At 56.1% G+C, this 57,671-nt stretch carries 52 protein-coding genes (1 of these 52 cut by a window edge); 26 read left to right on the top strand and 26 right to left on the bottom strand.

Annotated elements, in window-relative coordinates; all coding sequences use genetic code 11:
• The 3 genes from AC2LB6_RS06035 to aroK all read right to left on the bottom strand — a co-directional run.
• Positions 1 to 424, bottom strand: partial view of an SPOR domain-containing protein gene (locus tag AC2LB6_RS06035; RefSeq protein WP_490092833.1) — the start only. Its footprint begins 623 nt before the window's first position; the window shows 424 of its 1,047 coding nt (coding positions 1-424); its start codon is at positions 422 to 424; the stop codon falls past the left edge of the window.
• A gap of 72 nt (positions 425 to 496) precedes the next feature.
• Positions 497 to 1,585, bottom strand: a complete 1,089-nt coding sequence (gene aroB / locus AC2LB6_RS06030) for a 3-dehydroquinate synthase (RefSeq protein WP_010253124.1) — start codon at positions 1,583 to 1,585, stop codon at positions 497 to 499.
• 38 nt (positions 1,586 to 1,623) lie between these two features.
• Complete coding sequence (gene aroK, locus AC2LB6_RS06025; RefSeq protein WP_003852989.1) at positions 1,624 to 2,145, bottom strand: shikimate kinase AroK; 522 nt, start codon at positions 2,143 to 2,145, stop codon at positions 1,624 to 1,626.
• Between the two features lie 97 nt (positions 2,146 to 2,242).
• Between aroK and AC2LB6_RS06020 the strand changes: the two genes are divergently transcribed.
• Positions 2,243 to 2,416 carry a hypothetical protein gene (locus AC2LB6_RS06020; RefSeq protein WP_223265993.1) on the top strand — a complete coding sequence of 58 codons (174 nt, stop codon included), beginning with the start codon at positions 2,243 to 2,245 and terminating at the stop codon, positions 2,414 to 2,416.
• A gap of 91 nt (positions 2,417 to 2,507) precedes the next feature.
• On the opposite strand, the gene hofQ is transcribed toward AC2LB6_RS06020, so the two are convergent.
• Genes hofQ through pilM form a run of 5 tightly spaced genes read right to left on the bottom strand, consistent with a single transcriptional unit; the run spans position 2,508 to position 5,923 of the window.
• On the bottom strand, positions 2,508 to 3,776 hold the full coding sequence (hofQ, locus tag AC2LB6_RS06015; protein ID WP_490092832.1) for a DNA uptake porin HofQ: 1,269 nt from the start codon (positions 3,774 to 3,776) through the stop codon (positions 2,508 to 2,510).
• The gene (locus AC2LB6_RS06010) at positions 3,718 to 4,098 is read right to left on the bottom strand and encodes a HofP DNA utilization family protein (protein WP_490092831.1); all 381 of its coding nucleotides are present in this window, start codon (positions 4,096 to 4,098) and stop codon (positions 3,718 to 3,720) included. Before AC2LB6_RS06010 ends, hofQ begins: the two co-directional genes overlap by 59 nt.
• The gene (locus tag AC2LB6_RS06005; protein ID WP_490092830.1) at positions 4,088 to 4,582 is read right to left on the bottom strand and encodes a HofO family protein; all 495 of its coding nucleotides are present in this window, start codon (positions 4,580 to 4,582) and stop codon (positions 4,088 to 4,090) included. Before AC2LB6_RS06005 ends, AC2LB6_RS06010 begins: the two co-directional genes overlap by 11 nt.
• On the bottom strand, positions 4,575 to 5,117 hold the full coding sequence (locus AC2LB6_RS06000; RefSeq protein WP_069025452.1) for a PilN domain-containing protein: 543 nt from the start codon (positions 5,115 to 5,117) through the stop codon (positions 4,575 to 4,577). Before AC2LB6_RS06000 ends, AC2LB6_RS06005 begins: the two co-directional genes overlap by 8 nt.
• Positions 5,117 to 5,923: a type IV pilus biogenesis protein PilM gene (gene pilM / locus AC2LB6_RS05995; RefSeq protein WP_069026553.1), complete on the bottom strand. Its 807-nt coding sequence runs from the start codon at positions 5,921 to 5,923 to the stop codon at positions 5,117 to 5,119. The genes AC2LB6_RS06000 and pilM overlap by 1 nt, the downstream gene beginning before the upstream one ends.
• A gap of 116 nt (positions 5,924 to 6,039) precedes the next feature.
• Between pilM and mrcA the strand changes: the two genes are divergently transcribed.
• The 4 genes from mrcA to AC2LB6_RS05975 all read left to right on the top strand — a co-directional run bounded on the left by mrcA (position 6,040) and on the right by AC2LB6_RS05975 (position 11,515).
• Complete coding sequence (gene mrcA, locus AC2LB6_RS05990; protein WP_490092829.1) at positions 6,040 to 8,589, top strand: peptidoglycan glycosyltransferase/peptidoglycan DD-transpeptidase MrcA; 2,550 nt, start codon at positions 6,040 to 6,042, stop codon at positions 8,587 to 8,589.
• A gap of 482 nt (positions 8,590 to 9,071) precedes the next feature.
• Positions 9,072 to 9,482 carry a GNAT family N-acetyltransferase gene (locus AC2LB6_RS05985; protein WP_490092862.1) on the top strand — a complete coding sequence of 137 codons (411 nt, stop codon included), beginning with the start codon at positions 9,072 to 9,074 and terminating at the stop codon, positions 9,480 to 9,482.
• A gap of 24 nt (positions 9,483 to 9,506) precedes the next feature.
• Positions 9,507 to 10,196 carry a helix-turn-helix transcriptional regulator gene (locus AC2LB6_RS05980; RefSeq protein WP_490092828.1) on the top strand — a complete coding sequence of 230 codons (690 nt, stop codon included), beginning with the start codon at positions 9,507 to 9,509 and terminating at the stop codon, positions 10,194 to 10,196.
• Between the two features lie 20 nt (positions 10,197 to 10,216).
• Positions 10,217 to 11,515, top strand: coding sequence for a cytosine permease (locus AC2LB6_RS05975; protein ID WP_490092827.1), 1,299 nt, complete (start codon positions 10,217 to 10,219; stop codon positions 11,513 to 11,515).
• 51 nt (positions 11,516 to 11,566) lie between these two features.
• Here the strand turns inward: AC2LB6_RS05975 and nudE are convergent, their stop codons facing one another.
• Complete coding sequence (gene nudE / locus AC2LB6_RS05970; protein ID WP_490092826.1) at positions 11,567 to 12,130, bottom strand: ADP compounds hydrolase NudE; 564 nt, start codon at positions 12,128 to 12,130, stop codon at positions 11,567 to 11,569.
• A 391-nt stretch (positions 12,131 to 12,521) separates the two neighbouring features.
• Here nudE and AC2LB6_RS05965 point away from each other — a divergent pair, with 391 nt between their 5' ends.
• The 5 genes from AC2LB6_RS05965 to pckA all read left to right on the top strand — a co-directional run bounded on the left by AC2LB6_RS05965 (position 12,522) and on the right by pckA (position 18,680).
• A complete protein-coding gene (locus AC2LB6_RS05965) occupies positions 12,522 to 14,657 on the top strand; it encodes an intracellular growth attenuator family protein (protein WP_490092825.1) in 2,136 nt (711 codons plus the stop codon).
• A 54-nt stretch (positions 14,658 to 14,711) separates the two neighbouring features.
• Positions 14,712 to 15,359, top strand: a complete 648-nt coding sequence (gene yrfG, locus AC2LB6_RS05960; protein WP_490092824.1) for a GMP/IMP nucleotidase — start codon at positions 14,712 to 14,714, stop codon at positions 15,357 to 15,359.
• A 13-nt stretch (positions 15,360 to 15,372) separates the two neighbouring features.
• Entirely contained in the window at positions 15,373 to 15,774 is a 402-nt protein-coding gene (gene hslR, locus AC2LB6_RS05955) for a ribosome-associated heat shock protein Hsp15 (RefSeq protein ID WP_490092823.1), read from the top strand.
• A 50-nt stretch (positions 15,775 to 15,824) separates the two neighbouring features.
• The gene (gene hslO / locus AC2LB6_RS05950; protein WP_490092822.1) at positions 15,825 to 16,691 is read left to right on the top strand and encodes an Hsp33 family molecular chaperone HslO; all 867 of its coding nucleotides are present in this window, start codon (positions 15,825 to 15,827) and stop codon (positions 16,689 to 16,691) included.
• A gap of 369 nt (positions 16,692 to 17,060) precedes the next feature.
• Positions 17,061 to 18,680, top strand: coding sequence for a phosphoenolpyruvate carboxykinase (ATP) (pckA, locus tag AC2LB6_RS05945; protein ID WP_490092821.1), 1,620 nt, complete (start codon positions 17,061 to 17,063; stop codon positions 18,678 to 18,680).
• 39 nt (positions 18,681 to 18,719) lie between these two features.
• On the opposite strand, the gene envZ is transcribed toward pckA, so the two are convergent.
• Both envZ and ompR read right to left on the bottom strand, forming a co-directional pair.
• Positions 18,720 to 20,087: a two-component system sensor histidine kinase EnvZ gene (envZ, locus tag AC2LB6_RS05940; protein ID WP_090966784.1), complete on the bottom strand. Its 1,368-nt coding sequence runs from the start codon at positions 20,085 to 20,087 to the stop codon at positions 18,720 to 18,722.
• Entirely contained in the window at positions 20,084 to 20,803 is a 720-nt protein-coding gene (ompR, locus tag AC2LB6_RS05935; RefSeq protein WP_003853014.1) for an osmolarity response regulator transcription factor OmpR, read from the bottom strand. Before ompR ends, envZ begins: the two co-directional genes overlap by 4 nt.
• Before the next feature lie 537 nt (positions 20,804 to 21,340).
• Between ompR and yjbE the strand changes: the two genes are divergently transcribed.
• The 4 genes from yjbE (at position 21,341) to AC2LB6_RS05915 (ending at position 26,491) form a co-directional block, all read left to right on the top strand.
• Positions 21,341 to 21,589, top strand: a complete 249-nt coding sequence (gene yjbE, locus AC2LB6_RS05930; protein WP_136198563.1) for an exopolysaccharide production protein YjbE — start codon at positions 21,341 to 21,343, stop codon at positions 21,587 to 21,589.
• 184 nt (positions 21,590 to 21,773) lie between these two features.
• Positions 21,774 to 22,247, top strand: a complete 474-nt coding sequence (gene greB, locus AC2LB6_RS05925) for a transcription elongation factor GreB (protein ID WP_090966786.1) — start codon at positions 21,774 to 21,776, stop codon at positions 22,245 to 22,247.
• Between the two features lie 103 nt (positions 22,248 to 22,350).
• Entirely contained in the window at positions 22,351 to 24,678 is a 2,328-nt protein-coding gene (locus AC2LB6_RS05920; protein ID WP_490092820.1) for a Tex family protein, read from the top strand.
• 127 nt (positions 24,679 to 24,805) lie between these two features.
• Positions 24,806 to 26,491, top strand: a complete 1,686-nt coding sequence (locus AC2LB6_RS05915; RefSeq protein WP_490092819.1) for an alpha-amylase family glycosyl hydrolase — start codon at positions 24,806 to 24,808, stop codon at positions 26,489 to 26,491.
• On the opposite strand, the gene AC2LB6_RS05910 is transcribed toward AC2LB6_RS05915, so the two are convergent.
• Together AC2LB6_RS05910 and bioH are read right to left on the bottom strand one after the other, a co-directional pair.
• Positions 26,492 to 26,761 carry a YdgH/BhsA/McbA-like domain containing protein gene (locus AC2LB6_RS05910; protein WP_010253187.1) on the bottom strand — a complete coding sequence of 90 codons (270 nt, stop codon included), beginning with the start codon at positions 26,759 to 26,761 and terminating at the stop codon, positions 26,492 to 26,494. It abuts the gene before it with no gap.
• A 170-nt stretch (positions 26,762 to 26,931) separates the two neighbouring features.
• Entirely contained in the window at positions 26,932 to 27,708 is a 777-nt protein-coding gene (gene bioH, locus AC2LB6_RS05905) for a pimeloyl-ACP methyl ester esterase BioH (RefSeq protein ID WP_490092818.1), read from the bottom strand.
• A gap of 35 nt (positions 27,709 to 27,743) precedes the next feature.
• Between bioH and gntX the strand changes: the two genes are divergently transcribed.
• Positions 27,744 to 28,424, top strand: coding sequence for a DNA utilization protein GntX (gene gntX, locus AC2LB6_RS05900; RefSeq protein WP_490092817.1), 681 nt, complete (start codon positions 27,744 to 27,746; stop codon positions 28,422 to 28,424).
• A gap of 58 nt (positions 28,425 to 28,482) precedes the next feature.
• On the top strand, positions 28,483 to 29,058 hold the full coding sequence (gene nfuA / locus AC2LB6_RS05895; RefSeq protein ID WP_003853024.1) for a Fe-S biogenesis protein NfuA: 576 nt from the start codon (positions 28,483 to 28,485) through the stop codon (positions 29,056 to 29,058).
• A gap of 35 nt (positions 29,059 to 29,093) precedes the next feature.
• On the opposite strand, the gene malQ is transcribed toward nfuA, so the two are convergent.
• From malQ to glpE, 5 genes are all read right to left on the bottom strand, one after another.
• Positions 29,094 to 31,175, bottom strand: coding sequence for a 4-alpha-glucanotransferase (gene malQ, locus AC2LB6_RS05890; protein WP_490092816.1), 2,082 nt, complete (start codon positions 31,173 to 31,175; stop codon positions 29,094 to 29,096).
• Between the two features lie 9 nt (positions 31,176 to 31,184).
• Positions 31,185 to 33,590 carry a maltodextrin phosphorylase gene (gene malP, locus AC2LB6_RS05885; RefSeq protein ID WP_490092815.1) on the bottom strand — a complete coding sequence of 802 codons (2,406 nt, stop codon included), beginning with the start codon at positions 33,588 to 33,590 and terminating at the stop codon, positions 31,185 to 31,187.
• A gap of 155 nt (positions 33,591 to 33,745) precedes the next feature.
• Positions 33,746 to 34,504 carry a DeoR/GlpR family transcriptional regulator gene (locus tag AC2LB6_RS05880; protein WP_490092814.1) on the bottom strand — a complete coding sequence of 253 codons (759 nt, stop codon included), beginning with the start codon at positions 34,502 to 34,504 and terminating at the stop codon, positions 33,746 to 33,748.
• Positions 34,505 to 34,534: 30 nt separating this feature from the next.
• Complete coding sequence (gene glpG, locus AC2LB6_RS05875; RefSeq protein WP_490092813.1) at positions 34,535 to 35,356, bottom strand: rhomboid family intramembrane serine protease GlpG; 822 nt, start codon at positions 35,354 to 35,356, stop codon at positions 34,535 to 34,537.
• Positions 35,357 to 35,385: 29 nt separating this feature from the next.
• The gene (glpE, locus tag AC2LB6_RS05870) at positions 35,386 to 35,712 is read right to left on the bottom strand and encodes a thiosulfate sulfurtransferase GlpE (RefSeq protein ID WP_490092812.1); all 327 of its coding nucleotides are present in this window, start codon (positions 35,710 to 35,712) and stop codon (positions 35,386 to 35,388) included.
• Between the two features lie 227 nt (positions 35,713 to 35,939).
• Between glpE and glpD the strand changes: the two genes are divergently transcribed.
• The 9 genes from glpD to mdcH all read left to right on the top strand — a co-directional run bounded on the left by glpD (position 35,940) and on the right by mdcH (position 44,884).
• Positions 35,940 to 37,445, top strand: a complete 1,506-nt coding sequence (gene glpD / locus AC2LB6_RS05865; protein ID WP_490092811.1) for a glycerol-3-phosphate dehydrogenase — start codon at positions 35,940 to 35,942, stop codon at positions 37,443 to 37,445.
• A gap of 377 nt (positions 37,446 to 37,822) precedes the next feature.
• A complete protein-coding gene (gene mdcA, locus AC2LB6_RS05860) occupies positions 37,823 to 39,478 on the top strand; it encodes a malonate decarboxylase subunit alpha (protein WP_090966805.1) in 1,656 nt (551 codons plus the stop codon).
• Positions 39,479 to 40,339, top strand: coding sequence for a triphosphoribosyl-dephospho-CoA synthase (locus tag AC2LB6_RS05855; RefSeq protein WP_490092810.1), 861 nt, complete (start codon positions 39,479 to 39,481; stop codon positions 40,337 to 40,339).
• An 8-nt stretch (positions 40,340 to 40,347) separates the two neighbouring features.
• Positions 40,348 to 40,647: a malonate decarboxylase acyl carrier protein gene (gene mdcC / locus AC2LB6_RS05850; RefSeq protein ID WP_136198038.1), complete on the top strand. Its 300-nt coding sequence runs from the start codon at positions 40,348 to 40,350 to the stop codon at positions 40,645 to 40,647.
• Complete coding sequence (locus AC2LB6_RS05845; protein WP_490092809.1) at positions 40,640 to 41,473, top strand: biotin-independent malonate decarboxylase subunit beta; 834 nt, start codon at positions 40,640 to 40,642, stop codon at positions 41,471 to 41,473. The genes mdcC and AC2LB6_RS05845 overlap by 8 nt, the downstream gene beginning before the upstream one ends.
• On the top strand, positions 41,473 to 42,273 hold the full coding sequence (mdcE, locus tag AC2LB6_RS05840; protein WP_490092808.1) for a biotin-independent malonate decarboxylase subunit gamma: 801 nt from the start codon (positions 41,473 to 41,475) through the stop codon (positions 42,271 to 42,273). The genes AC2LB6_RS05845 and mdcE overlap by 1 nt, the downstream gene beginning before the upstream one ends.
• Positions 42,274 to 42,406: 133 nt before the next feature.
• Positions 42,407 to 43,366, top strand: coding sequence for an AEC family transporter (locus tag AC2LB6_RS05835; protein ID WP_490092807.1), 960 nt, complete (start codon positions 42,407 to 42,409; stop codon positions 43,364 to 43,366).
• A 1-nt stretch (position 43,367) separates the two neighbouring features.
• Entirely contained in the window at positions 43,368 to 43,985 is a 618-nt protein-coding gene (locus AC2LB6_RS05830; RefSeq protein ID WP_490092806.1) for a malonate decarboxylase holo-ACP synthase, read from the top strand.
• Positions 43,982 to 44,884 carry a malonate decarboxylase subunit epsilon gene (gene mdcH, locus AC2LB6_RS05825; RefSeq protein ID WP_490092805.1) on the top strand — a complete coding sequence of 301 codons (903 nt, stop codon included), beginning with the start codon at positions 43,982 to 43,984 and terminating at the stop codon, positions 44,882 to 44,884. The genes AC2LB6_RS05830 and mdcH overlap by 4 nt, the downstream gene beginning before the upstream one ends.
• On the opposite strand, the gene AC2LB6_RS05820 is transcribed toward mdcH, so the two are convergent.
• The 6 genes from AC2LB6_RS05820 to glgB all read right to left on the bottom strand — a co-directional run bounded on the left by AC2LB6_RS05820 (position 44,865) and on the right by glgB (position 55,450).
• On the bottom strand, positions 44,865 to 45,800 hold the full coding sequence (locus tag AC2LB6_RS05820; protein ID WP_490092804.1) for a LysR family transcriptional regulator: 936 nt from the start codon (positions 45,798 to 45,800) through the stop codon (positions 44,865 to 44,867). The two genes, mdcH and AC2LB6_RS05820, sit on opposite strands and share 20 nt — an antisense overlap.
• Positions 45,801 to 46,020: 220 nt before the next feature.
• Positions 46,021 to 48,468, bottom strand: a complete 2,448-nt coding sequence (gene glgP, locus AC2LB6_RS05815) for a glycogen phosphorylase (RefSeq protein ID WP_490092803.1) — start codon at positions 48,466 to 48,468, stop codon at positions 46,021 to 46,023.
• Between the two features lie 19 nt (positions 48,469 to 48,487).
• On the bottom strand, positions 48,488 to 49,921 hold the full coding sequence (gene glgA, locus AC2LB6_RS05810; protein WP_490092802.1) for a glycogen synthase GlgA: 1,434 nt from the start codon (positions 49,919 to 49,921) through the stop codon (positions 48,488 to 48,490).
• 63 nt (positions 49,922 to 49,984) lie between these two features.
• Complete coding sequence (gene glgC, locus AC2LB6_RS05805; RefSeq protein WP_490092801.1) at positions 49,985 to 51,277, bottom strand: glucose-1-phosphate adenylyltransferase; 1,293 nt, start codon at positions 51,275 to 51,277, stop codon at positions 49,985 to 49,987.
• A gap of 10 nt (positions 51,278 to 51,287) precedes the next feature.
• Positions 51,288 to 53,270, bottom strand: coding sequence for a glycogen debranching protein GlgX (gene glgX, locus AC2LB6_RS05800; RefSeq protein ID WP_490092800.1), 1,983 nt, complete (start codon positions 53,268 to 53,270; stop codon positions 51,288 to 51,290).
• On the bottom strand, positions 53,267 to 55,450 hold the full coding sequence (glgB, locus tag AC2LB6_RS05795; protein ID WP_490092799.1) for a 1,4-alpha-glucan branching enzyme: 2,184 nt from the start codon (positions 55,448 to 55,450) through the stop codon (positions 53,267 to 53,269). Before glgB ends, glgX begins: the two co-directional genes overlap by 4 nt.
• Before the next feature lie 617 nt (positions 55,451 to 56,067).
• On the opposite strand from glgB, the gene AC2LB6_RS05790 reads away from it, so the two are divergent.
• Entirely contained in the window at positions 56,068 to 56,220 is a 153-nt protein-coding gene (locus tag AC2LB6_RS05790) for a DUF3289 family protein (protein ID WP_490092861.1), read from the top strand.
• Between the two features lie 80 nt (positions 56,221 to 56,300).
• On the opposite strand, the gene AC2LB6_RS05785 is transcribed toward AC2LB6_RS05790, so the two are convergent.
• Together AC2LB6_RS05785 and AC2LB6_RS05780 are read right to left on the bottom strand one after the other, a co-directional pair.
• On the bottom strand, positions 56,301 to 56,678 hold the full coding sequence (locus AC2LB6_RS05785) for a hypothetical protein (RefSeq protein ID WP_490092798.1): 378 nt from the start codon (positions 56,676 to 56,678) through the stop codon (positions 56,301 to 56,303).
• 38 nt (positions 56,679 to 56,716) lie between these two features.
• The gene (locus AC2LB6_RS05780; RefSeq protein WP_490092797.1) at positions 56,717 to 57,409 is read right to left on the bottom strand and encodes a hypothetical protein; all 693 of its coding nucleotides are present in this window, start codon (positions 57,407 to 57,409) and stop codon (positions 56,717 to 56,719) included.
• Positions 57,410 to 57,671 lie beyond the last annotated feature (262 nt).

Here is a 57,671-nt window from a genome sequence, read left to right as displayed (position 1 = left end):
GGGCTGCCTGCGTAGGTGTTGAAGCCACAGGCGGCATTGAGACGTCGCGCTGCGGGTCAGATGCAGCATTACCGCTGGTCGCCGCGTTATTTTCGCTGGTAGCTGGCGTGGTCTGCCCGCCTGTCGGCGTCGTCTGTCCACCTGACATGGAAGAGGAGCCGGCCAGGTCGATGTTCTTCTCGCTGCCGGAACCACCGCCAGCGGCAGGCGTATTGCCCGCAGTAGCTGGTTTTTTCTCATCCGGGCCATTCAGCGCTGAACCAATACCCAGTACCAGTAACAGCAGAACCAGGATCCCGACACCCATCATGATGCGCTGGCGCGAAACCGGTATTTTGGCTGCGGGAGACGACTTACGAGGGCGCGAGGGACGGCGATCGCTGGCGTCAGGTTTTAACTCATCTTCCGGTTTAAACTCATCCATTTTGCCTCCTCCGTAAAGCGGCATTCCGCACTGCGCACCCTGCGCGCCGCGTCACCACTCAACTGCTTAATCTCAGGATTGCTGACAATCATTAATTGCAGCCAGCACCATATCATGTGCCACGCCACCACGCACTTCAGAGCGGCCAATCGACAGCGGGAGTACCAGCCGCAATTCGCCCGCCAGAACTTTCTTATCGCGCATCATGTGCGGCAGATACATCTCCGCACTCATCGCCTCCGGCCCATGCACCGGCAAACCGGCACGCAGGAACAGGGCAATAATGCGGTCCGTCTCCTGCGCCTGGAACTGCCCCAGGCGTTCAGCCGTGCGTGCCGCCATCACCATGCCCGCTGCAATCGCTTCACCGTGCAGCCAGTTGCCATAGCCCATATGTGCTTCAATCGCATGACCAAAAGTATGGCCCAGATTCAGCAACGCCCGCTGACCGTTTTCACGCTCATCGGCGGCCACGACTTCGGCTTTCAGTTCACAGCAGCGACGAATGCAGTACGCCAGCGCCTGTTCATCCAGCGCCAGCAGGGCATCAAGATTCTGCTCCAGCCACTGGAAAAACGCACCGTCGAGGATGATGCCGTACTTAATCACTTCCGCCAGACCCGACGCCAGTTCGCGCGCGGGCAGCGTCTGCAGACAGGCAGTATCAATCACCACCGACGCGGGTTGATAAAACGCGCCGATCATGTTTTTGCCCAGCGGATGGTTAACGGCCGTTTTGCCGCCAACCGAAGAGTCGACCTGCGACAGTAAGGTGGTTGGTACCTGAATAAAGCGTACGCCACGCTGATAACTGGCCGCAGCAAAACCGGTAAGATCGCCAATAACGCCGCCGCCTAAGGCGATAAGCGTCGTATCACGACCGTGCGGCTTTTGCAGGAGCGCGGTAAAAACCTGATCCATCACGGCCAGCGTCTTATATTGCTCGCCGTCGGGTAAGATCACCTGATCCACTTTTACACCTGCCGCCGTCAGCAGCGCCGTCAGCTGGTCAAGATAAAGCGGAGCCAGCGTCTGGTTTGTCACCACCATGGCGTTTTCGCCCGCGGTTAGCGGCCAAAAAGAAGCCGGATCGTTAAACAGTCCGGCAGCGATAGTGATGGGGTAACTGCGTTCCCCCAGTGAGACGGTGATCTTCTCCATGATGCCCGATACCTGTTAAGGAGCCTTCGAACGTTGGATCAACTTTTTTCCAACATGTGGATAATCTGATTCGCCACCACTTTCGCACTCTGATCATCTGTGCGAATGGTTACATCGGCGATCTCTTCGTAGAGCGGGTTACGTTCGCCAGCCAGCGCTTCGAGCACTTCACGCGGCGGTGAATCCACCTGCAGCAACGGACGTTTTTTGTCACGTTGGGTGCGCGCCAGTTGCTTCTCGATGGTGGTTTCAAGATAAACCACAACACCGCGGGCGGAGAGACGATTACGCGTTTCCCGGGATTTGACGGAACCACCGCCTGTCGCCAGGACGATGCCTTGCTTCTCGGTCAGTTCGTTAATGATTTTTTCTTCGCGATCGCGAAAGCCAGCTTCGCCTTCGACATCAAAAACCCAGCCCACATCCGCTCCGGTGCGTCGCTCAATTTCCTGATCGGAATCGAAGAACTCCATGTTGAGTTGCTGAGCCAACTGACGGCCAATAGTGCTTTTGCCGGCACCCATCGGCCCAACCAGAAAGATATTGCGTTTCTCTGCCATTTTGTCGGTATTACTAAGAATTCGTTAATGATACCCCGCGTTCAGCATTTGCTGGCGGGACAGGAACTGAGACCTCATGAGCGTTAGCAAGAGTCAGATGAAAAATTATCTCAACACTCAAGGCTGTTTGGCAACCGATTATATTGCCTTCAGCACATCCATTTCTGAATTGGCCTGTGTTCGCGAAACTGTAACGCGCCAGCGCTGCGTCTTTACAACGCTGCGTACAGAGGAGTTTTCTGATCTGTTTGCCGGGATTTACCCAGCATAGACGGTTACACCGTATTGAAAATCGCTAAACCTTGTAAGCTAATTCCTCTCCTGCGTCAACGCAGATGGCCTTAAGGGACGCATTTTCCGTTTTATCCAGCCGTAAGCGCTGCTTCCCTGACCAATCGCGGCGTAATGAAGATCACCAGCTCTCTTTTTTTGCGCTGATCAGATTGCTGGCGAAACAACCCGCCAATCAGCGGCACATTTCCCAGCAGCGGCACCTGATTCTGTCCGCGGGTGCGCTGCTGCTGAAAGATACCGCCTAACGCCAGTGTTTGCCCGTCACTGACCGTGACCTGAGTCTCAATTTCCTGTTTATCAATCGATAATATGTCGTTATCGCCGGTTCTGATGCTGCGACCCGGCATATTCTGACTGATATGGATCTTCAGCTGGATGCGGCCATTGCCGGAAATCGTCGGTGTCACCTCCATACCCAGCACCGCTTCTTTAAACTCAATACTGGTGGCACCGCTGTTTCCTGCCGACACCTCATAAGGAATTTCTGTGCCCTGCTTAATCGAAGCGGTCTGCTGATGTGAGGTAAAGAGACGCGGACTGGCGATGATTTCAATCTGGTTCTCCTGTTCCAGCGCACTTAACTCCAGATCCAGAAGCTGCCCCCCGATACGCGCCAGCGCCATACCCACGCTGATGCCGGGTGAACTCACCGCCAGCGGAACATCCAGCCGGGGATGATGCAGAATATCAGTTACGGCGGCGTCCCCCGCCTGCAATCCCCACTTCACCCCCAGCTCCTGCAGATGCTCCTCGCTGATAGTGACGATGTGGGCTGACAGTTCAATCTGTTCCAGTGGCAGATCCAGCGCCCGTATCCAGCGCTCCGTCTCTTTCAAAGCCGCCGCAGTATCGCGCAGTAACAATGCGTTGGTGCGTTTGTCGACCGTCACGCTACCGCGCGGCGTCATCAGCGACTGACGCTCACTCAGCAGGCTGGCATACACCTCGCTGGCGCTGGCATAGCGCAATATCACAGCGCGCTGTTGCAAAGGAACCTGCTGCAACTGCAGCTGCTGCTCAGCCTCACGTGCCTGCTGCTGAGCCTGCTGCCAGCTTTCCGGATAGACCAGCAGGACATTATCCTGTTCAACCAGCGTCAGCTTTGCCATGCGCGCCACCAGGTCGAGCGCCTGATGCCAGGGCAGATTATCCAGCCGCAGCGATAACGAACCTTCAACCTCTGGCGCAATCATCAGATTGATCTGCTGATAGTCCGCCAGCGCCTGCAAAATACGCTCTACCGGTGCGTTATCGAAAGTCAGACTGAGAGGCTCCTCATCAGCGGCGTAAACCGGCAGCAGGCAGCTTAGTAGCAGCAGAGTGGTTATCCTTATCATGCGAACGTCCTTTTAAATAAAATACGGCCAGTTGTGCGTTGCAGCTATTCGGCACCGCTAAGGTGAGGCTGCGGCGAGTCATATCCGTCAGTTGCCAGGGTGCGAATGGAAATGGCTTGCCGGTGCGGGCCGTAACGCTCTCTCCCTGCGGGGTCAGCAGCCAGGCATGGAAATGCGCCTCCCGGCCAATGATCCCCTGCAGACGCCAGTCGGTGAGCGGTTCCACTGATGCCTCACAGACGGAACCGGCAACAGGCCGGAACGGATCGCGCGCCAGTAAGCCGCCACAGCACAACAGTAAAATCAGCAGACTATGGCGCATCGTCAGGTTCCAGCCAGAGTTGAGCCTCCAGGTACTGCGGCTGTGCCAGCAGCTGGAAATGCACCGGAAACGGTGCGGAGACCTGGGCAAGCTCGGCAAAAAGCGACTGGAACGCCGGCCACTGCAGATGCAGCGTCAGCATGCGTGAGGGGGCGTCCGGCTGCCACTCTTCCAGCTGGTTACGGCGTGCCGCCAGGATCTCTTCCACTGCACGGCCCGATGCAGATGCTGATCTCGCGATCTGTATCGACTGCAGCTGCGCCTGCAACTGCGCATTATCAGGGTTCTGACGCCACTGGTGCTGGCGCAGCTGCAAAGTGCGGGTCAACTGCAACAGCGTCTGCTGTTCAGCAATTAGCGCCTGCTGCTGTGGCCGTAACAACAGGATCCAGGAGAGCAGCAGCAGACCGGATAAGAGCGCGGTGAGCGAGCCATAGCGCGCAATAGCGGCCATCTGCCACCAGCGATCCCACCATTCACTCACTGTTCACCTCCTGCATCTCTGCTCGCAGTGAAAACTGATAATGGCCATCAGCCTGACGCTTAACCCCGCCCTGCGTCACCTGACCAAACAGGGCCACGGTGGTTAACTGCTGGCGGAACTGTCGGACTGCCGCGATATCCTGCGCCCGCCCCTCCAGTGTCAGACGGTTGTCGCGCTTCTCCAGCCGGGTCAGCCAGGCGGTGTCGGGCAGTAACGCGGGTAAATCGAGCCAGAACTGCTGCCAGGCGGCCAGTTGTGCAGCCTGCTGGCGATGCTTCGCCTGCTGTTTTTGCACGACCGCGAGCTGCTCCAGTAACTGCTTCTGCTGCGCTAACTGCTGTCCCTGGCTTTCCAGCGCCTGCTGCTGCGCCCTGCTCGCCTGCGCCACCTGCTGACGCATCTGATGGATCCGCCAGGTTTGCTGCATCACCACCAGTAACAGGGTGCCCATCGCCAGTGACAGCATGATCAGGCTCTGTCGCCGCTGCTGTTGCCGACGGCGCTGCCGCCAGGGCAGCAGATTAACCGCGACCATCACTCATCTCCGTCGCGCAGCGCCAGCCCGGCCGCCAGCGCAAAAGCGCCCGGATTCTCCGGCAAAGGCGGCTGCTTATAACGAAACAGATCAAAAGGGGAAAACGCGCTAACGTCTGCGGGCAACGGCGTCTGCTCTGCGGTACACCAGGCGACAGAGCGAGTCCCGGGAAAGGCCTGCTGTTGCAGTGCCTCCAGCGTGGCGGCTTCGCCTGTGTCAGCAGCGGTGCGCGCATCGCTCCAGAGCCAGCGGTTATCCTGCTGCAGAACCAGCACCGCATCGTCCTGCAGCGCCGCCTGGCGGGCTAACCGCTTCAGCGCCTCGGTGGTCAGTTCGAACACCTGCGGCTTTAAACCCGCCTGCAACAGGGGTGCCGCCCACTGGTCGATAATTTCCAGCCGCGCTGCCGTGACGCAGAGCTGGCCGCTCTGCGCATCCGGCCGGTAATCCAGCGCCAGCGCAGTGGGCTCCAGCGGAAAGAGACGGCGTGCGGCCGCCTGGACGTAGTGCCCCAGCGCGGGCTCATTCAGCGACTGCGCGGGAAGGGGAAGCTGGCGCTGCAGCACCAGCTGGGCTGGCAGTCCGACCCGCAGCGAATAACGGCGTGGCAACCGCTGACGCCAGGTCGTTAAGGCCGCCAGTAATTCAGGCGAAGATTGCAGCACGCCGTTTCTTAACGTATCTTGCGGCAGCCGCTGCTGCCACCAGTGGCGTAGCTGCCAGCCATCACGACGCGGCTGGAGGGCCAGGGCGCAAATCTGCCTATTCTGAATATCCAGCCCAATTTGCCAGGTATGAAAAGCCATACGCGCGATCTCCTTATCGTCCGGGAAAATGGACATATCAAAGCGTCTGGCTTGCCTTTATACTACCGCGCGGTTGTTTATAAACTGCTCAAACGACAACAGATGGGAAATTCCAGGTGAAGTTCGTAAAGTATTTATTGATCCTTGCAGTGTGTTGCATCCTGTTGGGAGCTGGCTCGATTTATGGTTTATACAAATACATAGAGCCACAGCTGCCCGACGTAAACACGCTGAAAGATGTGCGTCTGCAAACCCCTATGCAGGTTTACAGCGCCGATGGCGATCTGATCGCCCAGTATGGCGAAATGCGCCGTATTCCTTTGACTCTGCAGCAAGTGCCACCTGTGATGGTGAAAGCGTTTATTGCGACCGAAGATAGCCGTTTTTATGAGCACCATGGTGTTGATCCGGTGGGTATTTTCCGTGCGGCCAGCGTTGCGCTGGTCTCCGGTCACGCCTCGCAGGGTGCCAGTACTATCACTCAGCAGCTGGCCCGTAACTTCTTCCTGAGCCCGGAACGCACGCTGATGCGTAAAATAAAGGAAGCGTTCCTGGCGATCCGCATTGAGCAGTTGCTGAACAAAGATGAAATCCTTGAGCTCTACCTGAATAAGATCTACCTCGGCTACCGTGCTTATGGCGTCGGCGCAGCCTCACAGGTCTATTTTGGTAAGCCGGTTGACCAGTTATCGCTGAGTGAGATGGCGATGATTGCCGGTCTGCCGAAAGCCCCTTCCACCTTTAACCCGCTTTACTCACCGAGTCGTGCCCTGTCGCGTCGCAACGTGGTGCTGGCGCGTATGCTGGATCAGCATTACATCACGCAGCAGCAGTATGATGAGGCGCGTAATACGCCGCTGGTCGCGAAGTATCACGGCCCGGAAATCGCTTTCTCTGCCCCCTATCTCAGCGAGATGGTGCGTCAGGAGATGGTGAAGCGCTACGGTGAGAATGCCTACACCGACGGTTACAAGGTCTACACCACCGTAACCCGTCGTCTGCAGGAAGCCGCGCAGACCTCCGTTCGCAACAACGTCATGGCCTACGATATGCGTCATGGCTATCGCGGCCCGACCAGCGTGCTGTGGAAAGTGGGTGAACCGGCCTGGGATCAGACGAAGATTGAAAAAGCGCTGAAGACGCTGCCGGTCTACGGTCCGCTCAATCCGGCTGTCGTAACGGAAGCGCGCAGCGATGAAGCGACCGTGATGCTGAAAGATGGCAGCAATGTGTCGCTGGCATTAGCCGGTGTGCGCTGGGCGCGTCCTTATAAGTCTGACACCGTGCAGGGCCCGACGCCGAAAAGCGTGACGCAGGTATTGCAGGCAGGCCAGCAGATCTGGGTACGCAAAGTGGGTGATGAGTGGTGGCTGGGCCAGGTGCCTGATGTGAACTCGGCGCTGGTCTCGCTGGATCCGAATGATGGTGCGGTGCGCGCGCTGGTAGGCGGCTTTGCCTTTAACCAGAGCATGTTTAACCGTGCGACCCAGGCGCTGCGCCAGGTCGGCTCTAATATCAAGCCTTTCCTCTATACCGCCGCAATGGATCGCGGGCTGACGCTCGCCTCAATCCTTAACGATGTGCCGATTTCACGCTGGGATGCGGGTGCGGGTGCTGACTGGCGTCCCAAGAACTCCCCGCCAACTTACGATGGTCCGATTCGCCTGCGTCAGGGTTTAGGCCAGTCGAAAAACGTGGTGATGGTGCGTGCGATGCGTGCAATGGGCGTGGATTACGCCGCGGAGTATCTGCAGCGCTTTGGTTTCCCGGCGCAGAACATTGTTCATACTGAATCGCTGGCATTAGGTGCGGCCTCGTTTACCCCGTTACAGGTGGTGCGCGGCTACTCCGTGATGGCGAATGGCGGCTTCCTGGTCGATCCTTACTTCATCACCCGGATTGAGAACGAACAGGGCGGCCTCATATTTGAAGAGAAACCGAAGATCGCCTGCCCGCAGTGCAATCTGCCGGTGATCTACGGCGAGACTAAAAAAGCGCTGGCCCTGAATGAAGAGAGCGTCGAGAACGTTGCGGCCTCAAATAACAACCAGAATCAGGCGGTTCCTCAGCCTGAACTGGAGCAGGTTCCGGCACAGGCACAACAGGGTGATCAGCAATATGCGCCCCACGTGATCAACACGCCTCTCAGCTTCCTCATCAGGAGCGCGCTGAACAGTAATATCTTTGGCGAACCGGGCTGGATGGGAACCGGCTGGCGTGCCGGGCGTGACCTCAAGCGTAATGATATCGGCGGCAAAACCGGTACCACCAACAGCTCGAAAGATGCCTGGTTCTCAGGTTACGGCCCTGGCGTGGTGACCTCAGTCTGGATCGGCTTTGATGATGCGCGCCGCAATCTGGGCCGCAGCACGCTATCCGGTGCGATTCCCGATCAGATTTCGGGCTATGAAGGTGGCGCGAAGAGTGCGCAACCGGCATGGGATGAGTACATGAAGAGCGCGCTGGACGGTGTCCCGGTGCAGCCGTTAACACCGCCGGATGGCGTGGTCACGGTCACGATCGATCGCAGTACCGGCAAGCTGGCAAATGGCGGGGGTAACACCCGTCAGGAGTATTTCATCAATGGCACCCAGCCAACCGAATATTCGGTTCATGATGTGGGCACCACCATTATGGATAACGGCGAAAGTCACGAGCTGTTCTGATGTGATATCTGCAATATAAAATATTTGAGGCTGGTCACCTGAAGTGATCAGCCTTTTTTATCGGCCCGATTATCCTGATGACACAGGCGATGCTTTTCGTGACTGAGCGGCTCAGTCAACCGGAACGAGAAAAAAGAAAGGTAAAAGCCGGAGAGATTATCATCTGTTGCTGAGAAAAATGCCGATCACCCTGAGCGATCGGCATGAATTCAGTCTGATAATATAAAGCAATGTGTATGAATAGATTCAAAAAGAGAACCGAAAAAAGAATATAGTTATTATATCGCTATGATTAGTTTAGTCTTCCCTGGTGTCAGCAAATATAATTATTGGCATGTCAGCTGAACAACGATAGTCAGCTTAATATCAATTTCACTCAATAACAGGAGGGATATTAACTCTTGCGCATCACTTATCATCATGATAAGAATAGAAAGCCCGACAACCTCTATTTTGATTTACTCACCTATGGATACTTATATATGGAAATTAAAGTGGGCCATACGCAAGCCCCCAACACTGAAGAATATATTATTCAGCGACTCTGGCAGCATAATGGACGCTTTGCTGACATCAATATGAAAACACTGAATGTTATCCTGTATGACGACCAGAAAAATATCCAGGGTGGCCTGTTAGCCCATACCTGGTGTGGTACGCTGGATATTCATTATTTATGGATAGAGGATGCCTGGCGGCTACATGGTACCGGACGTCAACTGATGCAGGAAGCGGAAGAAGAAGCGCGCAACCGAGGCTGCCATATGTCCGTCGTTGACACGTTAAGTTTCCAGGCGCGGGGTTTTTACGAAAAACTGGGTTATCGCGTCTATGGCGAACAGGATGGATATGCTCAGCGCTACGCACGTTATTATCTGGCAAAAAGATTATAACCTGAATGCTTTCAGCGAGGCGCCATGGACAGCCCATACCGTAGTATTGATGAATTCATTTCTGCATTCGCCACCACCATGGATTTATTACCGACGCCCTGGGGTTTTAAGAATGCCGCATCGCAGCATCTTTATATGAATGAAGCTGCAAGAATGTATACTGCTACGCCAAAATGTTATTTATTGGAGGGAAAAAGAGACAGTGAGTTTCCCACGCGCTGGAGTGATTGCGCCGATAAGTTTTGCGAGCACGATCAGCTGGTAAAATTGAATAACAGCAGCGTGGCGGTGATAGAAACCCACTACTGGTATGGCAACAATTATCTCTCTCCTTTTATTAGCGAAAAATATCCTGTTTTCGACAATCGAAAACAGTGGCTGGGCTGCATCTGGAATGCACGCCCGGTTGATAACATTACGGCAATGAGCTTTATCGATCCCAAAAAAGCTTCTGTACTGACGACGCGGCTTGAGCATCCCCTTTTTACTCCCGCCGAGCTGGATGTCATCTTCCTGCTGCTACGGCGATTCAGTGCGAAAGAGATCGCCCGTATCTATAACCTCAGTGTAAAAACTATCGGGAACCGCATCACCACGCTTTATCAAAAAGCGGGTGTGCATTCGCTACAACAATTTGAGAGCTACTGCCGTGCGGAGTCACTGGAGAATTATCTGCCAGAGAGGTTTCTCAGCACAGGCGTGATTTTTATTTAAACCGGTAAGGAAACCATGTTTTGAGTAAATTTGATGATTATCCTCTGAGCCCTGTGCCTGCAAATAAACGGCTCTCACTGCTTAGCGTCGCTATTGTACATATGGGCATGCTGACCGCGCTGGATCAATTTATGCTTGGCGCGGTTCTGGGCAAAAGTATGACGCCGGGCGAGGCATTTACCGCCATCACTCTGGCCAGCCTGCTATTTGGCGTGCTGACCTTCGCGCTCGGCTATGCAGGAATGCGCGAGGGATTGCCAGGCAGTATGCTGGCTCGCTGGTGTGGTTTTGGTCGCCACGGCTCCGTGTTCATCGGTGTGCTGGTCGCGGTCAGCCTGCTGGGCTGGTTCGGCATTCAGAATGCCGTTTTCGCCCGATCGCTGAGCTATGCCCTGAACGGCAAACTCAGCTTTGCAGAGTCGGCAGCGCTTTCAGGAACCGTGCTGACGTTATTGGTTACCTTTGGCTTTAAGGCGCTGCGCTTTACTGCGCGCATTGCAGTGCCGCTCTTCATCGCGCTGGTCGGCTGGATTTTCTGGCACGCGTTCCACGGCCAGTCTGACCAGCACACACCGCCGGTTATCGCCAGCGAAGCCATTACCGTGAGCGCCGCTATTACCATGGTGATTGGCGGTGCAATCCTGGCCAGTCTGATGACTCCCGACCTGACACGTTTCTCACGTAACGGTAAAGATGTCTTCGCCATTACGCTGTTGACCATTCTGGCGGGAGAATATGGGATTAATGGTCTGGCGATTCTGATCGCCAGAGAACTGCAGACATCAGACATCATCGCGATTATTACGCAAACCACCAGCTCCCTGGGGTTGCTGGTTGTGGTCTTTTCGACCCTGCGCATTAACGACCTGAATCTCTATTCGTCAACGCTGGGCATTGCCAACGCGATTGAAGGCGTAACCGGCTATAAGCCGCGTTATCCTATGATTACACTGCTGCTCGGCCTGCTCGGCACACTCTGTTCAATTCTTGGGATTCTGGATCGTTTTGTCGATTTTCTGGAACTACTGGGCGTCATCTTCCCGCCGGTACTGGGCGTGATGATCATTGACTATTATGTACTGAAAACCGACCGCCAGACGCTGGCGCTGAGCCGTAACAGCAATGCCTTACCGGCAACCTCGCAACTTATCGGCTGGCCCGCGCTGATTGCCAGCATCGCAGGCGGTGCCACCGGTCTGCTGATAGAGCACGGCGTACCGGTGCTCAATTCGATTCTCGTCGCGTGCGTGATTTATCTGTTAACCGCACCACTGTTGAAGCGAACATCATCCATACAGGAAAAAGTTATCGCGGAATAACGCAAAAACGCGCCTGCTGGCAGGCGCGTTTCCTGGCTATTTCGTCACTTGTCAGTAACTCAGACGGCCCTGTTTCACCAGCCATTCGCGCGCCATAAACAGCGCACTGACATTACGCGCCTCGCGGAAATCGGGTTCATCCAGCAGCAAAAGCATATCGCTCAGCGGCCAGCGGTGGACAATCAGCGGCTCCGGCTCATCGCCTTCCAGCTTTTCGGCGTAGAGACCTTCCGCTACCACGATGTTCATTTTGCTGGAAAAGTAGGAGGGTGCCATGGTGAGCTTGCCCAGGGTGGTCAGCTGATCGGCACCAAAACCGACCTCTTCTTTCAGTTCGCGAACCGCCGCTTCATTCACAGTCTCACCTGAGTCGATCAGCCCTTTCGGGAAACCGAGTTCATAAGTCTCCAGTCCGACGGCGTACTCCTGAATCAGGATCAGATGGTCATCAATAATCGGCACAATCATCACCGCTTCACGCTCTGAGGGCTTCATCCGCTCATAAACGCGATGCGCACCATTGCTGAAAGCCAGATCGACCGATTCAATGGTGAATAACCGTGAACGTGCCACGGCGGTGATATTGAGGATGTCAGGTTTTTTTGGAATTTTCATATCAGCCTCAAATTATTCTGCGCCGGCTATCAGTAGCGAATTAGCATACCTAACCACAGGCAATTGTGCGACAGTCAGACAATCACGTTATCGTTGCACAGATTAAAGCGATTGAATAACAGCCTTTGGTTATCAGTTAAGACTAAATTTGCATTAGTCAATATGCTTCGATAAGTTTCAGATAATACCGATATTTAATCCAGTCTGTGCCGGTTACCATTCGGACAAGGCAGGGTTTAACAAATGCCAATCAGATATACGCTGGCACTATTTTATCGGGTGTCTGACTCCTCAGGGTTATATAATCTTCCGGAATGCCTCTTTTATCGTGAGCATAACCGGAAGCGAAAGTTTAAAGTGAAGGCAGCATTTTGGCTGAATTGAGCAGAGCATGAGCACAATCTTGATGATCCTGGCCATAGTGCTGACCTGTTCAATCCTGGCAGGCATTGGGTTCTGGTACGCTATGCGGCATCGTCCGCCGTTGGCGAAACCGCTGCCATTCATCAGTCCGCCCTGCCGTAAACTTTCTGCGCAGGAGCGTGAGGCTGTCGATAAGTATGTCGCCGCGCTGGAAAAACAGCTGCGCACCCCGGTGACTACCGATAAGCGGAGCGCGTCTGAACGTCTGACGCTGACGGCGCAGAGCAACAATGTCTATCCGGTTACCCGCGCGATTACCCGCTACGGCCTCTCCACGGACGATCCCCATAAATGGCGCTACTATCTGGATGAAGTTGAAGTTCATCTGCCGCCGCTGTGGGAGCAGTACATCACCGACGAAAACTACGTCGAGTTAATTCGCACCCAATCTATTCCGCTGGTGATCTCGCTGAACGGCCACTCGCTGGTGGATTACGCCGTGGATCAGCAATCGCTGCCGACGCTGATGCGTCCGGTGTCAACCAACGCCTCTATCCGCAAAGCAGAAACCGAAAACGTTGAACTGTTGCAGGTGCGCAAAGAGACCGCGGAAGAGTATCGCCTGTCGCGGCCAGACGGCACGCGTGAAGCGGTAATGATCTCCCTGGCCTTCTTGCTGTTCTTCTTCAGCCTGTTAGTGCCCACCACGCTGATGATCTGGCTGGTGCTGACCGGTACAGTCATGATTGGTGCCAGCCTGTGGCTGCTCTATCGCACTCCCGGTGAGCGCGGCCTGCGAGACATACACTGCCTGCGTGGTGCGCCAAAGCGTTGGGGCCTGTTCAGCGAGTCGAACCAGGAGCAGAGCAACATCACGCTCGGGATTATCGACCTCGCCTACCCGCCGCACTGGCAGCCCTATGTCGCGCACGATCTCGGTCAGGTCACCGATGTTGAGATCTACCTCAACCGTCAGGTGGTGCGTCAGGGTCGCTTCCTGTCGCTGCAGGATGAAGTCAAAAACTTCCCTATTCAGCGCTGGCGGAAAAACGTGGTGCTGGCCTGTGGTTCGCTGATGGTACTGATCATGCTGGTCACCTGGATCCCGCTCAGCATGCCAATCAAACTCAGTCTGGCCTGGGCCAGGGGCACCGACAGCCTGGAAGTCAGCAGTGTCGATAAACTTAGCAGCGTAGCACTGAACATTGGCGACAATCTCAAGGTGAGCGGGACCGGTATGTGTTCAGTGCCGGACAACTATCAGAGCAACCGCAGCTACGTCTATATGCCGTTCGACTGCTCGGCGGTCTACTGGAATAACGCTACGCCATTGCCGCAGCCGCAATCGGACATTATTGATAAAGCCGCGGCTCTGCTGGAGACCACCACAAAGCAGCTGCATCCGGAAACCAATACCGACCCTAAACTGAACCCGCAGCTGGCGTCCGCGATTCAGAAGTCCGGGATGATCCTGCTGGATGACTTTTCAGACCTGGTGATGAAAACGCAGGATCTCTGTAATCAGCCGCAGGACTGTATGCGCCTGAAAAATGCCCTGGTAAACCTGGGTAATGCCAAAGACTGGGAAGCGCTGATGCGTCGGGCAGATTCCGGCCAGTTAAACGGCATGAATGTGCTGCTGCGCCCGGTGAGTGCCGAAGCGCTGGAAAACCTGGTCAATACCGCCACCTCGACCTTCTTCTTCCGCGAAACCCGTCGTGCATCAGAAAACCTTAACAGCCCGCCGCCAGGGGGGTTCCTGATTGTCAGCGACGAAGGTCGCCAGCTGGTGAATCAACCGCAGCCCACCGTGTCACTGTTTGATCTCGACCCGCCTTCTCAGTGGCGCGAGCTGCAACGTATCTCCGCCATGCTGCTGCATACGCCTTTCAGCGCCAGCGGTATCATCACCGGCATTTCAACGGATGCCAACGGCACGCGTCATATCGTGCTGCACAATGAGCCGGATGCCATGGCGCAGTGGCGCTATCTCGGCACCGTCCTGCTGCTGCTGGTACTGCTCACCTGCGCTGTTATCAACGGGTTACTGGCGCTGCGCCGTATGCACCGTAATCGCCAGCGCATGATCGATATCCAGCAATACTACGAAAAGTGCTTCAACCATAACCTCGGCACTTTGCAGGGTGTGCGCTCGATATTCTGACCCCTGCCCTTCTGTGCTACCCTGTCGCCCGGTTTTTTTACAGGGTGAACCTGGATGCTCAACTGGTCTGAGATTGATACTGTACTGCTCGACATGGATGGCACACTGCTGGATTTGGCGTTTGATCGTCACTTCTGGCTCGAACATGTGCCTGAACAGCTCAGCCAGCAACACGGTATCAGCCGGGCGGAAGCCGAAGCGTTCATCGCAGAAAAGTATCAGGCCGTCGCCCATACGCTAAACTGGTATTGTCTGGATTACTGGGCAGAGGCGCTGGCGCTGGACATTCGTGCCATGACGCTGGCGATGCGCAGCCGTATCGCGCTGCGTGACGATACGCTACCTTTTTTGCAGGCGTTGCGCCACGCGGGCAAGTCCACCATCCTGTTGACCAACGCGCATCCTTACAATCTGGACGTCAAACTGGCGCAGACAGGTTTAGCGCCGCACCTTGATTTATTACTTTCCACCCATACCTTTGGGTATCCGAAAGAAGACCAACGTTTATGGCAGGCGGTACAACAGCACACGGGCTTTTCTGCGCCGCGCACGCTGTTTATCGATGATAGCGAAGTGATTCTGGATGCTGCAAAGCTATGGGGCATCGGCTGGTGCTTAGGCGTAAAGAACCCCGATTCGGGTCGTCCTGAGCAAATCTTTCAGCGTCACCGCGCCACCGGCGATTATCGGACGCTGATCTGAGTCAGGAGCAGCAATGAAAGAGAAAAGCAGCGAAGAGGTCCGCCTCGACAAGTGGCTGTGGGCCGCGCGCTTCTACAAAACCCGGGCGATTGCGCGGGAGATGATTGAAGGCGGCAAAGTGCATTACAACGGCCAGCGCAGCAAGCCTGGAAAATTGGTAGAGCTAAATGCGGAACTGACACTGCGTCAGGGCAATGATGAACGCACCGTGATTGTGGCGAACATCAGCGCTCAGCGCCGTCCCGCCAGCGAGGCCCAGCAGCTCTATCGCGAAACCGATGCCAGCATTGAGAAACGCGAAAAAATGGCGCAGGCGCGCAAAATGAATGCGCTGACTATGCCCCATCCCGATCGGCGACCTGACAAAAAAGAGCGTCGCGATTTGATGAAGTTTAAATTATCGGGCGATGAATAACGCCGTCTTCGCTGACGCACCATCGCCCCGTTCCAGTGAGAGAAAAAAATATGCCAGTCCCGGATCAACTGCACCGTTATCTGTTTGAAAATGCCGCCGTGCGCGGCGAACTGGTGAACGTCTCTGACACCTGGCGTGAAACCGTGAAGAACCACGACTATCCGGCACCGGTTAAAACGCTGCTGGGTGAGATGCTGGTCGCGACCAGCCTGCTGACCGCCACGCTGAAGTTTGATGGCGAAATCACCGTGCAGCTGCAGGGTGACGGACCGCTGTCGCTGGCCGTGATCAACGGTAACAACAACCAGGAGATGCGTGGCGTGGCGCGTATCAAGGGCGACATCCCGGACGACAGCACTCTGAAGAGCATGGTCGGCAATGGCTATCTGGTGATCACCATCTCCCCGGAGAAGGGTGAGCGTTATCAGGGTGTAGTCGGGCTGGAAGGTGAAACCCTGGCCGAGTGCCTGGAAGATTACTTTATGCGCTCAGAACAGCTGCCAACGCGTCTGTTTATCCGCACCAGCGAAAAAGGTGCTGCCGGTATTCTGCTGCAGGTGCTGCCCGCGCAGGATACGGAGAAAGAGGTCTTCGAACATCTGGCGACCCTGACCGAAACCATTAAAACGGAAGAGCTGATCGATCTGCCTGCGAACGAAGCGCTGTGGCGCCTCTATCATCAGGAAGAGGTCACCCTCTACGATCCGCAGCCGGTGATCTATAAATGCACCTGCTCGCGTGAACGCTGTGGCGAAGTGCTGACAACGCTGCCCCAGGAAGAAGTGGACGAGATCATCGCGGAAGATGGCAAAATCGACATGCACTGTGACTATTGCGGTTCAAACTATGTGTTTGATGCCGTCGATATCGCCGGTATCCGCAGCCACTCCCTTGAGAATAATGACCGTTTGCACTGATTAATCGGGCGGCTTCTGCCGCCCCTCCTCCTCTCCCTCGCCCTATCCCCATAATTTTCCAGACAAATTATCTTTTTTTACTTTCATAACATCTTTTAAACGTTCGAAACATGGCCTTAACGCGCCCTGAGTCGCATTTTTAGATCACTGCCCTTTTTCCCATAACGCAGAAGAGTAAACTGCGCGCGATCGTGCAAACGCCCGGAAGCCAGAGGCAGATGCCCTGAAAAGTCCGGTTCTCTATGCGGGCTGTCGTGACGAAGCGCAGTGGACTGTCAGTGATTCGCCGCACCTGATGCAACAGCCGGTTGGCACGATCCCAACCTATCTCTGCTTTGCAGAACAGACACCGATTTAAGGAGCAGTAAAATGCGCGTTAACGGCCTGACCTCGCAAGACCTTGCCGCTTTGGGCATCGTGGATACCACGGAAGTGGTTTACAACCCTGATTACGACACGCTATTTCAGGAAGAGACGCGCCCGGACCTCGAAGGTTTTGCTCGTGGCACCCTGACGCAGAGCGGCGCGATTGCAGTAGACACCGGGATTTTCACCGGGCGATCGCCTAAGGATAAGTACATTGTGCGTGATGACACCACGCGCGATACCCTGTGGTGGAACGACCAGGGTACCGGCAAAAACGACAATCAGCCTCTGTCGCAGGAAACCTGGAGCGCACTGAAAAGCTGCGTCACCCGCCAGCTTTCCGGGAAGCGTCTGTTTGTTGTGGATGCATTCTGCGGTGCCAATGCCGATTCACGTCTGAGCGTACGTTTCGTCACCGAAGTCGCCTGGCAGGCTCACTTCGTGAAGAACATGTTTATCCAGCCTGACGATGCTGAGCTGGCCGACTTCAAACCTGACTTTGTGGTGATGAACGGGGCTAAATGCACCAATCCTGACTGGCAGGCGCAGGGTCTGCACTCAGAGAACTTTGTCGCCTTCAATCTGACCGAACGCATGCAGCTGATTGGCGGAACCTGGTACGGCGGAGAGATGAAGAAAGGTCTGTTCGCCATCATGAACTACCTGCTGCCGCTGAAAGGCATTGCTTCAATGCACTGCTCAGCTAACGTCGGTAAAGCGGGTGATGTGGCAGTCTTCTTTGGACTCTCTGGTACCGGCAAAACCACACTCTCCACCGATCCTGACCGCCAGCTGATCGGCGATGATGAGCACGGCTGGGACGATGATGGCGTGTTTAACTTCGAAGGCGGCTGCTACGCTAAAACCATCAACCTTTCAGAGCAGGCTGAACCGGAGATCTACCGTGCCATTCGCCGCAATGCGCTGCTGGAAAACGTGGTGGTGCGTGAAGATGGCAGCATTGATTACGCCGACGGCAGCAAAACGGAGAACACCCGCGTCTCCTATCCGATCAATCACATCGACAATATCGTGCGGCCGGTCTCAAAAGCGGGCCACGCGAAGAAAGTGATTTTCCTGACCGCCGATGCGTTTGGCGTGCTGCCACCGGTTTCACGTCTGACGCCGGAGCAGACGCAGTATCATTTCCTGTCAGGGTTCACCGCCAAACTGGCCGGTACCGAGCGTGGCGTCACTGCGCCGACCCCCACCTTCTCCGCCTGTTTCGGCGCGGCATTCCTGACGCTGCATCCGACGCAATACGCTGAAGTGCTGGTGAAGCGGATGGAGGCATCCGGTGCGCAGGCTTACCTGGTGAATACCGGCTGGAACGGCAGCGGCAAACGCATTTCCCTGAAGAATACCCGCGCCATCATCAATGCGATCCTGGCGGGTGAACTGGATGATGCGCCGACGGAAACGCTGCCGATCTTTAATCTGCAAATGCCGGTTGCACTGGGCGAGCTGGATAGCGACATGCTCGATCCGCGTCGTAGCTGGGAGAGTGAAGAGAAGTGGACCGCTGCCGCCGAAGGTCTGGCACAGCGCTTTATTGATAACTTCGACAAGTACACGGATAACGCCGCAGGTGCTGCGCTGGTGAAAGCTGGCCCGCAACGCTAACAGTAACGGCGCGGCAGTGATTCTGCCGCGCCGCTTTTCTCAGCCCGAAACGCTGTTGCTGCCGGTGTTGTGGCTAAGCGCCATCGTTTCCACTAACGGCAACCAGGCACGAATACGTAATCCCCCGCGCTCACTCTCGCCAATCTCCAGCGAGCCCTGATGGGCATCGATAATACGCTGCACAATCGCCAGACCGAGACCGGTGCCGCTGGTGCTGCGGGCGCTATCGCCCCGCACAAACGGCTGGAACAGATGCGCCAGCTGATCCGGCTTGATGCCAGGACCATCATCTTCTACCTGGAACCAGGCGCGATGCAGTTCCCGTCCGCTGCTGACTTTAATCCAGCCATTGCCGTATCGCGCGGCGTTGACCACCAGGTTAGCAAGTGCCCGTTTAATCGACAGCGGGTTGATATCCAGCATTAACTCTTCCGGCATCACCGCATTTTCGATTTCACGTTCATAGCCACTCTCAGCCGCCACGACTTCGCCCAGCACGCTGTTAAGATCCGCGCGCTCGGTCTGCATCTCCTGACCGGTGCGCAGATAGTCGATGAACTGCTCAATGATGGCGTTGCACTCTTCGATATCTTTATTAATCGATTCGGCCAGATAACCATCCTGCTCGCTCATCATCTCGGTGGCGAGACGAATGCGGGTCAGCGGAGTTCGCAAATCGTGGCTGACGCCCGCCATTAACAGCGTGCGGTCATCCGCAAGCTGCTTCACCCCCGCTGCCATCTGGTTAAAGGCGCGGGTCACCGATCGCACTTCTGACGCGCCATACTCGCGCAGCGGCGGCGGAATAATCCCGCGCCCGACCTGCAGGGCGGCGTGCTCCAGATCCACCAGGGGTCGGTTCTGGATACGGATAAACAGCCAGGCTCCGCCTATCGCCAGCAGCATAATCGCCAGGGTGTAGCGGAACAGCGGAGAGAAGTCGCCCTGATGAATCTCAGTCAGCGGCACCCGTACCCAGATGTCGGGAGACAGCCAGGTTTTCAGCCAGACCACCGGCGAGTTTTTATTAACCTCAACCCGGACATCGGTCGGACCGCCAAGCTGCTGTCCCATCTGCTCGCTCAGGAATTCATAGTGCTGCGCCCAGCGCAATCCGCTCTCCTCTGCTGCTGCATTGGTGTAGAGCGAGATCCCCAGTTCGCGATAGATTTCCCGGCGAAACGCCGGAGGCACTTCCAGCTGCGTGCCATCCTCCAGCTGCAACCGGTCGGTCATCAGCATACGAACTTCGTAAGCGAGCACCTTATTGAACTGTTGCAGGCTGGGAAGAATGGCGAAGTTCAGCACCACCAGATAGGTCGTTACCAGGCTGACGAACAGCAGAGTAACGATCAGCAGCAGGGTGCGGGCAAACGAACTCCGTGGCGAGAAGCGCAGCCGCTTCATGCTTTACTGCCGTCCGGCACAAAGACGTAGCCCAGACCCCAGACAGTCTGAATATAACGTGGGTGTGCAGGATCCTCTTCCACCATGCGACGCAGGCGGGAGATCTGAACGTCAATCGAACGTTCCATGGCGCTGTATTCGCGGCCACGCGCCAGGTTCATCAGCTTGTCGCGAGACAGCGGCTCACGAGGATGGCTCACCAGTGCTTTCAGCACCGCAAACTCACCGCTGGTCAGTGGCATTGGCTCATCTTCACGAAACATCTCGCGGGTGCCGAGGTTAAGTTTGAATTTACCGAAGGCGATAATCGCCTCTTCCTGCGAAGGTGCGCCTGGCAGTTCATTAGCCTGACGACGCAGCACGGCGCGGATACGCGCCAGCAGCTCACGCGGGTTAAACGGTTTGGGAATATAGTCGTCAGCGCCGATCTCCAGCCCCACGATACGATCCACTTCTTCGCCCTTGGCGGTCACCATAATAATCGGCATCGGGTTGCTCTGACTGCGCAGACGACGGCAGATAGAGAGACCATCCTCACCTGGCAACATCAGGTCGAGCACCATCAGATGAAAGGATTCACGGGTTAACAGACGATCCATCTGCTCGGCATTAGCGACACTGCGCACCTGAAAGCCCTGCTCGGTCAGATAGCGTTCAAGCAGTGCACGCAGACGCATATCATCATCGACGACCAGAATTTTGTAGTTCTCTTGCATTTTCAACTCCCAAAGGCGCTATTGCCTGAGCCAACATTGTTAAAAAAAGATGCCTTATAGTGACAGTCATTATTGGTTTATATTCTAGCCAAAATTGTTACAAAGCATATTAAACAGGGGCTTATATTTGATTTAAGGCGATTTCGGGTCAGTTTTAACACTTTTACCCCTTCCCCGCCCCTGATACGGCAAATCTGAAAAAACGGCCTGGTTTCTCTCAATCGCTGGCGTCGGAAGTGTGCCAGTTTTTAATCAGTGAATTAATTCAGTGAGTTAGCAGGCAATTTGACTTAATGATCAGCCATCACTGTGGATAAGCTCCAGATAATCTACCTCAACAGCAACCAGACAGCATAATATTCCAGCAAAACCGTCTTACGCCCCACGCTCCTCTCGGATTAGTTTCAGCGGGGCCATCAGCAAGGCCAGTTGAAATTAAAGTCCTTTAAATCAATCAGTAAAGCCAACTTTTCCCCTTCTCCGTTTTAAACCAGACTGCTCAGGCAACATTCGATGTCTCAACGGGGAATACACACAATGAAAAAAACAATTTTACTGCTGAGCGCGCTGGCATTAAGCAGCGTCAGCCCAGGTTATGCTGCCACAGCAACTGGTGAAGCGGCCGGCGCAGCAGCGACAACGACAGCACAAGGTAACTCTAACGCCATCGGTGTTGGTGCAGTCGCAGCCCTGCTGGGCGTAGCGCTGGCCACCATGGGCGGCGGCGGCGGTGACGGTCACAGCACCGGTACATCGACCACCACGGCGACCCACGCCGGAAAATAAGTTCAAGCACCCTCTGTACCGACTTCAGATTACTGGCTTTATTTTGAACCACAGCACCAACCCTTTCGCCGCCGGGGAAAACAACATGGGTTTTTAGCCTTTAAAAACCCTTTCCCCGACTCTTTTTTGCCGCGCCCTCTTTGCCTTACACTGTCGCTCTTTGGATCTCTCTGGCCGGTATAGCATGAAAACCCGACTCATTACCCGCGAAGGCTTCGATAAGCTAAAGGCGGAACTCGACTATCTGTGGCGTGAAGAGCGACCGGAAGTGACAAAAAAAGTCACCTGGGCTGCCAGCCTTGGCGATCGCAGTGAAAATGCCGACTATCAGTACAACAAAAAACGGCTGCGCGAAATCGACCGCCGCGTACGCTATCTGACCAAAAGCATCGAGCAATTGCGTATCGTGGATTACTCCCCGCAGCAGGATGGCAAAGTGTTCTTTGGTGCCTGGGTGGAAATTGAAAACGATGAGGGCGACCTCAAACGCTTCCGCATCGTGGGCTACGATGAGATTTTTGGCCGCAAAGATTACATCTCTATCGACTCGCCGATGGCGCGGGCGCTGCTGAAAAAGGAGGTTGGCGATGCCGCTACCGTCGAGACGCCATTGGGTCCGGCGCTGTGGTATGTCAACGCGATTGACTACCCGCAATAACGATTCAGATTATCGCTGAAAGCCGCCCGCGTCTCTGGCAATTTTAACCATCAATCCGTATAACTGTCGGCTATTTCTCAACCCGGAAAGCAAGACAGTCCTGATGATGAAAGTTCTGAGCCAGATAATTGCCAGTGAGCTAAAGGCGCGACCAGAGCAGGTTGACGCCGCCGTTCGCCTGTTAGATGAAGGGAATACCGTGCCGTTTATCGCACGCTATCGTAAAGAGGTCACCGGCGGGCTGGATGATACCCAACTGCGCCAGCTGGAAACCCGTCTCAGCTATCTGCGTGAACTTGAAGAGCGACGCCAGTCGATTCTGAAGTCGATTGACGATCAGGGAAAACTCACTGACGATCTCGCCCGCGCCATCAACACCACCCTCAGCAAAACCGAGCTTGAAGACCTCTACCTGCCCTACAAACAGAAACGCCGCACGCGTGGACAGATTGCTATCGAAGCCGGTCTGGAACCGCTGGCGGACACGCTCTGGCAGGAGCCGTCTCACATCCCGGAGCAGCTTGCCGGGCAGTATGTTGATGCCGACAAAGGCGTCGCCGACGTCCGTGCCGCGCTGGATGGTGCCCGCTACATTCTGATGGAGCGTTTCGCCGAGGATGCCGCGCTGCTGGCGAAAGTACGTAACTACCTGTGGAAAAATGCCCATCTGGTGTCACGCGTGGTGGAAGGCAAAGAGGAAGCGGGCGCGAAGTTCCGTGACTACTTCGATCACCACGAAGCACTGAGCACCGTGCCGTCTCACCGTGCGCTGGCGATGCTGCGTGGTCGCAACGAAGGCGTACTGCAACTCTCGCTGAATGCCGATCCGCAGTTTGATGAAGCGCCACGTGAAAGCCACGGCGAAACGCTGATTGCTGAACACCTGAATCTGCGCCTTAACAGCGCACCAGCCGACAGCTGGCGTAAAGCAGTGGTGAGCTGGACGTGGCGTATCAAGGTGATGCTGCATCTGGAAACGGAGCTGATGGGCACGGTGCGCGAACGCGCAGAAGATGAAGCCATCAACGTCTTTGCCCGCAACCTGCACGATCTGCTGATGGCAGCTCCCGCCGGGATGCGCGCTACTATGGGACTGGATCCCGGCCTGCGCACCGGCGTCAAAGTGGCGGTGGTCGATGCCACCGGTAAAGTTGTGGCGACCGATACCGTTTATCCGCACACCGGCCAGACCGCCAAAGCCGCAGCGGCCGTCGCCGCACTCTGCATTAAGCATCAGGTTGAGCTGGTGGCGATTGGCAACGGAACCGCCTCACGTGAAACCGAGCGCTTCTTCCTGGATCTGCAGCAGCAGTTCCCGCAGGTCACGGCGCAGAAGGTGATTGTCAGTGAAGCCGGCGCCTCGGTCTATTCAGCCTCCGAACTGGCGGCGCTGGAGTTCCCGGATCTCGATGTCTCACTGCGTGGCGCGGTGTCGATTGCCCGTCGTCTGCAGGATCCGCTGGCTGAGCTGGTGAAAATCGACCCGAAATCGATCGGGGTCGGTCAGTATCAGCATGATGTCAGTCAGAGCCAGCTGGCGAAGAAACTCGACGCTGTAGTAGAGGATTGCGTGAACGCTGTCGGCGTTGACCTCAACACCGCCTCGGTGCCGCTGCTGACCCGCGTCGCGGGCCTGACGCGCATGATGGCGCAGAACATTGTCGGCTGGCGTGATGAGAATGGCCGCTTCCAGAACCGTCAGCAGTTGCTGAAAGTAAGCCGTCTTGGGCCAAAAGCCTTTGAGCAGTGTGCGGGCTTCCTGCGCATCAACCACGGCGATAACCCGCTGGATGCCTCGACCGTTCACCCGGAAGCCTACCCGGTTGTAGAACGTATTCTGGCCGCCACCGAGCAGGCTCTGAGCGATCTGATGGGTAATTCTGGCAGCCTGCGTAATCTCAGCCCCCGCGATTTCATTGATGAACGTTTTGGTCTGCCGACCGTCACCGACATCATGAAAGAGCTGGAGAAGCCGGGCCGCGATCCGCGTCCTGAGTTTAAGACTGCGCAGTTCGCGGAAGGCGTCGAAACACTGAACGATCTGACGCCGGGCATGATCCTTGAAGGTGCAGTCACCAACGTCACTAACTTCGGTGCGTTTGTGGATATCGGCGTCCATCAGGATGGCCTGGTGCATATCTCCTCGCTCTCTGATCGCTTTGTGGAAGATCCCCATCAGGTGGTGAAAGCGGGCGATATCGTCAAAGTGAAAGTGATGGAAGTCGATCTCCAGCGCAAACGTATTGCCCTGACCATGCGTCTTGATGAGCAGCCAGGCGAAGGCAATGCACGGGGTGGCGCGAAGAACGCCGCGCCGCGCGAAGAGAAACGTCCGGCTGCCGGTAAAGGCCGTCCGCGTCCGGTCAGCTCATCGGCGGGTAACAGTGCGATGGGTGATGCGCTGGCCGCCGCTTTAGGTAAAAAACGCTAAGCTTTTCAGGGGGCCAGATGTGGCCCCCTCTTCACGTCCTCCTCCCCGGTTGAAAATCTCCATCATCGCGCTACGCTAAAAAGACGCCTGTCATAAAAACAACACCTGCTGTGGCACCCAATTCACGATGGAAATGATCACCGATCTGATTGATAAGATTTATGCTGGCACATTTCCGGAGGCGACCTTTGCGCGCCTGCTGGCTGACATCGCCAAAGCCCGCGAGGCGATCAAGCTGCCGCGCAAGGCCCACTGGGATGAGCAGGATGTGGTGCTGATCACCTACGCCGATCAGTTTCGGGAAGCCGGTAAACCGACGCTTAGCACCTTTTCCCGGTTCTATCAGCAGCACCTGCAATCCACCTTTCCGCTGGTTCACCTGCTGCCCTTTTTCCCCTGGTCTTCCGACGACGGCTTTTCGGTGATTGATTACCATCAGGTCGATCCGCTGTGCGGAGACTGGCAGGATATTGCGCGTCTGCATCAGGAAACCCGGCTGATGTTCGACTTTGTCTGCAACCATATGTCGGCTAAGAGTGCCTGGTTCAGCCACTTCCTGGCGCAGGATCCCGGCTGGGACGATTTCTTTATCAGCATGCCGCCCGCTACCGATCTCAGCGCCGTGACACGCCCGCGCACCTCGCCGCTGCTGACGCCGTTTAAAATGGCGGATGGCGATACCCGCTTTATCTGGACCACCTTCAGCGCCGACCAGATTGACCTTAACTTTGCCAATCCTGAAGTGTTGCTGCGCATGGTCAACGTGCTGCTCGACTACCTGATACGCGGCGCTGATTATGTGCGCCTCGATGCGGTCGGCTATATGTGGAAAACGCCCGGCACGCGCTGTATTCATCTGGAAAAAACCCACCAGCTGGTGAAGCTATTTCGCGCCATTGCCGACCACGTTGCGCCGGGCACGGTGATTATCACCGAGACTAACGTGCCGCATCAGGACAACATCAGCTATCTGGGCAATGGGCATGATGAGGCGCAGATGGTCTATCAGTTTTCACTGCCGCCGCTGGTGCTGCATGCGATTCACACCGGATCGGCGCGTGCGCTGAGGCAGTGGGCCAGCTCACTGGATCTCAGCAGTAACGACACCACCTTCTTCAATTTCCTGGCGTCACACGATGGCATCGGACTTAATCCGGCGCGCGGCATTTTGTCTGAAGTGGAGATTGTGGCGCTGGTGCGCGACCTGGCGCTGGAAGGCGCGCTGGTCTCCTATAAAAACAATCCTGACGGCACCACCAGCCCCTATGAAATCAACGTCACTTTCCTGGATGCGCTGAACAGTGAAGACGACGACGACGCCACGCGGCTGAAACGCTTTTTGCTGGCCCATGCGATTCTGCTGGTCTTTCCTGGCGTGCCTGCCATCTATATCCAGAGCATTCTGGGCGGTCGTAACCATTACGATGGTGTACGGGCCGCCGGACACAACCGGGCAATTAACCGTCAGAAGTATGATTTGCAGCAGATTGAGGCGGCGCTGGCGGGCGGTGACTGGCTGAGGCAGCAGATTTATACCCGGCTCGGCCAGCTGATCCAGCTGCGTCGTCGCCAGCCTGCGTTTCATCCCGATAATCCGATGACGCTGTATGACAGCGAAAACGCCGTGCTGGTGCTCAGACGTCATCAGCCTGAAAGCGGTGACGGGCTGCTGTGCGTGTTTAATCTCAGTGGGCGGTCAGTGGAAACGCAATTACCGGTGGCGCATACGTTGCAGGATGTGGTGAGCGGAGAGAAAATTGATGGCACCCAGCCGGTTAAGCTGGATGCCTGGCAGTTCATGTGGCTACGTTAATTACTTGTAGACTTCAGCCGTTGCGCTGAATTTACCGTGTTCGCGACCGGCGATCACCAGGTAGTATTTACCGCCTTTTTCGTCAGCGAGCTGCGATAGCACTTTTTTAGCATCCATTGGCGAGGTGGTTTCCGCCGTGGTGTTAACAGTGCCGATCTTCTGCAGGTTCATTGTCTTAACTTCTTCTTTGGTGACTTCTTTCGCTGCCATCGCAGAAAATGAAATCGCGCCCATCATCATTGAAGCCACAACCCATTTAAAAACCTTCATTATGTTTACCCTCATTCATGATCCATTGTGAGATGTAAGCAGCCGCTAAACGCGTAAGGCAGTATGGAACGGCATAGTCATTTCCATGACTAATCACATAAAATTGCAACGGCCTCGCTCACAGAGAGAAGTATTGCTGCTGTCTGCGATTTTGCCAGTTCAAAGCGTCATTATCCCGGCAGATTACTGATAAAATTAGCAATATGCTGGTAAAAGCTCTCAGGATGGGAAATAAAAGGCGCATGTGCGGCTTTTTCGATAACCACTGAGGGCGAGGCTGGCAACATTTCATCAATCTCCGCAGCAATCCGGCGCGGCACCAGGCCATCTAACGCGCCATACAGTCGCAGGAACGGCAATGTAATCTGCGGTAACGCGTCGCGCAGATCGACCTGGCGCAGAATCTCCAGCCCGCCATCCAGCACTGCCACTTCCGGCATTGGCTGTGACAGCACCACCTCTTTCAGCTGACGCGCATCGGCGCGAGCCGTTTCGGTACCCAGCGTCTGTAGCGCCAGAAAGCGCTCCACCGTGCGCTGGAAATCGTTGCTGAGCATCTGCTGAAAGTTCTGCAGCGTCTCGGGTTTAATGCCGGGCCAGCTCTCTGTGGCGGTGAAACAGGGCGACGAGGCGACGGTGATCAGTGCACCCAGCTTTTCTGGCGCGGTCAGCGCAAGCTGCGTCGCCACCAGTCCACCCAGCGACCAGCCCACCACAATCGCCTGCGGTGGCAGCGCAGGCAGCAACTGTTCTGCCATCTGCTCCAGCGTCAGCGCACCAAAGTTCTGGCTGCGGCCATAGCCGGGCAGATCGACCAGATGCAGGCGATAGTGCGCGCTGAGTCGCGGAATAATGCTTTGCCAGACTTCGGCATTCAGTCCCCATCCGTGCAGCAGCACAAGATCGCGTTTTCCCTGTCCGCAGGTGTGCCAGTAGAGCGACGTCATCAGTTACTATCCCGAAAATTAATAAGGAGGTCGCTATGCTAGCAATGCCCGCCCTGTGTTGGCTATGCCGGATGCCGTTGCGGATAGCCCGTCATGGCATCTGCAGCTTATGTTTACGCAGATTACCGCCGTTACCGCTGCTCTGTCCGCGCTGCGGATTGCCGGCAGGTTCAGCAAAAGTCGCCTGTGGCCGCTGCCAGCTTAAACCGCCCGCCTGGCAGGCGCTGGTCTGCGTCAATGACTATTGCCCGCCGTTTAGTCAGTGGGTTAATCAGCTGAAATTTTCTCACATAACCGCACTCAGGGTGATGCTGGCGCGGCTGATTTTGCTAAGCTGGCTTAATGTTTACCGGCACGGTACGGTGGCGCGTCCCGATCTGCTGCTGCCGGTTCCGCTGCATCAGCGACGACGCTGGCAACGCGGCTTCAATCAGACGGTATTGCTGGCCGCACCGCTGGCGCACTGGCTGGGATGTGAGTGGCGTGAAGGGCTTTCCCGCAAGCGCGGGGGCGCACTGCAGCATAAGCTCAGCGCCCGCCAGCGCCGCAGCAACTTACGTGGTGCTTTCGGCCTTGAAATGGCGGTTAAAGGACGCCATATCGCCCTGCTGGATGACGTTATTACTACCGGCAGTACCGTAGATGAAATCAGTCGTCTGTTACTGGCGCAGGGTGCCGCCAGCGTGCAGGTCTGGTGCCTGTGCCGTACCTTGTAGAGCGTCATTGATGGGCGTATTATAACCAACTAAATTAGTCAACTATTGAGCAATCGACATGATCCGAATTACTGACTCTGCCCAGGAACATTTTTCTAAACTGCTATCCAAACAAGAAGATGGCACCCAGATTCGCGTATTCGTGATTAACCCGGGTACGCCAACAGCCGAGTGTGGCGTCTCTTACTGTCCGCCCGATGCCGTTGAAGCCACCGATACTGAATTGAAGTTCGAGAAGCTTTCAGCGTATGTTGATGAACTGAGTAAACCTTATCTGGAAGATGCGGAAATCGACTTCGTTACCGACAACCTCGGTTCGCAGCTGACGCTGAAAGCGCCAAACGCCAAGATGCGTAAAGTCTCTGATGATGCGCCAATGGTTGAGCGCGTTGAGTACCTGCTGCAGGCGCAGATCAACCCACAGCTGGCTGGCCACGGCGGTCGCGTGTCGCTGATGGAAATCACTGAAGATGGCTACGCCATTCTGCAGTTTGGCGGCGGCTGTAACGGCTGTTCGATGATCGACGTGACCCTGAAAGATGGTATTGAGAAAGAGCTGCTGGCTGCCTTCCCTGAACTGAAAGGCGTACGGGATATTACCGAGCATCAGCGCGGCGAACACTCGTTCTACTGATGATAAAGCGCGGCAGCCTGACTGCCGCGCTATTTTTACTGCACTTTCTGTCCTGACTGCCGTTGCTGGCTGACCACCTTCAGCAGTGCATTCACTTCCTTGTCCGCAAAGATCTCCTCCAGGGTTTTGCTCAGCTTGCGTCGCCAGTTAGGGTACTGATCTACCGTACCCGGCACGTTGACCGGCGTGGTCATGCCGAGCCAGTCCTCAGGCTGCAGGCCAAGCAGCGCACTATCGGTGTCTGCCAGGAAGCGATGGATCGCCCGGTTCAGCGCAGGCGTCATGATCAGCTTCTCCGCCTTCTTCTGGCTGCGTGCCGGTAAGGCACCCGCATGATGCAGCGCATCCAGCAGCGCCTGCTTCTGTGCGGTGCGCTGCTGATGCAACGCTTTCACTGCCTCGCCCGGATAGAGACCAAGCTTCTCCCCCAGTTCCAGATCGCCCTGCTCCCAGAAACCGGTCAGCGTCGGCAGATCATGGGTACTGGCGCTGGCGATTGACTGACGTGGATAGTCCTGCGGCGCGCGGTAGCGCTGATCTTTCTCCTGCTCAAACCACAGCACCTTCCATGAAAAGACGCCGCTTTTACGCAGCAGGCTGACAATCTCCTGAGGCACGGTGCCGAGGTCTTCGCCAATCACCATACAGCGCAGACGGTGGCTCTCCAGCGCCAGGATACCCAGCAGATCGTCAACCGGATAAGCCACATAAGCGCCTTTATCCGCCGTCTCTCCGGCAGGTACCCACCACAGACGCAGCAGCGACATTACATGGTCGATGCGCAACGCGCCGCAGTCGCGCATGTTGGCGCGCAGCATGTCGATAAACGGCTGATAGCCGCGCGCCTGCATCACATGCGGGTCCATTGGTGGTAAGCCCCAGTTTTGCCCCAGCGGACCGAGACGGTCAGGTGGCGCACCCACAGAAGCCTTGAGGCGATAAAGCTCCGGGTCATGCCAGGTTTCTGCACTGCCTTCCGCAACGCCTACCGCCAGGTCACGATAGAGACCGACGCTCATGCCCAGTGTCTGACTGTGCGTCCAGCAGGCCGAGAACTGCTGCTGCGCCAGCCATTGCAGCCATTGCCAGAAGGCGATCTCCTCTTCATGCTGCTCACACCAATGCTGCACCTCGGGCAACTGGCTGTTGCGCCACGCTTCCGGCCACGCAGGCCAGCCGCCCTGCTGGGTCTTATCCGCCTGCCGCTCCAGCTGGATGCCGTCGTAGGCAGCCTGATAACGCAGGCTGTCGCCGCCTTCATGCACAAAGGCCGTCCAGGATTGATGCTCTTCGCTCTGGCTGTCACGCGCCTGGAAGTGGGCCCAGGCGTGCCGCAGCGCAGCGAGCTTAAGCGCCATCACGGCATTGTAATCGACCAGCTCCGCCTCACGCGCTTTGGTCAGCGCCTTCTGGGTTTTGGCGCTTTTCCACCACTTCTGCGCCGCCGCGCTTTGTTGAAAATCGGCCACCTGACTGACGTCGATATAAATCACGTTCAGCCAGCGGCGTGATGATGGACTGTACGGACTGGCGAAACCGGCGCTGGCGGGATAAAGCGCATGCAGCGGATTCAGCCCGACGAAATCGCCGCCGCGCTTAGCCAGTTGCACCAGCAGCTGGTCGAGGTCGCCGAAGTCGCCAATGCCCCAGTTCTGTTCAGAGCGCACGGTGTAGAGCTGCACCAGCGCACCCCAGCGTTTCTCTCCCGCTTCCAGCGCCGGCGGCAGATAGCAGCGGCGCGGCGCGACGATAATCCGCGTCTGCCAACTCTTCTTGCCTTTGCTGAGCGTCAGCTGGTGATAACCCTGCGTTAGTGGGCCAGGCAGCGTAAAAGGCTCCCCGGCGGTCAGCTCACCGCTGAGCTGCTTGCCCTTTTCGGTCTGCAGCTGCCAGCGGTAGACACCGCTGCCCTGTGGCGTCAATAGCCGCTTGCCATTGCCGCTGAACACCGCGACCGGCGGCAGCGGTGATTTTTTGGCGTCCTGCGGATCGTCCATCACTGCCAGCAGCGCGCGTATAGTCTCATCGCTGATCGCCTCTTTCTCGCCGTTGACGTTGATGTAATCCAGTGAAATTCCCGCGGCACGGGCGGCCTGATCGAGTGAATTTTGCTTCATTGCTGCTCCTTAGCGCGGTGCCTGCCAGATACGTTGCTGATAGTCACGAATGGAACGGTCCGAACTGAACATGCCGGTTCGGGCCGTATTGAGGATGGCGGCGCGAGTCCAGCCTTCCGGGTCACGCCACAGGGCTTCTACCCGTTGCTGTGCCTCGATATAGGCCTGGAAATCGGCCAGTACCAGCCAGGGATCGCCATGTTTAGTCAGGCTCTCCAGCATCAGGTCAAACGCATGTTTATCCCCGTTGCTGAATTTGCCCTTCTCCAGCGATTTCAGTAAATCGTCCAGCGGCTTGTTCTGCTTACGCACCTTTTTCGGGTTGTAGCCTTTCGCCTTGAGCGCCTTCACCTCATCCACGGTGTGCCCGAAGATAAAGATATTCTCCTCGCCCACCTGTTCGGCAATCTCGACATTGGCACCATCCAGCGTGCCGATGGTCAGCGCGCCGTTCAGCGCCAGCTTCATGTTGCCGGTACCGGAGGCTTCATAACCGGCTGTAGAGATCTGCTCGGAGAGATCGGCCGCCGGGATCATCAGTTCAGCCACGGTGATGCGGTAGTCGGGGATGAACACCACTTTGAGTCGGTCACCGACCCGTGGATCGTTGTTCACCACCTCCGCGACCTTGTTGATAGCGTAGATAATGTTTTTGGCCAGGTAGTAACCCGGCGCGGCTTTGGCCCCAAACAGGAACACCCGTGGCGTGAAGGTGACATCCGCTGGGTTATCGCAGAGCTTCTGATAGCAGTAGAGGATATGCAGCAGGCTGAGGTGCTGGCGCTTGTACTCATGCAGACGCTTGATCTGCACATCGAACAGCGCGGCCGGGTTCACGACGATGCCGGTGTGGCGGGCGATATACTCCGTGAGCTGCACTTTGTTCTGCTGTTTGATGCTGCGATAGCGTTGGCGAAACGCCTGATCGTCGGCGTAACTTTCAAGACCGCTCAGCACATCAAGATTATTGGCCCACTCGGTTTTCAGCGTCTCATCAATCAGTCCGGACAGCGCCGGATTACACTGCTTCAGCCAGCGACGCGGTGTTATACCGTTGGTGACGTTGTGGAATTTTTGCGGCCAGAGTTGGTGATATTCGGGGAAGAGATCGCTGACCACCAGGCTGGAGTGCAGTGCCGCAACACCGTTGACCGCGAACCCGCTCACGACGCAGAGATTCGCCATCCGCACCTGACCGTCCGCGACGACCGCCAGCTTGTGCCACATCGCTTTGTCATCTGGCCAGTGCTGCTTCACCTGCTTTTTCAGACGCTGATTGATCTCTTTGATGATCAGCATATGGCGCGGCAGCAGACTGCGCATCAGCTTCTCATCCCAGCGCTCCAGCGCCTCCGGCATCAGCGTGTGGTTGGTGTAAGCGAACAAGCGGCTGGTGATCTGCCACGCCTCATCCCAGCTCAGCTGATGCTCATCCAGCAGCACACGCAGCATCTCCGGGATGGCGATGGTGGGATGCGTATCGTTGAGTTGAATCACTTCAAAGTCAGGCAGGCTGTGAATGCTGCGTCCCGCCAGATGGTGACGACGCAGGATATCCGCCACCGCACAGGCGCACTGGAAATATTGCTGCATCAGGCGCAGCCGCTTGCCGGCCTGATGGTTGTCATTGGGATAGAGCACTTTGGTCAGTTTTGCCGCTTCAATGCCCGGCTGCTCCGCCTGCAGAAAGTGGCCGTCGTTAAAGGCGGTGAGATCAAACGGATGCGCACTCACTGCCTGCCACAGGCGCAGCGGCAGCGTCACGCCGTTGCGGTAGCCGGTCACCGGCAAATCCCAGGCCTCGCCGCGCAGCGTAAAATCGGGAAGCCAGCGTACACCGCCGTTTTCCAGCTTTTCTACCCGACCGCCCATCGCGACCTCAACATCCAGCGCCGCGTTGTGGCGGAACCAGGGATAGCGTTCGCGCTGCCAGTCATCGGGCGCTTCAATCTGCTTACCCTCATCGAAAGACTGGCGGAACAGACCGTACTGATAATTCAGTCCGTGGCCGGTGGCGGACTGCCCCACCGTTGCCATCGAATCCATGTAGCAGGCGGCGAGTCGCCCCAGGCCGCCGTTGCCGAGTGCCGGATCGACTTCCTGCTCCAGCAGCTCCGTTAAATCGAGCTGCTGCTCAGCCAGCGCCGCTTTGACCTCGTCATACCAGCCGAGATTCAGCAGATTGTTACCGGTCAGACGACCAATCAGAAACTCCATCGACAGGTAATTAACGTGACGCTGCTGCTTAGCCGGACGCGGTGCCGGTTGGGTGTCCAGCAGTTCTGCCAGTGCCGCGCTGACCGCCTGCCACGCCTGGTGCGAGGTCATCTGTTGGGCGGAGTGGAGACTCAACTGTTGCCACTGGCGGGTCAGTGCGGCGTTAAAACGGGCTTTATTAAATTTTTGCTGCGGCATATCACTCCCTTCTGTTACACAATGAGGTGAAGCAAAAATAGAAAGCGCACGGGCTGGCAACCGGGTGCCAGCAACCGTTAAGTTAAGACGTGAGTGGGGGAAAAAGCGACAACAATCAAAGAAAAACGCCAGCCGGGAGGCTGGCGTCGCAGGAATCAACAGAGTTCGAGGTGAACCTCATGCTGCTCAATCACCTTCATTACGCTGGCAGGCGGCGTTTTGTCAGTGTAGAGATAGTCCAGCAGACTCATGTTACCGAGGTTGACCATAGCGTTACGGCCGAACTTCGAGTGATCCACCACCAGCATCACGCAGCGTGAATTTTCAATGATGGCACGCTTGGTGCGGACTTCATGATAGTCGAACTCCAGCAGCGATCCATCCATGTCGATGCCGCTGATCCCCAGAATGCCGTAATCAAGCCGGAACTGGGATATAAAGTCGAGTGTCGCTTCTCCCATCACCGCACCATCGCGGGTCCGCACTTCACCACCCGCGATAATCACCCGGAAATCAGGCTTGCTCATCAACAGCATCGCGACGTTGAGGTTGTTTGTCACCACGCGTAAGTCGCTGTGGTTGAGCAGTGCATGCGCCACCGCTTCCGGCGTGGTGCCGATGTCGATAAACAACGTGGCCCCATCCGGGATCTGGCTGGCAACGCGCTGCGCAATCCGCGCTTTTTCCGCTGACCACATCATTTTACGATCGTGCCAGGCGGTATTCTCAGAGCTGGAAGGAAGCGCCGCGCCGCCGTGGTGGCGCTGAATTTTGTTCTGATCGGCCAGATCGTTGAGATCGCGACGAATGGTTTGCGGGCTGACCTCAAAATGATCCACCAGCTCCTCAGTACTGACATATCCCTGACGACGGACTAAATCGATAATCGCGTCATGACGTTGCGTCTGCTTCACGTTCCTCTCCTGTTAACCCGCTAAATCTGTCTAACGACGCGTGACGTTACGCGTATCTACCAGCGCCATCGCCAGTCCGACCACCAGACCGGCGACGTGCGCCGCGTTGGCAATAGCCAGACCAAAGACGCCGAACCAGCCGATCACCAGCCAGACCACCGCAAAACCGATCAATCCCCGTTCAAGATAGACGCCGCTGTCGGGATCGCGCTCACCGCGCAGCCAGCAGTAACCCATCAGGGCATAGACCACCCCCGACAGACCACCAAACCAGATGCCGCTGAACTTCGCCTGCAGCCAGCCGCTCAACAGCGCCGAGATCAGCATAATCACGAACAGTTTGCCGCTGCCAAGACGCTTCTCAACCACGCCGCCCAGATACCACCACCACATCAGATTAAACAGGATGTGCAGCAGTGAGAAGTGCAGCAGCGCATGGCTGAACCAGCGCCAGACCTGAAGATGCTGGTCAGTATCCGGCCAGGAAAGCCACGCCATCACGGCCTGATCGCCCATGACCTGCATCAGAATAAAGACCGCGATGCAGAGCACCATCAGGATCATGGTCAGCGGACCGGCACGCTCACGGATGTTCGCCCAGATATTGCTGCGCTCATAGCGCAGACCGCTGTCGGTCTTGCCGCTGTGCCAGCTGGCAGCCTGATAGCGCGGATGGTTAGGGTCGTGTAAAAACTGCTGAAGTTCGTTTTCGACCACTGAAATCTTGCTCTCATCATCCAGCATGATGACGTAGTGATTTTCATGCTCGATACGCAGCGTGATGCCCTGCGTCGCCATGTAGTCAACAAACGCCTGCGCCATGCGCGGCTGATTAAATTGGGTAATGCGCATCAGTAACTCTCCATGTGACGAGCAGCAATCTATTCACTGCCGAGGGCAACCTGCTGAGGGAAGGCGGCACGCCAGGCATCAAAGCCGCCATCGATGCTGTAGGCTGCGCTGAAGCCCTGTCCCAGCAGATATTGTGCCGCGCTTTTGCTGCTGTTGCCGTGATAGCACATCACCAGCACCGGCAGGCTGTGATCGGCACCACTAACAAAATCGCTGAGGTTGGTGTTGGTCAGATGCAGCGCGCCCGCCGCATGGCCCAGGGCATAACTTTGCGGATCGCGGATATCTACCAGCAGCGCACCCTGCGCCAGACGCGACTGCGCCTGCTGCACATCAATACATTCGAACGTTTCCATGGGATCTCTCATAACAGCGTCACAATAGCGCGTAGTGTAACCCGAGAATCCACGCCGATAACCTGACAATCGTTACGGCTATCCGTTTTTTTGGTGGGCAGAATGTTAGCTATATCACGCAAAAATGTTTTTACCTGGTTAAAAGCTGGCGTCAATGTTGGTTTGCGATTATGATTATGCTCGAAAACGAACATTAGTGAACTATTCCGAACATCGGAGGAGATGACGTGGAAACCAAAGACCTGATCGTGATCGGCGGCGGCATCAACGGTGCCGGCATTGCAGCAGACGCTGCAGGACGCGGACTGTCGGTGTTAATGCTGGAGGCGCGGGATCTGGCTTGCGCGACCTCCTCTGCCAGTTCAAAACTTATTCACGGCGGCTTGCGCTACCTTGAACATTACGAATTCCGTCTGGTCAGTGAAGCACTGGCCGAACGTGAAGTGCTGCTGAAAATGGCCCCGCATCTGGCGTTCCCGATGCGTTTCCGTCTGCCGCACCGTCCGCATCTGCGTCCGGCGTGGATGATCCGCACCGGCCTGTTTATGTATGACCACCTCGGCAAGCGTACCAGCCTGCCAGGCAGCAAAAGTCTGCGTTTCGGCGCGGATTCGGCCCTGAAGCCGGAAATCACGCGCGGATTCGAATATTCAGACTGCTGGGTCGATGATGCACGTATGGTAGTACTGAATGCGCAGGAAGTGGTGAAGCGTGGCGGCGAAGTGCGTACCCGCACCCGCGTGACCCGCGCCTGGCGTGAAGGCGGCCTGTGGAAGGTCGAAGCGGAAGATGTCGACAGCGGTAAAACCTTTACCTGGCAGGCGAAAGGCCTGGTCAATGCTGCCGGCCCGTGGGTCAAACAGCTGTTCGACGACAGCCTGAAGCTGAAATCGCCTTACGGTATTCGCCTGATCAAGGGCAGCCACATCGTGGTACCACGCGTTCATACCGAAAAGCAGGCTTACATCCTGCAGAACGAAGATAACCGCATCGTGTTTGTCATCCCGTGGATGGATGAGTTCTCTATCATCGGTACCACCGACGTCGAGTACAAAGGCGATCCGAAAAACGTCAATATTGATGACAGCGAGACCGACTATCTGCTGAAAGTGTTCAACGGACACTTTAAAAAGCAGCTGACCGCTGACGATATCGTCTGGTCCTATTCCGGTGTCCGTCCGCTGTGTGATGACGAATCCGATTCGCCGCAGGCGATCACGCGTGATTACACCCTGGATGTGCGCGACGATAATGGTCAGGCTCCGCTGCTGTCGGTGTTTGGCGGCAAGCTGACCACCTACCGTAAGCTGGCAGAACATGCGCTGGAGAAACTGGCGAAGTACTACCCGAACGCAGGCCCGGCATGGACGAAGAACTGCGTGTTGCCAGGCGGAAATATCTCCGGCACCCGTGAAGATTACGCGGCCAGCCTGCGTCGTCGCTATCCGTTTATCAGTGAAAATATGGCGTGCCACTTCTCGCGCACCTACGGCAGCAGCACTGAAACCCTGCTCGCTGGCGCGAAAAGCCTGGACGATCTGGGTGAGAACTTCGGTCACGAGTTTTACGAAGCAGAATTACGCTACCTGGTGCAGCATGAGTGGGTTCGTGAGCTGGATGATGCTATCTGGCGTCGTACCAAGCAGGGCATGTGGCTGACCAAAGAGCAGCAGGCGCGAGTCACCGAGTGGCTGGCAGCGAAAGCTAAACCCGCCCTGTCGCTGGCATCATAAACTGTCCTAAGTAGAGAATCAGAAAGCAGGCTTCGGCCTGCTTTTTTTATCTCTGCGATAGCGGGTCGCTGCATCCGGCACGCTGATCCGACAGGTTGCTCCTTTCAGCGTGTAGCAGAGTTTATTTTTGTACGACGTACTTTTTATTAAAAATGCCAGGCTCACACCATTCTTTATACAGAAATCCGTTTATGCGATCACATTTTTGGTCAGTGCCTAAACTCAACTCTTTCTGCTTCGCATATCAAAACGTTCACATCCTATTGTTACTGTAAATCTAACGTTCAGGCTTTTTGCTTAATTGAACGACGTCATCAGAAAGCACAAACTTTCCTCAGTAAAAACGAAACAACCGTTATTTTAATCAGGAGGTTGAAATGAACACAGGCCAAACGCCTGCCCGGGAATGGAACACGCGCCGCAGTGAAAAAGCGCGTCGTCTGGCATCCTTCCCTGTTGATGGCAAAGTCATTCCTACTGAAAGAGCTGTAGAAGCATTTGAAAAACTGATTGCACCGGGCGACCGGGTGGTACTGGAAGGGAATAACCAGAAGCAGGCGGACTTTTTATCCCGCACCCTGGCGGCAGTGAATCCATCAAAGATTCACGACCTGCATATGATTATGCCCAGCGTCGGCCGCAGTGAGCATCTGGATATTTTTGAAAAAGGCATCGCCCGAAAACTCGACTTCTCTTTCTCCGGTCCGCAGAGCCTGCGCATGTCTCAGCTGTTGCAGGACGGTCAGCTGGAAATCGGCGCGATCCACACCTATATCGAACTCTATTCCCGCCTCTATGTCGATCTGAGTCCAAACGTCGCGCTGATTGCCGGTTATAAAGCTGACCGCAAAGGCAACCTTTACACCGGCCCGAGTACTGAAGATACGCCTGCCCTGGTGGAAGCCGCCGCGTTCCGTGATGGTATCGTGATTGCCCAGGTGAATGAACTGGTCGATGACGAGACCGACCTGCCCCGCGTCGATATTCCCGGCTCCTGGATCGATTACATCGTCGTAGCCGATAAACCTTTCTTTATCGAACCGCTGTTTACCCGCGATCCGCGCCTGATTAAGCAGGAACATATCCTGATGGCGATGATGGCGATTAAAGGCATTTACGCCGAACATCAGGTGCAGTCACTTAACCACGGTATCGGTTTTAACACCGCCGCGATCGAACTGCTGCTGCCCACCTACGGCGAACAACTCGGCCTGAAAGGCAAAATCTGTAAGCACTGGACCCTTAACCCGCATCCGACGCTGATCCCGGCGATTGAAAGCGGCTGGGTTGAGAGCGTGCACTGCTTCGGTGGCGAGCTGGGCATGGAAGAGTACATTCGCGCCCGTCCCGATATCTTCTTCACCGGCAGCGACGGCTCTATGCGCTCTAACCGCGCCTTCTGTCAGCTGGCAGGTCAGTATGCGGTGGATATGTTTATCGGCGCCACCCTGCAGGTCGATGGCCTGGCAAACTCCTCAACCGTGACCCGCGGTCGCCTTTCCGGTTTCGGCGGTGCGCCTAACATGGGCCACGATCCGCACGGCCGACGTCATGCCACGCCTGCATGGCTGAATATGATCACCGAACCGGATCCGATGCAGCGCGGTAAAAAACTGGTGGTTCAGATGGTGGAAACCTTCCAGGCCGGTGCCAAACCGACCTTTGTTGAAACACTTGATGCGGTTGAAGTGGCGAAATCGACCGGTATGCCGCTGGCACCCGTGATGATCTATGGCGATGACGTCACCCACGTGCTGACCGAAGAGGGTATTGCCTATCTCTATCGCGCGGAAAGCCTTGAAGAGCGCCGTGCAATGGTCGCTGCGGTAGCCGGCATCACCGATATCGGCCTTGGTGTCGATGCGGCGCGCGTGGCAGCCCTGCGTAAAAGCGGCAAAGTGGTCTATCCGGAAGATATGGGCATTCGTCGTTCAGATGCGACACGCTCGCTGCTCGCCGCCAGCAGTGTCTCTGACCTGGTGGAATGGTCGGGTGGTCTTTATAACCCACCAGCAAAATTCCGGAGCTGGTAAATGAAACTTCTGTCGCAGACTCAAACCGAGGCGCAGGCCAGCCAACTGGCGACGATTGCGCGCGATTGTCTGACCGATGAAGCACGGCTCAGCCCCAAGCCGGGTCTGGTAGACAGTCGGGGAAACGGCGCGCATCAGGACCTGTCACTGGCGCTGATGGAGCGTTCCGCTCACAGCCTTGTGCCGACCTTTGTGGCGCTGGCCCGTCACAGCTGGCTGCGCCCTGCTGATATTGCCCTGCGTGAAACGGTGGGTCGGCTGGGCCGTGATGGTGAACAGCAGATGATGGCGGCAACCGGCGGCGTCAACACCCATCGGGGTGCGATCTGGGCACTGGGACTGCTGGTCAGTGCTGCAGCCATGCACGGTGGCGCGGCCAGTGCCGACCAGCTAACCCGCACCGCAGCCGCGCTTGCCAGCCTGCCCGACCGCGCAGCACCAAAACTGTTCAGCAAAGGGTTAAAAGCGACGCACCGCTATCGGGTGCCCGGCGCACGCGAAGAGGCGCAACAGGCGTTTCCTCACGTGATGAAGCTGGGGCTGCCACAACTGCTGGCAAGTCGTGCAACAGGTGCCAGTGAAAGCGAAGCCCGCCTTGATGCGCTGATGGCGATCATGACCTCGCTCAGCGATACCTGCGTGCTGTCACGTGCCGGTATGACCGGATTGAAAACGATGCAGCAGGGAGCACGCGCCGTGCTGCTATCTGGCGGCTGTCGCACAGCAGGCGGCCAGAAGGCGCTGGCGCAGCTCGATCAGCGCATGCTGTCGCTCAACGCTTCGCCTGGCGGGGCCGCCGATTTGCTGGCCGCGACGCTGTTTATCGATCGGGTCTGTTCACCTGAACATTCTTATTTCTAGAGGCCATTATGGAACACATCACATTATCTTTCCCTGCTAACCGCGCACTCAGCGGTAAAGCGCTGGCAGGCGTCGTTGGTTCCGGTGATATGGAAGTGCTGTACACCGCAACTGAAGGACAAACGCTTAGTATTGATATCACCACGTCACTGGATAACAGCGACGCCCGATGGAAGGCGCTGTTTGACCGCCTGAATTTAACCAACGGCCTGCCTGCCGGAAAGCTGATTATTCACGATTTCGGGGCGACACCTGGCGTGGCGCGTATCCGCATCGAACAGGTTTTTGAGGAGGTAAGCCATGCGTAATGATGCCAGTTTTATTGAATTACGCGCCCGTGAGCGCGCCCGTGCACTGCTGGACGACGGCAGCTATCGCGAACTGCTGGATCCTTTCGAAGGCATCATGTCGCCATGGCTGGCTCCTCAGGGCGTGGTGCCGCAGTCAGATGACGGCATGGTGGTAGCACGCGGCACGCTGAACGGTCAGTCTGCGGTCGTTATCGCCATTGAAGGCACCTTCCAGGGTGGCAGCATGGGCGAAGTCTCCGGTGCGAAAATGGCGGCGGCGCTGGAACTGGCAGCCGAAGACAACCGCAACGGAATACCCACTCAGGCGGTGCTTTGCCTGGAAACCGGCGGCGTGCGTTTACAGGAAGCCAATCTGGGGCTGGCGGCGATTGCCGATATTCATGCCGCGATTGTCGACCTGCGCCGCTATACCCCGGTTATCGGCATTGTTGCCGGTACCGTCGGCTGCTTTGGCGGGATGTCCATCGCCGCTGCGCTTTGCAGCTATCTGATTGTGACGCGTGAAGCACGCCTGGGGCTGAATGGTCCGCAGGTGATTGAGCAGGAAGCGGGCATTGAAGAGTATGACTCGCGTGATCGCCCGTTCATCTGGAGCATGACCGGCGGTGAGATCCGCTACGCCAGCGGCCTGGTCGATGCGCTGGTCGGTGATGGCGTCAATGCGGTTAAGAGTGCGATGAATGACTTCATCGCCAAAGGCGTTCCGGCGCAGCACCGCAGCGATAAATATGCCGATTTCCTGCCACGTCTGACACAGTTCGACACCCGTCAGCAGGCGGATACGGCGCAGATTAAACAGCTTTTCGCCCGGGAGGATAAATAATGACCCAGACAAACAGCCGCGGTGCAATCTGGCTGGAAAAACTTGCACCTGATGCGCAGCGCCTCAGCGGCCTGTGCGCCTCTGTCCAGGTGGCGGACGGCCAGCTCAATGGTGAAAGCGTGCGCTTTATCGCCGTGGTGCCCGATGCACAAAACCACTATCCGCGTGCCGCGCGGGGCGAAGTCGGTCTGCTGGAAGGCTGGACGCTGGCGAAAGTGGTGAATGAAACGCTGGAAGAGGACAAGAACAGCGACGTGAAACGCCCGATTGTGGCAGTGATCGACGTACCGAGTCAGGCCTATGGCCGTCGCGAAGAGGCGTTTGGTATTCATCAGGCGCTGGCCGGGGCTGCAGGCGCTTATGCTAAAGCACGCCTTGCGGGTCATCCGGTGATTGGACTGATTGTTGGCAAAGCGATGTCTGGTGCCTTCCTGGCGCACGGTTATCAGGCCAACCGCCTGATTGCGCTCAACGATCAGGGTGTGCTGGTGCACGCGATGGGTAAAGAGTCTGCCGCGCGTATCACGCTGCGTTCCGTGGAGGCGCTGGAGAAACTGGCCGCGACCATTCCCCCCATGGCCTATGACGTGAATAACTTCGCCACGCTGGGTCTGCTCTCCGATCTGCTGAACGTGGCCAATCCCGATACGCCCTCTGACGCCGATGTGGCAATGGTAGAGATCGCCCTGCAGAAAGCCATTAGCGATGCGCGTCAGGATCCCACCCTGAAAAATCGCCTTGGCGCATCCAATCGTCACAGCTCCACCCTGGTTCGCGAGCGTATGCGCGCAACCTGGTAATTAAATAAAAAAATAAACCTGCCGAAACCGGTCTGACGGGGCGCATCGCTAAGTGCGCCCCGGGGCAGTGGCCGTGTTCAGAATTATAAACATCGCTGTTAACAGAAAATTCTTTCTTAAATACAGGTGATTTATGATTTATATAATTGTTCATGCCCTTGCTCCGATTTTTGTCATCATGCTTTTGGGTTTCTGGGCCGGTAAGGCCGGAATGGTCAACAACAAAGACGTCTCTTTGCTGAATATTTTCGTCATGGATTTTGCGCTGCCCGCCGCACTGTTCAGTGCCACTGTGCAAACACCCTGGCCGGGCATCGTGGCGCAATGGCCGCTGATTGTTGTGATTACCGGCGCAATGTGGATTACCTATGGGGCGGTCTATTTCACGGCCACAAAAGTTTTCAAAAAGTCACCGCAGGATGCGGCTGTGCTGACACTGACTGTGGCGCTGCCAAATTACGCCGCGCTGGGCCTGCCCATTCTGGCCAGCGTGCTGGGTGAAAATGGTGCCACGTCGCTCTCGGTAGCGGTCTCCATCGCCTGTGGTTCAGTGCTGCTTACACCGCTTTGCCTGCTGATTCTGGAACGTGAAAAAGCGTTTGCCGACGGCACCGAACACGGTTCAACCCTGACAATGCTGCCGATTCTGATGTGGCGTTCAGTGAAAAAACCGATCGTACTGGGACCGTTGATTGGCGTGGTGTTATCAGCGCTGGGCGTTAAAATGCCTGATCTGGTGCTGGCCGCAATCAAACCGCTGGGTCTGGCTGCCACCGCCGCTGCACTCTTCCTGACCGGTGTCATCCTGTCGGCACGCAAACTGAAACTTAACGCGGTGGTGGGCGTCGGCACGGTGACTAAACTGCTGATTCAGCCCTTTATCGCCTGGGGTCTGGTACTGGCGCTGGGACTGAACGGTTCTGTTGCGATCACCGCTATCCTGATGATCGCGTTGTCGGCCGGTTTCTTTGGCGTGGTGTTCGGCAACCGCTTTGGCGTGCAGTCACCCGATGCTGAAGCCGTGCTGCTGTTAAGCTCGATTCTTTGTATTTTATCTTTACCGTTGTTCATTACGCTGACATCAGGAATGTAATATGAGTGCGCCGCGCCCCCACGATCTGCTCTGGCTGCGAAACAGCAGCGCGTTAGCGACGATCAAAGAAAGCTGGGTCAGCCCGTTCTGGCATCCCGGGCTGCCCGTGGTGGTGCGGCGCGATCACCGTGAATCCGGCCTGATCCCGATTGGCGTGCGCGGTGAGCATCGCGAGCAGCGTGCCGCCGGCTGGATCACACCAGCCGATATTATCCGGGTGGTGACGCCAGAAAGTCTGGCGGAACGCACGCTGCTGCTGGAGTCGCCCTTTACGGCTTATGCGCCGGTTAGCGCGGCGATAGCGCTTAGCGAGACCGTCTGGCCGTGGTGCTGGGGCATTACCGGCAGCACCGGTTTTGCGCTGGCGACGCAGCGACCCACGCTGCATGCCACCAGCGATCTGGATTTAATCATCCGTGCCCCGCAGCCGCTGCCCCGTGATGCGCTGCAACGGTGGCAAACAGAGACCGACGCGCTGAGCTGCCGGGTGGATACCCAGGTGGAAACACCGTCTGGCGCGTTTGCCCTGAACGAATGGTTGCGCGAGGGACGCGTGCTGTTAAAAACCGACACCGGACCGATACTGACCGCTTCACCCTGGAGCAGGGAGAATCCATGAAAATACTCTTTACCTTTCCTGGCCAGGGCACCCAGCGTGCCGGAATGCTGCAGCATCTGCCTGATGGTGATGCGATATTAAGCCGCGTGCGTTCGGTGCTGGGCGACGAAACTGACCAGCTCGATAACGTTGAAGCGCTGCGCCACACACGTGCCGTGCAGCTCTGCCTGCTGATTTCCGGTGTCGCCTGGGCGCGCGAGTTGATCCGCCGTGGAGTGAAACCAGATATCGTCAGCGGTCTGTCGATTGGCGCGTTTCCTGCTGCGGTGATCGCCGGCGCGCTCGATTTCAGCGACGCTCTGCGGCTGGTTGCACTGCGCGGCGATCTGATGGAGCAGGCGTATCCACAGGGATATGGCCTGACCGCGATCACTGGCTTAACGCTGAGCCAGCTGGAGAAATTGCTGCCCCGCAGCAACACCTACATCGCGAATCTAAATGCGGAAACGCAGATTGTGATTGCTGGTCGTGATGAGGATATGGCGGTAGTTGCGCAGAGGGCGCTGGATGCTGGTGCCAGTAAAGCGATTAAACTCGCGGTGAGCGTGCCGTCACACTGCGCGCTGCTGGATAAGCCCGCCGCCGAACTGGCTCGCGCCTTTGAGTCCGTCATCCTTTCCCGTCCCGATTGCGCTTATCTCAGCGGTTCAAGTGCACGGGTGATTTGGGAGCCGGAGAAGATTGCCGACGATCTGGCCTTTAATATGGCGCGCACGGTGCAGTGGAATGATGCGATTGTTTCCGCTAATCAGCGCGATGCCCGACTGGCGATTGAAATGCCGCCTGGCAATGTGCTGACTGGTCTGACGCTGCAGGCGAACTGGCAGGGCGAAGCGATCTGTCTGGAGCGCAACAGCGTCGAGGTTGCGCTGCATCTGGCTAAACGGCTGAGTCAGTAAGGCTGCGGGCATACATCCGCCCTTCTGCCGCCAGCGCCAGCAGGTCATTATCCCGTTCCCGGCGATGTGAATAGACAATCGAGATCTGCTGACGCATCTGATAAGGCTCCGCGAGCGTCAGCAACTGGATGTTGTTTTCATAGACTTTCTTCATGCGTCCCGGAATCAGTGCCAGGCCAACGCCCGCCTGCACCAGACTAATCATTGAGAAGATGTCATTCACCTGGGTTACGATGCGGGGTTCAAATCCGGCAATCTGAAATGCCTCTTGCGAACCGGCATAGGTGGCAAACCCCTCCGCCAGTGAAACAAAATCGCGATCGGCATAATCACACAGATCCACCGGACCGGTTTCGTTCTGCGTTTCCCCGGCAGGTGCGGCCAGAAAGATACTGTCTTCAAACAGCGGAATCACATCGAAATGCGCGTCACTGAGTTCGCCATCATCAGTGGCGATCAGAATCGCATCCAGCGCGTCATCTTCCAGCATATTCAGCAGCATCTGATTCGAACCCATGGTGAGATCAAGCTCCAGCGTGGGACGGCGCAGCTTCATGCCCATGATCAGCCGGGGAATGGTCTCAAGCGTCAGCGAATAGAGCGTGCCAAGCCGCAGGCGGCCTCCGCCGATGCCCGCTACCTTGCGCGCCTCTTCAATACCTTTGCCCATCAGGGTGGTCACGTCGCGGCAATAGTCCAGCAGCGTCCAGGCGGCAGGCAGCGGCACCAGATTGCGGCCCTTGTGGATAAACAGCGGGCAGTCGATGCCCTCTTCCAGCGTGTGCAGTGCGCGATGCACGCTGACGCTGCTCAGTTCCAGCGCTTCCGCCGTGCGGGCGATATTCCCTTTGCTCATAAACATCATGAAGACGCTGAGCTTACGGAAGGTAATTTCCTGGTTGATGTTGTCACTCATGGGCTGCGGTTGCCTGTAGGGTCGTTTTGCTTTCAGGCATAGTAGCGATTCTCAGCCAGGGTGTAATGATCTGGTTCGCACAACGGGCACTTACGGGCGCTGAGACGATAAGAGGCTGAATTTTCTGGAGGTGTGCGGGCTGGGGAGAGAGCAAAATAACGGAGAGTGCGGCCGATCCGTCGGCCGCAGTAGAAAGTCAGAACCGCTTACTGCACGTGCCTTACAGTCTTACCGGCGAGATATTCCAGATCTCATCGGCGTACTCCTGAATGGTACGGTCCGACGAGAAGTAGCCCATTCCGGCGATGTTTTTCGCCGCGCGGCGCTGCCACTCATCCGGTTTACGGTAGAGCGCATCCACCTTATCCTGGGTATCCACATAGCTGCGATAATCCGCCAGTAACTGGTAGTGATCGCCGAAGTTAACCAGTGAATCAAACAGATTGCGGTAGCGGCCCGGATCCTGCGGACTGAACAGACCTGAAGCAATCTGGGTCAGCACCTGATGCAGCTCTTCATCCCCTTCGTAATAGTCACGCGGGTTATAGCCCCCTTTACGCAGGGCTTCGACCTGCGGTGTGGTATTACCGAAGATAAAGATGTTCTCTTCACCGACGTGATCCAGCATCTCAACGTTAGCGCCATCCAGCGTACCGATAGTCAGCGCACCGTTCAGTGCAAACTTCATGTTACTGGTGCCGGACGCTTCCGTCCCTGCGGTCGAGATCTGCTCAGAGAGATCGGCCGCCGGGATAATGATCTGCGCCAGGCTCACACTGTAGTTCGGGATGAAGACCACTTTCAGTTTGTTCTTCACCTGTGGATCGTTGTTGATCACATTCGCGACATCGTTGATCAGATGAATAATGTGCTTGGCAACGTAATAGGCGGATGCCGCTTTACCAGCAAAGATATTGACGCGTGGCACCCAATCCGCCTGCGGATCGGCCTTGATACGGTTGTATCGGGTGATCACATGCAGCACGTTGAGCAGCTGGCGTTTGTACTCGTGAATACGCTTGATCTGCACATCAAACAACGCGTTCGGATCGAGCACCACGTCCAGATTCTTCGCCACCCAGTCGGCCAGCCGACGTTTGTTCTGATGCTTGGCGACCGCCACTTTTTCGATAAACGCCGGATAATCGATCTGCGCTTTCAGCTCTCCCAGCTGGCTGAGATCGGTGCGCCAGTTGCGGCCGATCTCCTCATCCAGCACCTCTGACAGCGCCGGGTTCGCCAGCGCCAGCCAGCGACGTGGCGTAACACCGTTGGTTTTATTGCAGAAACGGCCCGGGAACAGACGGGAGAAGTCGGCAAACAGCGACTGCACCATTAAATTAGAGTGCAGCTCAGACACGCCATTCACTTTATGGCTGACGACGACTGCCAGCCAGCCCATACGGATCCGGCGACCATCGTTCTCATCGATGATCGAAATGCGCGACAGCAGATCCAGGTCATCAGGGTAGTGATCCTGAATCGTCTTAAGGAAGAAGTCGTTAATTTCAAAAATAATGCTGAGATGACGCGGCAGGATCTTGCCGATCATATCGACCGGCCAGGTCTCCAGCGCTTCGGTCATCAGCGTATGGTTGGTATAGGAGAAGACCTGACAGCAGACGTCGAAGGCACTGTCCCAGCTAAATTTATGATCGTCGATCAGCAGGCGCATCAGTTCAGGGATCGCCAGCACCGGATGGGTATCGTTGAGGTGAATGGCGATTTTGTCCGCCAGGTTGTCCCAGGTTTGATGCATCCGCCAGTGGCGATTCAGGATGTCCTGCACCGTCGCGGAGACCAGGAAATATTCCTGACGCAGACGCAGCTCACGGCCTGAATACGTGGAGTCATCCGGATAGAGCACGCGCGACACGTTTTCGGAGTGGTTTTTATCTTCAACCGCCGCAAAGTAATCACCCTGGTTGAACTTACCGAGGTTGATTTCGTTGCTGGCCTGGGCACCCCACAGTCGCAGGGTGTTGGTCGCGTCGGTGTCGAAGCCCGGGATGATCTGGTCATAAGCCATCGCCAGAATCTCTTCAGTCTCCAGCCAGCGCACTTTCGCGCCTTCGTGCTGAACGCGACCGCCAAAACGAACTTTGTAACGGGTATTGAAACGCTGGAATTCCCACGGATTACCATACTCAAGCCAGTAATCCGGAGACTCTTTCTGCTCACCTTCCACGATGTTCTGTTTGAACATGCCGTAATCATACCGGATGCCGTAGCCCCGTCCCGGCATGCCCATCGTCGCCAGCGAATCGAGGAAACAGGCCGCAAGTCGACCGAGACCGCCGTTGCCCAGCCCTGGATCGTTCTCCTCTTCCATCAGCTCGGCCAGATCCAGCCCCATCTCATCCAGCGCCTGGTTGAGATCGTCATAAATCCCCATCGCCAGCAGCGCATTTCCCAGCGTGCGGCCCATCAGGAACTCCATCGACAGGTAATAGACCTGGCGAACATCCTGAGAGAGCTGGGCACGGCTCGAGCGCAGCCAGCGCTCCACCATCCGGTCGCGCACCGCCAGCAGCGAGGCGTTGAGCCACTCGTGCTTATTGGCGATAGAAGGATCTTTGCCGATGGTAAACATCAGTTTGTAGGCAATCGAATGCTTTAAGGCATCAACCGTCAACGTTGGTGAAGCGTAAGTGAAAGGTGCATTCATATCCAGTTTTCCCAATCCGTTACATCAAACGTTGGTAGAGATCACGGTAGGCTGTTGCTGCCACCTGCCAGCTAAAGTCCATTGCCATCGCCTGGCGCTGAACATAGCGCCATAGCGAAGGACGAGACCATAATACAAACGCGCGCCGGATGGCCCGCAACAGCGACCAGGCATTGGCATCTTCGAAACTGAATCCACTGGCGATACCGTCAGCCAGATTCTCTAACGAGCTGTCATTCACGGTATCGGCCAGTCCGCCCGTACGGCGCACTAACGGCAACGTACCATACTTCAGGCCATAAAGTTGTGTCAGACCACAGGGCTCAAAGCGACTCGGCACCACGATCACATCCGCGCCACCGACAATGCGGTGTGAGAATGCCTCGTGATAGCCAATCTGCACGCCCACGCTGCCCGGATGCTCTGCCGCCGCCGCCAGGAATCCCTGCTGCAGTTCGGCATCTCCCTGCCCCAGCAGCACCAGCTGTCCGCCCTGCGCCAGCAAGCCAGGCAGCGCCTCCAGCACCAGGTCCAGCCCTTTCTGTTTGGTCAGACGGCTGATGACGCAGAACACCGGCGCTTTATCATCCACCTTCAGCCCCATCGCCACCTGCAGCTGACGTTTGTTCTCCGCTTTCGCTTCCAGCGTGTCGCGGTTATAGCGCGCGCTCAGCAGCAAATCGTGCGCGGGATCCCAGATAGAGGGATCCACGCCGTTGAGAATCCCGCTGAGACGGCCTTCACGCATCCGCTGTGCCAGCAAAGTTTCCATGCCGTAAGCATATTCGGCAGAAGTAATTTCATGGGCGTAAGTCGGGCTGACCGCCGTGATATGGTCGGCGTAAAAAAGTCCCGCTTTCAGGAAGGAGATCTGACCGAAGAACTCCAGCCCATGCATGTTAAAGAACGACCACGGCAGGCCAATCTCTTCCAGATGGTGCGCCATGAACAGCCCCTGATACGCCAGGTTGTGCACGGTAAACACCGATTTGGCCGGACGGCCACGCGCTTCCAGATAGGCGCAGGTCAAACCCGCGTGCCAGTCATGCGCATGCACGATATCGGGACGCCACATGGAATCCATACCGCATGCCAGTTCACAGCCGACCCAGCCCAGCAGCGCAAAGCGCAGATAGTTGTCGACATACGCAAACTGCGACTCATCATGGTAGGGACTACCGGGACGATCGTAGAGGTCGGGAGCATCAATTAAATAGATGCCCACACCGTTAAATTCACCATATAACAGACGTATATGACCGGCAAATGTCTCTCGCTCTGTCACTACCTGGAGATCAGGTATGCCTTTGCGCAATGCGGGAAAAGCGGGCAGTAGTACCCGCGTATCCGTGCCGCCCGCAATTTGTGCCTGAGGTAATGCCCCGACTACATCAGCCAGTCCGCCCGTTTTTAGCAGCGGGAAAAGTTCCGAACAGACATGTAAAACCTGCATCCTCGACCTCATTAAGTTATCCGACACGCTCCGCGTGCCGATTGCGTAAGTTTCGCTTATCGCTTACAGCCCCGCTTTGACCAGTCTGGCCAGCATGGCGCGGGTTACCAGTACGATGCCTTCATCCGAACGGTGAAACCGGCGACTGTCTTCATCCGGGTTTTCGCCAATAACCATGCCTTCCGGTAACTCGCAGGCGCGATCAATGACGCAGCGACGCAGCCGACACGATCGGCCCACTACCACATCAGGCAGCAGTACAGTTGAATCTATATTGCAAAACGAGTTAACGCGAACGCGCGGAAACAGCACCGAGTTGACCACGACTGAACCGGAGATGATGCAGCCGCCCGACACCAGTGAGTTCATGGTCATCCCGTGACTGCCGGAACGGTCCTGAACAAATTTGGCTGGCGGCAGCGGCTCCATGTGGGTACGAATCGGCCAGGTGACGTCATACATATCCAGCTCCGGCATCACCGATGCCAGATCGAGATTAGCGCGCCAGTATGCTTCCAGCGTCCCGACGTCGCGCCAGTAAGGCGGCGCGTTGTCGTCGTTCTGCACGCAGGAGAGCGCAAAGGAGTGCGCATAGCCTTCGCCGCTTGCCACGATTTTCGGCAGGATATCTTTGCCGAAGTCATGGTTAGAGCCTGGCGTCTGCAAATCCTCTTCCAGCAGCTCATAGAGATAGTCTGCGTTGAAAACGTAGATCCCCATGCTGGCGAGCGCCTGGGTGTCATCACCCGGCATGGTAGGTGGTTTCGCGGGTTTCTCCACGAAGTCGATCACCATGTTCTCTTCGTCCACCGCCATCACGCCAAACGCAGTGGCTTCATGCACCGGCACCGGTAAACAGGCGATGGTACATTTCGCCTCGTTGACCACGTGATCCAGCAACATGCGTGAATAATCCATCTTATAAATGTGGTCCCCGGCAAGGATCACGATGTACTGCGCCTGATAGCGGCGAATCACATCAAGGTTTTGCGTCACGGCATCGGCCGTCCCGCGATACCACTGTTCGGTCGAAAATCGCTGCTGCGCTGGCAGCAAATCGACAAACTCATTCATCTCTTCATTGAAGATCGACCATCCACGCTGGATATGCTGAGTCAGGGTATGGGACTGATACTGGGTAATCACGCCAATCCGTCGGATACCGGAGTTGACGCAGTTGGAGAGGGCAAAGTCGATAATGCGGAACTTGCCGCCGAAATGCACCGCTGGTTTGGCACGTTTGGCCGTTAAATCGACCAGGCGTGTACCGCGTCCGCCGGCGAGGATCAGAGCAACCGTCTGTGTAGGAAGCTGGCGGGCCAGCATCAGGTGATCTGTTCTATCTAACTTAACCATGTCTGACTCCTTATGATTGCTTTTGGAACACGCACACACCGTGTGCGGGACCATGCCAGACAGTTAGCAGGATGGGGTTGTCGTCCCCGGCGAAAGGAGGAAGGGCACGCCATTCTCCGTCTGGTAACACGATGTCATTCACCGTATCCGTGGCGTTTATTGTTATTAACCAGCGGCCGGACAGCAGGATCTGCAATCTGTGCATCCCCTGTGCCCATTCATCGTGTTGCAGTGGCTGGCCACCAGCATTGAGCCACTGCACATTGCCGTCACCGTCCTGCCACCAGCGATCTGCGGTCAGCGCCGGAATGCGCTGGCGCAGAGCAATCAGTGCTGCGGTGAATCCGACTAATCCCTTCTCATCCGCCTGCCAGTCAAGCCAGCTCAGGGCGTTGTCCTGACAATAGGCGTTGTTGTTGCCGCGCTGCGTGTGGCCGCGCTCATCGCCAGCCAGCAGCATCGGCGTGCCCTGTGACAGCAGCAGCGTGGTCAGCAGTGCCCGCACGCTGCGACGGCGCCGTTCAATCACGTCAAAGCTGACGTTCAGCCCTTCTTTGCCGTGATTGTGGCTGTAGTTATTGCCGTGGCCATCACGGTTATCTTCTCCGTTCGCTTCGTTGTGTTTGCGTTCGAAGCTCACCACATCCCATAGCGTAAAGCCGTCATGGGCGGTGATCAGGTTAACCGTGGCGTGTGGCGGCCGATCATCATGCTGGTAGAGTTCGCTGGAGGCGGCGAAACGGCGGACGAAGTCGCCATTGCTTACGTCGCCGTGCAGCCAGTAACGACGTGCGGTGTCGCGAAACTTATCATTCCATTCGGCAAACGGCGGCGGAAAACGGCCAACCTGATAGCCGTCAGGGCCGATATCCCAGGGTTCAGCGATCAGCTTAACCTGAGAGAGTAGCGGACAAGCGCGTATCGCTTCGAAAAAAGGTGCATTACGCTGGTAGTCGGGCGTGCGGCCCAGTACCGGGGCGAGGTCAAAGCGGAAGCCGTCGACGTGGCAGACCCGCACCCAGTAGCGCAGCGCCTCTAAGGCCCACGCCATCACCTGCGGATGGTGAATATTCAGCGTGTTGCCGCAACCGGTCCAGTTCTGATAATCGCCCTGCTCATCCAGCCAGTAGTAGCTGGCGTTGTCGATGCCGCACATAGAGATCGTCGGGCCAGTCTCATCCAGTTCGGCGGTGTGGTTGAACACCACATCCAGCACCACTTCAATACCCGCAGCATGCAGGTTTTTGACCGCCTGCTGGAACTCCTGCAATGGCGTCACGCCAGGCTGACCAGAGGCGTAACGGGGATCCACCGCCCAGAGCGCAAAAGGGTTGTAGCCCCAGTAGTTACTCAGGCCGAGCTGCAACAGTCGCGGTTCGCTGGCGAAATGGGCCACCGGCAGCAGCTCAAGGGTGGTAATCCCCAGATTGCGCAGGTAATTCACCATAACAGGATGGCCCAACGCCGCGTAACTCCCGCGCAGCGTTTCCGGAATTTCCGGATGCTGCTGCGTCAGGCCGCGCACGTGGGCTTCATAAATCACCGTGTTGCCCCACGGAATGCGCGGTGCGACATCGCCCTGCCAGTCAAAATCTTCCGCGACTACCAGAGACTTCGGCGCAATCGCCGCGTTGTCATGCGGGTCAGGCTGCGCTTCGCCGCCATGAAACAGCGGATCATCAGGCACATCGCCTTCAACCGCGCGGGCGCAGGGATCAACCAGCAGCTTCGCCGGATTAAAGCGGTGTCCCTGCTGCGGCGCCCAGGGACCATGCACCCGGTAGCCGTAGCGCTGTCCCGGCTTTAACACCGGAACATAACCATGCCAGATATCCCCACTGCGGCCAGGCAAGTCAAGACGCTGTTCTGCGCCCTGCTCATCAAACAGGCAGAGCTCTACGCGCTCTGCATGCTGAGAAAACAGGGTGAAGTTAACGCCTTTGCCATCGTAACTGGCACCAAGCGGTTCGGGATCGCCGGCAGTGATTGTCATTCAGCCTCCCGCACCAGCCATACTGTTGCCAGCGGCGGCAGATTAAGACTCAGCGACTGCGGTCGTCCGTGGCTCTCCTGCTGATCGGTATGCACCCGATTGTTGCGTACGTCGCTGCCGTGATACTCATGCTGGTCGGTGTTCAGCACTTCACGCCAGTAGCCCGGCTGATTAACGCCAAAGCGATAGCCCGGACGCGGCACCGGAGTAAAATTACTGACCACGATCACTTCGTTGCCTTCACGGTCACGGCGCACAAAGGCGAACACGGAGTGCTCCGCATCATTTACCACCAGCCACTCAAAGCCGGCCGGATCGAAGTCGAGCTGATGCAGCGGCGTGTAGTACTGATAGGTGTGGTTGAGATCGCGCACCAGACGGTGAACGCCGTTGTGCCAGTTGTCTCCCCCTTCCAGCAGATGCCAGTCGAGGCTGACGTCGTGGTTCCACTCGCGACCCTGGGCGAATTCGTTGCCCATAAACAGCAGTTTCTTGCCCGGGAAGCCCCACATCCAGCCGTAGTAGGCACGCAGATTGGCGAACTTCTGCCAGGCGTCGCCCGGCATACGATCGAGGATTGAGCGCTTACCGTGCACCACTTCGTCATGCGAAAGCGGCAGCACAAAGTTTTCGGTGTAGTTGTACATCATGCCGAAGCTCATCAGATCGTGATGGTGCTTGCGGTAGATAGGGTCGACCTTCATATAGTCGAGGGTGTCGTGCATCCAGCCCAGATTCCATTTGAACCAGAAGCCCAGCCCGCCGCCTTCCGTCGGACGCGTCACGCCGGGATAATCCGTAGACTCTTCAGCCATTGTCACCGAACCGGACGCCACGGTGCCGAGCGTGCGGTTGGTATGACGCAGGAACTCAATCGCTTCGAGGTTTTCACGGCCACCGTACTGATTCGGCACCCACTCCCCTTCGCTGCGGCTGTAGTCCCGGTAGATCATTGACGCCACCGCATCCACGCGCAGGCCATCAATGCCAAAGCGCTCCGTCCAGTAGAGCGCGTTGCCCGAGAGGTAATTGCTCACTTCCCGGCGACCAAAGTTGTAGATCAGGGTATTCCAGTCCTGATGGAAGCCTTCACGCGGGTCGCTGTGCTCATAGAGTTCAGTACCGTCATACTTCGCAAGACCGAAATCGTCGCTGGGGAAGTGGCCCGGCACCCAGTCGAGCAGGACGTTAAGGCCCGCTTCATGGGCTGCGTCAATGAAGGCGCGAAACTCGTCACGGGTACCGAAACGGCGGGTCGGCGCATACATGCCCAGCGGCTGATAGCCCCAACTGCCATCAAACGGATGTTCGTTGATTGGCAGCAGTTCGATATGAGTAAAGCCCATCTCTTTGACGTAAGGCACCAGCTGTTCAGCCAGCTCTTTATAGCTCAGCCAGAAGTTGTTGTCGGTGTGACGACGCCAGGAGCCCAGGTGGACTTCATAGATCGAGATAGGTGCGTCGAAGGCGTTGGCGGCCTTGCGCTCCTCTTTCATCTCAACCGGCTCCGGCAGACCACAGATCATCGATGCCGTTTGCGGACGCATCTGCGCCTCAAAGGCGTAAGGGTCCGCTTTGATGCGCAGTTCGCCATTGGCGTCGATCATTTCATATTTATAGAGCTGGCCGTTGACCGCACCTGGCACAAACAGCTCCCAGATGCCCAGCTCCTGTCGCAGACGCATCGGATGACGGCGGCCATCCCAGAAGTTGAAATCGCCTACCACTGACACGCGACGGGCATTAGGTGCCCAGACGCAGAAGCGGGTGCCGAAGACGCCATCAATGACGTCGCCATGCGCGCCCAGCGTTTCGTAAGGGCGCAGGTGAGTGCCTTCCGCCAGCAGCCACAGATCCATCTCCTGCAGCAGCGGGCCAAAGCGATAGGCATCGTCTATCAGGTTTTGCTGGCCATGCCAGTTCACCGCCAGTTGATAGCGGAACGGGTTTTTTCGGCGTGGAATGACGCCACTGAAGAAGCCGCGTGCATCTTCGCACACCAGCTGGGCCAGTTTGCGCCCGGTGGAGGTTTCAATGACCCACACTTCAAGCGCTTCGGGGAGCAATGCCCTGACTTCAAGGCCTTGCTGAGTTCGGTGCATCCCTAGTAGCGAAAAAGGGTCAGCATAATTGCCCGCAAAAAGGGCATTGATCGCATCGCGATCGGGAAGCTCTGACATGACTTTCTTCCTGTGATAATTGGCAGCCGAAATGAACGCAACATAGCCTGTCGCGATTCACCTGCGCTGCTCTTCATTGAGCCATACGTACAACGACAAAGAAGTCAGGCCATTCCGTGGGAAAAGTGTTTTTGCCGTGTACCACAACCATTTAATCCGGAAAGCACAAGAGTTACCTGTGGCACATCATGGTTAAATCATAGCTTGGTCACGGGAGTTGCCATGGACTTAAGCAAAATATTCTTCATTAATCGGTAAAAAAGGGAAGCTGATCACTTAGTAAGCGAAACGGCAGATTGTTTCGTGTACTATTCAGGCAGAACAGGCTGGATCAGTTTGTGGTGAAGTGGCTGACAATACAGGCGGTCTCGCATAAAGGGACGATGCCAGTGAGGGAGTGACAAATAGCGATAAGCTTCTTTGTTATAGCATTCGGCTACCGCCTGGATGGTCCCTGCTGAGAAACGGTCATTACAGAAAATAATGTACGAGCTCCCCCTGCCTGGAATCTGCAAAAATTAGGGGGCAAGGGCTGTACAATGCTTAGACTCTGATCGTTCACCATGTATTTCCCCAGTGAAGACCACAATGGACGATAACATAAGAAATGTGTACTTATAGCCCCACCACAGTTTCCCTGTACTCTTTTTCAAACGCAAAACCGGATGGACAACTACAGCGCCAAAGATATGTGCTGCGGCGATTTATCAGAATCACAGTTAAAAAAGCATTTTCATTTGCTGGATGTCTCCGCCAGAGCTAGCGCCTGAACGATCACCTTTGGCAGAGTGGCAGTTAAACAGAATGACTTACAGACTCTATAACTTTTATTTTTCTAAATTATCCTTATTTAGTATGTGGCTTTTGAAAGACCAACTTCATTTAATTCTTTGTTCACCCAGAGGTAGAAGCTGGATGCCGCCGAACTATTTTTTTCCCAGCGTTCGCTATCATTTTCTTTTCCTGCAACGTGATAACCGAGCTTTGTGAGATAAAGCTTCAGGGCTGATGGATCAGAAATCTTACGAAAAATAATTGTACTCTGTTCCGCTGCTGAACCATTGCGAGCCTGGTACTTAAAAAAATAATCGTTACTAATTCGGGGAGCTTTTTTAATATCAGTATTTGTAATGAGTTGATATAAAAAGAAGTCGCTCTGATTATACCCATCCCTCCCTTCAGCATTAGACTGGATACTACAGGTGGTTAGCTCAATGACCAGGAGCATAACTATCAGAACACCTGCTATCCTGTATATTTTTTTCCTCATGGTAAACGGACGCCCCTATATTCATTCAGAACAGAAGCGTTATCGATGATGCGAACAATATCAGAATTGAAATCGGTAAAGGGCTTTATAGTAGTCATAAAATCGGGAAGATTAGCTTTAAAAGGGATCAGAGGAATGTTTTTTATTGCCGGATCTGGAAATAGAAGAGGTTTGAATCCTTTGTTCTTGTAATCACCAATCGGGCCATAATGATCCCAGCGCCTTAAAGCAGCCTCTTTGCTGACTGGCTGGACCATAGTTATATAATTCATAGGGCGAACTACGCCATAAAAGCCTAGAAGATCGGACACGAGGTCTTCGCCACTAAATCCACTATCTGTATACCAACTAAACCATGACTGAGCCTGCCAGTTTTCAAATAAGACAGCAGTACGCATAAGCATGGCAAGGAGAATGCTATGTATCTCATGTAGTGAGCGGCCACGCTTGATGTTCCAGCGAATATAACGGCCTGTACCGAACTTACCGGTCCGCATAAGCTGTTCATACTGCACCAGGTAATAAGGTTTACGGCTCACCTCTCCGCGACTGAATTTAGCTAATGCTTTGGTACTGTCTCCGCCCAGCGCATGACCAAGGTCTATCCAGCCAGCCAGTTCTGTATACATTAATCCGGTCACCCCTTTTCTATACTCGCTGGGGTCGATAATTTCGCTTCGCTTGCTCATTTCAATTCCTTGTGTTTTACGAATTACAATCCTTTATAAAAATAACTTGTGATTTCATTGCTAATGTTCATCAGCCTACCGAACATTCAAAATGGACATGGAAAACAGTAAAGTATTTTTACCGTGAAATTCTTCAGATGCAAGCGAAAACTTACGACTTCTTGCCGTAAACTTTTTTTCAACAGGGCGTATTGCTACGATATGACAGGAAGGAATTCACCTTGTGTATCTGCTAAGTGAAAGCGCGGATTAAAATCGGCCA

Source organism: Pantoea sp. RCC30.1, from assembly GCF_058148845.1.
This window is presented reverse-complemented; position numbering and strand designations above follow the sequence as displayed.

Excerpts from the sequence above, each read along its gene's own strand:
- AC2LB6_RS05830 (WP_490092806.1), top strand. The coding sequence starts at position 43,368 with ATGAGTGCGCCGCGCCCCCACGATCTGCTCTGGCTGCGAAACAGCAGC.
- AC2LB6_RS05820 (WP_490092804.1), bottom strand. The coding sequence starts at position 45,800 with ATGAGTGACAACATCAACCAGGAAATTACCTTCCGTAAGCTCAGCGTC.
- nudE (WP_490092826.1), bottom strand. The coding sequence starts at position 12,130 with ATGAAAATTCCAAAAAAACCTGACATCCTCAATATCACCGCCGTGGCA.
- mdcH (WP_490092805.1), top strand. The coding sequence starts at position 43,982 with ATGAAAATACTCTTTACCTTTCCTGGCCAGGGCACCCAGCGTGCCGGA.
- AC2LB6_RS05920 (WP_490092820.1), top strand. The coding sequence starts at position 22,351 with ATGATGAAAGTTCTGAGCCAGATAATTGCCAGTGAGCTAAAGGCGCGA.
- AC2LB6_RS05910 (WP_010253187.1), bottom strand. The coding sequence starts at position 26,761 with ATGAAGGTTTTTAAATGGGTTGTGGCTTCAATGATGATGGGCGCGATT.
- pilM (WP_069026553.1), bottom strand. The coding sequence starts at position 5,923 with ATGGCTTTTCATACCTGGCAAATTGGGCTGGATATTCAGAATAGGCAG.
- hslR (WP_490092823.1), top strand. The coding sequence starts at position 15,373 with ATGAAAGAGAAAAGCAGCGAAGAGGTCCGCCTCGACAAGTGGCTGTGG.
- glgC (WP_490092801.1), bottom strand. The coding sequence starts at position 51,277 with ATGGTTAAGTTAGATAGAACAGATCACCTGATGCTGGCCCGCCAGCTT.
- yrfG (WP_490092824.1), top strand. The coding sequence starts at position 14,712 with ATGCTCAACTGGTCTGAGATTGATACTGTACTGCTCGACATGGATGGC.
- malQ (WP_490092816.1), bottom strand. The coding sequence starts at position 31,175 with ATGAAGCAAAATTCACTCGATCAGGCCGCCCGTGCCGCGGGAATTTCA.
- mdcE (WP_490092808.1), top strand. The coding sequence starts at position 41,473 with ATGACCCAGACAAACAGCCGCGGTGCAATCTGGCTGGAAAAACTTGCA.
- gntX (WP_490092817.1), top strand. The coding sequence starts at position 27,744 with ATGCTAGCAATGCCCGCCCTGTGTTGGCTATGCCGGATGCCGTTGCGG.
- glgB (WP_490092799.1), bottom strand. The coding sequence starts at position 55,450 with ATGTCAGAGCTTCCCGATCGCGATGCGATCAATGCCCTTTTTGCGGGC.
- glgP (WP_490092803.1), bottom strand. The coding sequence starts at position 48,468 with ATGAATGCACCTTTCACTTACGCTTCACCAACGTTGACGGTTGATGCC.
- greB (WP_090966786.1), top strand. The coding sequence starts at position 21,774 with ATGAAAACCCGACTCATTACCCGCGAAGGCTTCGATAAGCTAAAGGCG.
- AC2LB6_RS05845 (WP_490092809.1), top strand. The coding sequence starts at position 40,640 with ATGCGTAATGATGCCAGTTTTATTGAATTACGCGCCCGTGAGCGCGCC.
- glpG (WP_490092813.1), bottom strand. The coding sequence starts at position 35,356 with ATGCGCATTACCCAATTTAATCAGCCGCGCATGGCGCAGGCGTTTGTT.
- AC2LB6_RS05965 (WP_490092825.1), top strand. The coding sequence starts at position 12,522 with ATGAGCACAATCTTGATGATCCTGGCCATAGTGCTGACCTGTTCAATC.
- AC2LB6_RS05915 (WP_490092819.1), top strand. The coding sequence starts at position 24,806 with ATGGAAATGATCACCGATCTGATTGATAAGATTTATGCTGGCACATTT.
- AC2LB6_RS05980 (WP_490092828.1), top strand. The coding sequence starts at position 9,507 with ATGGACAGCCCATACCGTAGTATTGATGAATTCATTTCTGCATTCGCC.
- yjbE (WP_136198563.1), top strand. The coding sequence starts at position 21,341 with ATGAAAAAAACAATTTTACTGCTGAGCGCGCTGGCATTAAGCAGCGTC.
- glpE (WP_490092812.1), bottom strand. The coding sequence starts at position 35,712 with ATGGAAACGTTCGAATGTATTGATGTGCAGCAGGCGCAGTCGCGTCTG.
- pckA (WP_490092821.1), top strand. The coding sequence starts at position 17,061 with ATGCGCGTTAACGGCCTGACCTCGCAAGACCTTGCCGCTTTGGGCATC.
- AC2LB6_RS05855 (WP_490092810.1), top strand. The coding sequence starts at position 39,479 with ATGAAACTTCTGTCGCAGACTCAAACCGAGGCGCAGGCCAGCCAACTG.
- mdcA (WP_090966805.1), top strand. The coding sequence starts at position 37,823 with ATGAACACAGGCCAAACGCCTGCCCGGGAATGGAACACGCGCCGCAGT.
- AC2LB6_RS05785 (WP_490092798.1), bottom strand. The coding sequence starts at position 56,678 with ATGCTCCTGGTCATTGAGCTAACCACCTGTAGTATCCAGTCTAATGCT.
- hslO (WP_490092822.1), top strand. The coding sequence starts at position 15,825 with ATGCCAGTCCCGGATCAACTGCACCGTTATCTGTTTGAAAATGCCGCC.
- malP (WP_490092815.1), bottom strand. The coding sequence starts at position 33,590 with ATGCCGCAGCAAAAATTTAATAAAGCCCGTTTTAACGCCGCACTGACC.
- AC2LB6_RS05985 (WP_490092862.1), top strand. The coding sequence starts at position 9,072 with ATGGAAATTAAAGTGGGCCATACGCAAGCCCCCAACACTGAAGAATAT.
- bioH (WP_490092818.1), bottom strand. The coding sequence starts at position 27,708 with ATGACGTCGCTCTACTGGCACACCTGCGGACAGGGAAAACGCGATCTT.
- nfuA (WP_003853024.1), top strand. The coding sequence starts at position 28,483 with ATGATCCGAATTACTGACTCTGCCCAGGAACATTTTTCTAAACTGCTA.
- AC2LB6_RS06000 (WP_069025452.1), bottom strand. The coding sequence starts at position 5,117 with ATGGTCGCGGTTAATCTGCTGCCCTGGCGGCAGCGCCGTCGGCAACAG.
- ompR (WP_003853014.1), bottom strand. The coding sequence starts at position 20,803 with ATGCAAGAGAACTACAAAATTCTGGTCGTCGATGATGATATGCGTCTG.
- aroK (WP_003852989.1), bottom strand. The coding sequence starts at position 2,145 with ATGGCAGAGAAACGCAATATCTTTCTGGTTGGGCCGATGGGTGCCGGC.
- AC2LB6_RS06010 (WP_490092831.1), bottom strand. The coding sequence starts at position 4,098 with ATGCGCCATAGTCTGCTGATTTTACTGTTGTGCTGTGGCGGCTTACTG.
- aroB (WP_010253124.1), bottom strand. The coding sequence starts at position 1,585 with ATGGAGAAGATCACCGTCTCACTGGGGGAACGCAGTTACCCCATCACT.
- glgA (WP_490092802.1), bottom strand. The coding sequence starts at position 49,921 with ATGCAGGTTTTACATGTCTGTTCGGAACTTTTCCCGCTGCTAAAAACG.
- hofQ (WP_490092832.1), bottom strand. The coding sequence starts at position 3,776 with ATGATAAGGATAACCACTCTGCTGCTACTAAGCTGCCTGCTGCCGGTT.
- envZ (WP_090966784.1), bottom strand. The coding sequence starts at position 20,087 with ATGAAGCGGCTGCGCTTCTCGCCACGGAGTTCGTTTGCCCGCACCCTG.
- glgX (WP_490092800.1), bottom strand. The coding sequence starts at position 53,270 with ATGACAATCACTGCCGGCGATCCCGAACCGCTTGGTGCCAGTTACGAT.
- AC2LB6_RS05835 (WP_490092807.1), top strand. The coding sequence starts at position 42,407 with ATGATTTATATAATTGTTCATGCCCTTGCTCCGATTTTTGTCATCATG.
- AC2LB6_RS06020 (WP_223265993.1), top strand. The coding sequence starts at position 2,243 with ATGAAAAATTATCTCAACACTCAAGGCTGTTTGGCAACCGATTATATT.
- mdcC (WP_136198038.1), top strand. The coding sequence starts at position 40,348 with ATGGAACACATCACATTATCTTTCCCTGCTAACCGCGCACTCAGCGGT.
- AC2LB6_RS05780 (WP_490092797.1), bottom strand. The coding sequence starts at position 57,409 with ATGAGCAAGCGAAGCGAAATTATCGACCCCAGCGAGTATAGAAAAGGG.